We start from the raw sequence: 55,965 nt of genomic DNA, 5'->3' as shown, positions 1-55,965 counted from the left end.
GCGGTGACTGCTTCAAACCGGCTTATTTACCGGATTTGATCTTGGTCCAGCTGCGAGTGATCAGGCGCAGGGTAGGCGCGTCCAGATCGCTGATCGCATAGAGCTGCTTCTTCACTTCAGCCGAAGGGTAGATGCTCGGATCGCTGGTGATTTCCTTGTCCACCAGGGCGGTGGCCGCCTTGTTGCCGTTCGGGAAACGCACGGCGTTGGTGATTTCGGCCATCACTTTCGGCTCGAGCAGGTAGTTCATGAACTTGTAGGCGGCTTCGACGTTTTCGGCATCCTTGGGAATGGCGACCATGTCGTAGAAAGTACCGGCACCTTCTTTCGGAATGGTGTAGGCCAGTTTGACCTTGTCACCGGCTTCCTTGGCGCGGGTCTTGGATTGTTCCAGGTCACCCGAGTAGCCGACCGCCACGCAGATGTTGCCGTTGGCCAGGTCCGAGATGTACTTCGAGGAGTGGAAGTAAGCCACCGAAGGACGGATCTTGAGGAACAGGTCTTCGGCGGCTTTCAGGTCAGCCTTGTCCTTGCTGTTGGTCGGCTTGCCCAGATAGTGCAGAGCCGCGGGAATCATTTCGGTCGGCGCGTCGAGGAAGCTCACACCGCAGCTTTTCAGCTTCTCGATGTTTTCAGGCTTGAACACGATGTCCCAGGAATCGATCTTGTCGATACCCAGCGCAGCCTTGACCTTGGCCGGGTTGTAACCGATACCGATCGAACCCCACATGTACGGGAACGCGTGCTTGTTGCCCGGGTCGCTGGCGTCGCCAACGGCCTTGAGCAGGTCTTCGTCGAGGTTCTTCCAGTTCGTCAGCTTGGACTTGTCCAGTTCCTGATAAACGCCGGCCTTGATCTGCTTGGCCAGGAAGTTGTTGGAAGGCACCACGATGTCGTAACCGGATTTGCCGGCCAGCAGCTTGGCTTCCAGGGTTTCGTTGCTGTCGAAAACGTCATAGACGACCTTGATGCCCGTCTCTTTTTCGAAATTGGCAACCGTGTCCGGCGCGATGTAGTCGGACCAGTTGTAAACGTGCAACACCTTGTCGTCCGCCTGAACCGCACCCGCCATCACGCCCATCAGGGACATGGCGAGCAGAGTCTTGCCAGCGAGCTTTTTGCCTAATGCCTTCATGCGTTAATGCTCCAAATTTTTCTTTTTTGAACCACTTTGTTCAGCGGCCGAACCCGGACAACTGGAACCGCGGCTAGTCTGGCAAGATCCGAGGCGGTCTTTCAAGAAAAGACCAGCCTTTCTGACAGCTCCGAGCGACAGCGCAACAGCTCCATCGCTCAGAGCCTAGCACTTAGCCCTGCAACGCACTCAGGGTCAGGTCCAGGCACTTGCGTGCCTTTGTAACCAGTTCATCGATCTCCGCCTTGCTGATCACCAGCGGCGGCGCGATGATCATGGTGTCGCCCACGGCACGCATGATCAGCCCGTTGTCGAAGCAGAACTGGCGGCAGATCATGCCCACACCCTTGCCTTCGTAACGCTTGCGAGTGGCCTTGTCCTGCACCAGCTCGATGGCCCCCAGCAGACCGACTCCGCGCACTTCACCTACCAACGGGTGATCGTTCAGTTCGCGCAGACGTTTCTGCAAATACGGTGCCGTTTCTTCATGGGCGCGTTCGATGATTTTCTCTTCGCGCAGAATCCGGATGTTTTCCAGACCCACCGCCGCCGCTACCGGGTGACCGGAGTAGGTGAAGCCGTGGTTGAAGTCGCCGCCCTCGTTGAGCACCGCCACCACTTCGTCGCGCACGATCAGGCCACCCATCGGGATGTAGCCGGACGTCAGGCCTTTGGCGATGGTCATCATGTGTGGCTTGAGGTCGTAGAAATCGCTGCCGAACCATTCGCCGGTACGGCCGAAACCGCAGATCACTTCATCGGCCACGAACAGGATGTCGTACTTGGCGAGGATTTCCTTGATGCGCGGCCAGTAGGTGTCTGGCGGAATGATCACGCCGCCGGCGCCCTGGATCGGCTCGGCAATAAAGGCACCGACGTTGTCGACGCCGACTTCCAGAATCTTTTCTTCCAGCTGATTGGCCGCCCAGATCCCGAACTCTTCCGGGGTCATGTCGCCGCCTTCGGCGAACCAGTACGGCTGCGCGATGTGGACGATGCCCGGAATCGGCAGGTCGCCCTGTTCGTGCATGTAGGTCATGCCGCCCAGGCTTGCGCCGGCCACGGTGGAACCGTGGTAGCCGTTCTTGCGGCTGATGATGACTTTCTTGTTCGGCTGGCCCTTGATCGCCCAGTAGTGGCGAACCATACGCAGCATGGTGTCGTTGCCTTCGGAACCGGAGCCGGTGAAGAACACGTGGTTCATGCCTTCCGGCGCCACGTCGGCGATGGCCTTGGCCAGTTCCAGCGCCGGCGGGTGCGCGGTCTGGAAGAACAGGTTGTAGTAAGGCAGTTCGCGCATCTGTTTGGCGGCAGCATCCGCCAGCTCATCACGTCCATAACCGATCGCCACACACCACAGACCCGCCATGCCGTCGAGGATCTTGTTGCCCTCGCTGTCCCACAGGTACACGCCCTTGGCGTTGGTGATGATCCGTGGACCCTTTTCTTTCAGCTGCTTGAAGTCGCTGAACGGGGCCAGGTGGTGATCGCTGCTGAGGGCTTGCCACTCACGGGTTTGCGGGTTGTTGCTGGTCATGCCAATTCTCCTTGTTATCGGTGAAGGCGCGGCGGCTGGCCACCGCGCCCGGCGTATCAGACGGCGAAGAGCAGGTACTCACGCTCCCAGGAACTGATCACGCGCTTGAAGTTTTCATGCTCGGCCCGCTTCACCGCGACGTAGCCGGTGATGAAGGTCTTGCCCAGGTATTTCTCGATGGTCGCGCTGTTTTCCATGCGCTCCAGGGCGTCCTCGATGGTCAGCGGCAGGCGCAGGTTGCGGCGCTCGTAACCACGGCCCACGACCGGCGCGCTCGGGTTGATGCCTTCGACCATGCCGATGTAGCCGCAGAGCAGGCTCGCGGCAATCGCCAGGTACGGGTTGGCGTCGGCGCCCGGCAAACGGTTTTCCACCCGACGGTTCTGCGGGCCGGCATCCGGGACGCGCAGGCCCACGGTGCGGTTTTCCTCGCCCCACTCAACGTTCACCGGTGCCGAGGTATCCGGGAGGAAGCGGCGGAATGAGTTGACGTTCGGTGCGAATAGCGGCAGCAATTCCGGGATCAGTTTCTGCAGGCCACCGATGTGGTGCAGGAACAGCTGGCTCATGGTCCCGTCGTCATTGGAGAACACGTTCTTGCCAGTCTCGATGTCGATGATGCTCTGGTGCAGGTGCATCGCACTGCCCGGCTCGCCGGTCATCGGCTTGGCCATGAAGGTCGCGGCCACGTTGTGCTTGAGGGCGGCCTCGCGCATGGTGCGCTTGAACACCAGAATCTGGTCGGCCAGGGACAGGGCATCGCCGTGACGGAAGTTGATTTCCATCTGCGCCGTGCCGTCCTCGTGGATCAGCGTGTCGAGGTCCAGTTCCTGCAATTCGCACCAGTCGTAGACGTCTTCGAACAGCGGATCGAATTCGTTCGCCGCTTCGATGGAGAACGACTGACGACCGATCTCCGGACGCCCGGAACGGCCAACTGGCGGCTGCAACGGATAGTCAGGGTCGTCGCTGCGCTTGGTCAGGTAGAACTCCATTTCCGGCGCAACGATCGGCTGCCAGCCCTTGTCGGCATAGAGTTTCAGGACTTTCTTGAGGACGTTGCGCGGCGACAGCTCGATCGGGTTGCCTTGCTTGTCGTAGGTGTCGTGGATCACCTGGGCGGTCGGCTCTATGGCCCATGGCACCAGGTACACGGCGTTCTGGTCGGGGCGGCAGATCATGTCGATGTCGGCCGGGTCGAGCAGTTCGTAATAGATGTCGTCTTCGACGTAGTCGCCGGTCACGGTCTGCAACAGAACGCTTTCTGGCAAGCGCATGCCTTTTTCGGCGATGAACTTGTTGGTCGGCGAGATCTTGCCCCGGGTGATACCGGTCAAGTCGCCGATCATGCATTCGACTTCTGTGATCTTGTGGTCTTTCAACCAATCGGTGAGCTGGTCGAGGTTGTTACTCATAAATGCCTCTGGGCTGAGTCTCCTGACAGATGTCAGGCAATGTTTGACGCACCAGGCGTCGCGTTAAAGGGCCTTGCTTGCGCGCAGTGCCGGCTTACGCCCGGCACCGCGCATAGACAATGAAGGAGGAGCTTACCTGCCCTTTACGCTGGCGTTGCATTTCCTGTGCACATCCCGGGCGTGCAGAATCACGGGCACGGCGACGGACGCGGTGCAGGCCGGGAGCAGGAAAGAGATCTATATTGAAAGGAGAACCGCTAAAGAGGATGCCCTCGCACACGTCCAGAATATCGGACGCTGACGCTCGATCTGCCATGGGCTGGGAGATCGCTGGCACGTTGCAGGCCTTGCTGGCCGCGCTGCGGACGGACGTGTCGCCACTGATGTGATAAGCATGCAGACCGGACTGCAAAGAGCAGTCGGTGACGCCGATTAACGGCAGGCGAGACATGAAGCACCCCGGTATTATTGCTGTTATGGGTTTGATCCGAGCTTAGCCTTGTTCATTTTTTTACACAACACCCCCGTAAAAAATACAACACGGCCTGCTCAAGCCTGCGGGTGGCGCGTCCTTCACGGATAAAAAAATGCCCCAAAGTGCCCCATAAATGCCCTCGTGGCGCTTTTTCAGGGCAGAAAAGGCCTCGCTTGACTTCGGCAGGCCGTTCGGGTTGACTGAAACCAGAAAAGATCAATGATTGATATTTTTAACAACAAAGGTGTTGCATCATGTCGGTACCCCCGCGTGCCGTTCAGCTTAACGAAGCGAACGCGTTCCTTAAGGAACATCCTGAGGTTCTGTACGTTGACCTTCTGATTGCGGATATGAATGGTGTGGTGCGCGGCAAGCGCATCGAACGCACCAGCCTCCACAAGGTTTACGAGAAAGGCATCAACCTGCCGGCCTCTCTATTTGCTCTGGATATCAATGGCTCCACGGTGGAAAGCACCGGCCTGGGCCTGGACATCGGCGACGCCGACCGTATCTGCTATCCAATCCCCGATACCCTGTGCAACGAGCCATGGCAGAAGCGCCCGACCGCGCAACTGTTGATGACCATGCACGAACTCGAAGGTGACCCTTTCTTCGCCGACCCGCGCGAAGTGCTCCGTCAAGTTGTTGCAAAGTTTGACGAGCTGGGCTTGACCATCTGCGCCGCATTCGAACTCGAGTTCTACCTGATCGACCAGGAAAACGTGAACGGCCGCCCTCAGCCGCCACGCTCGCCGATCTCCGGCAAACGCCCGCATTCGACCCAGGTCTACTTGATCGACGACCTCGACGAATACGTCGACTGCCTCCAGGACATTCTGGAAGGCGCCAAAGAGCAAGGCATCCCGGCCGACGCCATCGTCAAGGAAAGTGCCCCGGCGCAGTTCGAAGTGAACCTGCACCACGTCGCCGACCCGATCAAGGCATGCGACTACGCGGTCCTGCTCAAGCGTCTGATCAAGAACATCGCCTACGACCATGAAATGGACACCACCTTCATGGCCAAGCCGTACCCGGGCCAGGCAGGCAACGGTCTGCACGTCCACATTTCGGTTCTCGACAAAGAAGGCAAAAACATTTTTGCCAGCGAGGATCCCGAGCAGAACGCCGCGCTGCGTCACGCGATCGGCGGTGTGCTCGAGACCCTGCCCGCGCAGATGGCTTTCCTCTGCCCGAACGTCAACTCCTACCGCCGTTTCGGCGCACAGTTTTACGTGCCGAACTCGCCGAGCTGGGGTCTGGACAACCGCACCGTGGCCCTGCGCGTACCGACCGGCTCCGCCGACGCAGTCCGCCTGGAACACCGCGTGGCCGGCGCCGACGCCAACCCGTACCTGCTGATGGCTTCGGTGCTGGCGGGCGTGCATCACGGCCTGACCAACAAGATCGAGCCGCCGCCTCCCACCGAAGGCAACAGCTACGAGCAGAACGAGCAGAGCCTGCCGAACAACTTGCGCGATGCCCTGCGCGAGCTGGACGACAGCGAGGTGATGGCCAAGTACATCGATCCGAAATACATCGATATCTTCGTCGCCTGTAAAGAGAGCGAGCTGGAGGAGTTCGAACACTCCATCTCCGACCTCGAGTACAACTGGTACCTGCACACCGTTTAAGCGGATTGCAGGAATAAAAAGCGCTGCCGGCTTCATCAGCCCGCAGCGTTTTTTTATGGCCGCCTGCGGCGGATCGCTGGCAAGCCAGCTCCCACAGGGTTCTGTTGTGTACTCAAATCTTGTGTTCGACACAGATACCTGTGGGAGCTGGCTTGCCAGCGATGGCGGCCGACAAGACAACGCAAGAGCCGGCTCGTACAATGCCCGCTGCCCCGCAGGAGACTTTCATGACGCGTCCCGCCCCCGTTCGCAAACCCCGTGCCCGCAGTCAGGCGCGGATCGATTCGATACTCGACGCCGCGCGCACGCTGCTGGCCGCCGAGGGCGTGGCGAGCCTGTCGATCTACAGCGTTGCCGAGCGCGCACAGATTCCGCCCTCCTCGGTCTACCACTTCTTCGCCAGCGTCCCGGCGCTGCTCGAAGCGCTGACCGCCGATGTGCACGCGGCCTTCCGTGCCTGCCTGCAAGCGCCGATCGATCACGATGCCCTGCGCGACTGGCGTGACCTGTCGCGGCTGGTCGAGGAGCGGATGCTGGAGATCTACGGCGAGGATGCCGCCGCCCGCCAGCTGATCCTCGCGCAGCACGGCCTCACCGAAGTCACTCAGGCCGACCGCCAGCACGACCTCGAACTCGGCGACCTGATGCACAAGCTGTTCGACCATCACTTCGAACTGCCGCGACTGCCGGATGACGTCGACGTGTTCGCGCTGGCCATGGAACTGGGCGACCGCGTCTATGCCCGTTCGGTGCAGCAGCACGGACAAATCACCCCGCGCATGGCCGAGGAAGGCATGCGGGTGTTCGATGCCTATATCGGGCTGTATCTGCCGCCCTATCTGCCCAAGCGGGTTCTCTAGCGCGGCACGCGACAGGCACAAAAAACCCCGAAGGGCTCACACCCTTCGGGGTTGTTTTTGTCCCACGCCCTTACAACTTGGCGATGGACACCTCGGTGGATTTCACGAAGGCGATCACTTCGCTGCCGACCTCCAGTTCCAGCTCCTTGACCGAACGGGTGGTGATCACCGACGTGACGATGCCGGAAGCGGTCTGCACGTCGATTTCCGACAGCACGTCGCCGAGAACGATCTCCTTGATCGCGCCTTTGAACTGGTTGCGTACGTTGATGGCTTTGATAGTCATGGCATTGATTCCTGTCGTTTGCTTGAGTTATTGAGCCCAACGCAGTTGCGTAGGCAAGGGTGAAACGGGTTCCGGCGCCGGCGGTTCGCCGGGCAGGGACAACACACGGTTGAGCACTTCGGTTTCCAGCGCCGCCAGGCGATGGGAGCCACGCACCCGAGGGCGCGGCAGCTCCACTTGCAGGTCGAGGCCGACTTCGCCGTCCTCGATCAGAATCACCCGGTCGGCAATCGCCACCGCTTCGCTGACGTCGTGGGTCACCAGCAGCACGGTGAAACCATGCTGTTGCCAGAGACGCTCGATCAGTTGCTGCATCTCGATCCGGGTCAGCGCATCCAGTGCGCCCAGCGGCTCGTCGAGCAGCAACAGACGCGGCTGATGAATCAGCGCCCGGGCCAGCGCCACGCGCTGCTTCTGCCCACCGGACAGTGCCGCCGGCCATTCATTGGCGCGATCGGCGAGGCCGACTGCATCCAGCGCCTGCAAGGCTTGCGGGCGCCAGTCGCCCTTGAGGCCGAGACCGACGTTGTCGATGATCTTTTTCCACGGCAGCAGCCGCGCTTCCTGGAACATCAACCGGGTGTCATCCCGCGCATCGCTGAGCGGTGCGGCACCGGCGAGCAAATCGCCGCCAGTGGGTTGATCGAGGCCGGCAAGCAAGCGCAGCAACGTGCTTTTGCCGCATCCGCTGCGCCCGACCACGGCGACGAACTGCCCGGCCGGGATGTGCAGATCGATGTCACGCAGTACCTGCCGCGAGCCGAAGGTCTTTTGCAGGTTGCGCACCGCCAGCGGAATCCCGCGCAGCAGGCGTGGAGGTTGTTGAGCGGTCATACCGCACCTCCTTTCGCCACTTGATACGCCGGATGCCAACGCAACCACACACGCTCAAGGCCACGGGCCGCGAGGTCGGCCAGCTTGCCGAGCACCGCGTACAGCAGAATCGCCAGCACCACCACGTCGGTCTGCAGGAACTCGCGGGCGTTCATCGCCAGGTAACCGATGCCGGAGCTGGCAGAGATGGTTTCCGCCACGATCAGCGTCAACCACATAAAGCCCAAAGCGAAGCGCACGCCGACCAGAATCGAAGGCAGCGCGCCCGGCAGAATCACCTGCCAGAACAGGCTGAAACCGGACAGGCCATAACTGCGGGCCATTTCCACCAGCGCCGGGTCGACGTTGCGGATGCCGTGATAGGTGTTGAGGTAGATCGGGAACAGCGTGCCCAATGCCACCAGAAAAATCTTCGCCGACTCATCGATGCCGAACCACAGAATCACCAGCGGAATCAGCGCCAAATGCGGCACGTTGCGGATCATCTGCACCGAGCTGTCGAGCAGACGTTCGCCCCACTTCGACAGGCCGGTGATGAAACCCAGCACCAGGCCGATGCTGCCACCGATGGTGAAGCCCAGCGCGGCGCGCCAGCCGCTGATCGCCAGGTGCGTCCAGATTTCGCCGCTGCGCACCAGGCTCACGCCGGCTTCGATCACCGCCACCGGCGCCGGCAGAATCCGCGTCGACAACCAACCCGCCGACACCGACAACTGCCACACCGCCAGCAACAACACCGGCAACGCCCAGGGCGCGAGGCTGTGGATAAATTTCTTCATGGCAGCGCCTCAGCTCTGGGACGCGGCTTTGGGGAGAATGTCGTTGGCCACCATCTCGCCGAACGGGCTGACGTAACCGGCGCTTTTCGGCAGTTCCGGACGCTCGACGTCGAGGTGCGGGAACAGCAGTTCAGCCACCCGATACGATTCTTCGAGGTGTGGATAACCGGAGAAGATGAAGGTATCGATGCCCAGATCCGCGTATTCCTTCACCCGTGCAGCTACGGTCGGGCCGTCGCCGACCAACGCCGTCCCGGCACCGCCGCGCACCAGGCCGACGCCGGCCCACAGGTTCGGGCTGACTTCGAGGTTGTCGCGGCTGCCACCGTGCAGCGCAGCCATGCGTTGCTGGCCGACCGAATCGAACCGCGCCAGCGAAGCCTGGGCACGTTTGATGGTGTCGTCGTCCAGATGCGAGATCAGGCGATCCGCCGCCTGCCAGGCTTCAGCGTTGGTTTCCCGCACGATCACATGCAGACGAATGCCGAAGCGTACGGTGCGCCCGAGCTTGGCTGCTTTGGCGCGAACCTGTTCGATCTTTTCCGCCACTGCCGCCGGCGGCTCGCCCCAGGTCAAGACCATTTCCACTTGTTCGGCGGCCAGATCCTGCGCCGCTTCCGACGAACCGCCGAAATACAGCGGCGGACGCGGCTGCTGGATCGGCGGATAGAGCAATTTGGCGCCCTTCACACTGATGTGCTCGCCGTCGTAATCCACGGTTTCGCCTTCCAGCACCCGACGCCAGATCCGGGTGAATTCCACCGAGGCCTGATAGCGCGCTTCGTGATCGAGGAACAGACCGTCGCCGGCCAACTCTTCCGGATCGCCACCGGTCACCAGGTTGAACAGCGCACGACCGCCGGACAGGCGATCCAGAGTCGCCGCCTGACGCGCCGCCACCGTCGGGGAAATGATCCCGGGGCGCAGGGCGACAAGGAATTTCAGACGCTGGGTCACCGGGATCAGCGATGCCGCCACCAGCCACGAGTCCTCGCAGGAGCGGCCGGTGGGAATCAGCACGCCGCCAAAACCCAGTCGATCCGCCGCTTGCGCGACCTGTTGCAGATAGCCGTGGTCGACGGCGCGAGCGCCTTCGGCGGTGCCAAGGTAATGGCCGTCGCCGTGGGTAGGCAGGAACCAGAAGATGTTGAGGCTCATGGAGTGGTCTCCTTGGGGATTCGAATTACTGCGCTTTTGCCACAGCGGCCGGCGGGGTCCAGATCACGTCCTTGATGCTCAACGGCTTGGGAATCAGCTTGAGCTGGTAGAAGGTGTCGGCGATTTTCTGTTGTGCGGCGACCACTTCCGGGGTCAGGAACAGCGCGCCGTAGCCCTGGCGTTTCACCGAGGTCAGGGTGATGTCTGCCGGCAGGCCGAGCAGCGGCGACACCTGTTGGGTCACGTCTTCCGGGTTGGCCTTGGACCACTCGCCGACGGCGCGCACTTCTTCCACGAGGGTCTTGATCACCTCTGGATTTTTCTGTGCGTAGGGTTTGGTCGCCAGGTAGAACTGGTGGTTGTCGACGATGCCTTTGCCGTCACGCAGCGTGTGCGCTTGCAGCTGTTTCTCGGCGGCGGCCTGGTACGGGTCCCAGATGACCCAGGCGTCGACGCTGCCACGTTCGAACGCGGCGCGGGCATCGGCCGGCGGCAGGAATACGGTTTGAATGTCGGTGTACTTGAGGCCGGCGTCTTCCAGCGCACGCACCAGCAAATAGTGGACGTTGGAGCCTTTGTTCAGGGCGACTTTCTTGCCCTTGAGATCCGCCACCGATTTGATCGGCGAGTCTTTCGGCACGAGGATCGCTTCGCTGTTCGGCGCTGGTGGCTCGTAAGCCACGTAGAGCAGATCGGCACCGGCAGCCTGGGCGAAGACCGGCGGGGTTTCGCCGGTGACACCGAAGTCGATCGAGCCGACGTTCAGGCCTTCCAGCAGTTGCGGGCCGCCGGGGAATTCAGTCCATTGCACGTCGACGCCTTGAGCAGCGAGACGCTTTTCCAGCGTGCCTTTGGCTTTGAGCAGCACCAGCGTGCCGTATTTCTGATAACCGATCCGTAGCGTCTCGGCTTGAGCTTGAGTGATGGCGCCGAAGGACACAGCCGCAGCAAACAGAGCGACCAGACCACGACGCAAAAATACAGTGCGCATAGCGCTCTCCTTTTTGCTGTTGGGTTTTGGCTGCACCTGCTTGGCCGTTGGCGGCTGAGTAAGGTGAGTACTTCAAGTTTCGGTGTGGTTCAAATGCTCCAGCGAGCACTCAACAAACGTTCGTTCAACAGCCCCGGCTCCAGCGGCTTCGGCCGGCGGGCCATGGCGCTGACAAACTGGTCCAGCGCTTCATGCAACCGCTGCTCCAGCGCCGGCGCCAACTGCGCCTGGGCACTGCCTTCGCCGTAGGCGATCTGGCTGTCCTCGGCAAAAATCCCTTGCAGCATTTCCTGGGCCTTCAACGCCGACAGCACAGGCTTGAGGGCGTAATCGACCACCAGCATGTGGGCGATGCTGCCGCCGGTAGCCATCGGCAGGACAATCTTGTGGTTCAGCGCACGCTCGGGCAGCAGATCCAGCACGGTCTTCAGGGCGCCGGAGAACGACGCCTTGTACACCGGCGTGGCGATCAGCAGGCCATCGGCGTTTTCAATCTGTTGCAGCAGGTCGAGCACCTTCGGGCTGTCGAAGCGGGCGTGGAGCAGGTCTTCGGCCGGGAAGTCCCGCACCTGATAACTCACCACTTCCACCCCTTGCTGCTGCAACCAGCGTTGCGAGCGCTCCAGCAACACCCCGGAGCGGGAACGTTGACTGGGACTGCCACCGAGTGAGACGACCAGCATTCAGACGATTCCTTGCGCGTTACAGGCGATTCGCGGGTTGCGATCTCGCTTCGATGTCAGTGACCTTACCAGTTGATTCATATATCCATAAATCATATTTATTCATTTGGTTATTCTTTATGGAGATATGCATTTCATTTTCTTGCGGCAAAAAAACAGGCCGTCAAAGCGGCCTGAAACCCTGCATCGTGGTTACAAATTGGAGGCGCGCGGCGCATTCGACGCCGCCATCGCCAGCAGGCTGGCTCCCACATGGAACGCCCACTTGTGGGATCCAGCCTGCTGGCGATTGGACTTTATTTGTTCGGCTGTGGGGTGAGGCGCAGGTACGGCTTCACCGCGCGATAGCCCTTCGGAAAGCGTTGCTTGATTTCGTCTTCGTCCTTGAGCGACGGCACGATCACCACTTCTTCACCGTCCTGCCAGTTGGCCGGGGTGGCCACCTTGTAGTTGTCGGTGAGCTGCAGCGAATCGATCACCCGCAAGATCTCGTGGAAGTTGCGCCCGGTGCTCGCCGGGTAGGTGATGGTCAGGCGGATCTTCTTGTTCGGATCGATCACGAACAGCGAACGCACGGTCAGGGTGTCGTTGGCGTTCGGGTGGATCAGATCGTACAGATCGGACACCCTGCGATCGGCATCGGCCAGGATCGGGAAGTTGACGATGGTGTTCTGGGTTTCGTTGATGTCCTCGATCCACTTGTGGTGCGAGTCCACCGGGTCGACCGACAGGGCAATGGCTTTCACGCCGCGCTTGTTGAACTCGTCCTTGAGCTTGGCAGTGAAGCCCAGCTCGGTGGTGCAGACCGGGGTAAAGTCCGCCGGGTGGGAAAACAGCACGCCCCAGCTATCGCCCAGCCATTCGTGGAAACGAATCTTGCCGGCGCTGGAATCCTGTTCGAAATCGGGGGCGATATCGCCAAGTCTGAGGCTCATGGTGCGGCTCCTGATGAGTGGTTGGAGACCTCAACTGTAGCTCGGGATTCGATCTTCTGAAAAAGAATAAATAACTAGATATTTATATCTTTATAGAATATTAAACATCTGTTCACTGGACGTCCCGCAGCATCGCGACGAACATCGCCCTCAAGGTTCGAGAAGGCCTTGAGTTGCTGTAAAGAGGGGAACATCGGGAAAGGCTTACGGGGGTGAGCCGGACCCGAAAACGCAAAAGCCCCGTCCGGCGCGATGCCGGACGGGGCTTTTTTTACATCAGGCTTTTTACATCAGTACAGGAGCGCGCTATTACAGCAGCGGGATCGAGTAGCTGACGATCAGACGGTTTTCGTCCTGGTCGCGTTGACCCGGAATGTCGTTGCGCCAAGTAGCGTTTTTCCACATCAAGCCCAGATTCTTCAGCGGACCTTCTGGAACGACGTAACCAACGGTCAGGTCGCGTTCCCACTCGGAGCGGCCAGTGGCGTTGACACTGACCTGGTTGAAACCGACGCGGCCGGTGGTGTCGATATTATCGCCACGCAGGTAAACCACACCGGCGGTCAGGCCAGGCAGGCCGACTTTGGCGAAATCATACGAGTAGCGAGCCTGCCAGGTACGCTCGCCAGCACGACCGAACTTCTGGATTTGCATGTCAGTGATGGTGTAGTTCGAAGAACCGTCACCCTGGTTCAGCCACGGGAAGTCGCTGTTGCCGTTGCTGACCTGATAACCGCCACCGAAGGTGTGACCTGCAACGGTGTACAGGAACAGACCGCTGTACAGGTTGTTGTCGACTTTACCTTTGGTGATGCCAGTGCCGTAGTCACCGGAGGTGTAGTAGTTGGCATCGGTGCCATTTTTACCGTCGTCACGGCTGTTGAAGTAACGGAGATCAGACTTCAACACGCCCGGGCCGATTGCCCAGTTGTGCACCAGACCCAGGAAGTGTTGCTTGTAGAACTGGTCCAGATTGCCGTAGTAGTACTGGGCAGTGAGGTCTTTGGTGATTTTGTAGTCACCGCCAGCATAGATGAACTTGTTGCTGTCACGGCCATTCGCAGTACGACCGTTGGCGCCAGCGATCGACAGTTCTTCGTTGTTGCTGGAGTTACGACCTTTGACGTGCTCGATCTGACCGCCAACGAGGGTCAGGTCCTTGATGTCGCCCGAAGTGATCTGACCACCTTGGAAAGTTTGCGGCAGCAGACGACCATCGTTTGTAACGATAACCGGGTTTTTAGGCTGCAGAGTACCCAGCTTCAGTTCGGTCTGGGAGATCTTGGCCTTGGCAGTCAGACCCAGGCTGGAGAAGTTATCAACCGCTTCGCCATTGGATTTGCTCGGGAAAACAGTGCCGCCGTAGGAGCCGTAGTTGGTCGCTGTCGCCGGGGAAGCGCCGTTAGTGCCACCACCCGAGTCCAGACGCACGCCCAGCAGGCCGATGGCGTCGATACCGAAGCCTACGGTGCCTTGGGTGTAACCGGAGATGAAGCGCAGATCGAAGCCTTGGCCCCATTCTTCCTGCTTGCTTTGAACGCCTGCACGCTTGTTGGCAGGAGCGTTGACGTCGCCATCGCGGTTGTCAGTGTTGATGTAGAAGTTACGCAGCCCCAAGGTGGCCTTGCTGTCTTCGATGAAACCGGCGGCGCCTGCCTGCTGCGCCAAAACCCCTACGGCCACGGCCAGGGCCAAGGTGGACTTGTTCATGTTTCGCTCCTCTCGTTTCTAATTCTTGTGTTCCTGGTCCGGGGTCTGATGCCCCTGGATCCTAAGATGCGCGATTAGCGCCAGACCGTGACTGACAAGTCAATCGTAACCTTGTATGTCTACGACCAAGGTCTAATCGCAGTGATTTGGTCCCTGCAGGGTAAAGACTTCCTGATAAACCCAAAAAGAATTTATTAATTCTTTTTGATACCTTTCAGCTATATGGCCAGCCATTTGCCATCCACACCGGATACAGCGTATCGGCGACTAAGCTCATTACTAAATGGTATTTGTTAGCCTTTTTTTAGATCGATTAGCTTTGACGCAACCCCGATTCGTCAAACCCTATCGAAAAGGCGACGCCATGATGGCCAAACGCGCACTATCTAGTCAATTTGTTACAGTTTGTGTGTCGGCGCTGATTTCTTTTTCAGCCCATGCCGCCAACCTCACCGTCGGCTACCAGACCGGTATTGACCCGAGCAAAGTCCCCCAGGCCGACGGCGTGTACGAAAAGGCCATCGGCGAGAAAATCGACTGGCGTCGGTTCAACAGCGGCCCGGAAGTTGTGACAGCCATCGCCTCCGGCGATGTGCAGATCGGCAACCTCGGCTCCAGCCCGCTGGCGGCCGCTGCTTCGCGCAATCTGCCGATCGTGGCCTTTATCGTCTCGGCGCAGATCAATGCCGCCGAAGCACTGGTGGTGCGTAACGGCAGCGGTATCAACAAGCCCGAAGACCTGATCGGCAAGACCATCGCCACCCCGTTCGTTTCCACCTCCCACTACAGCCTGCTCGGTGCGCTCAAGCACTGGGGCCTGGACACCTCGAAAGTCAAAGTGGTGAACCTGCAACCCGCAGAAATCGCGGCGGCCTGGAAGCGTGGCGACATCGACGGTGCCTTTGTCTGGTCGCCGGCGCTGGGTGAAATCCGCAAGACCGGCAAGACCCTGACCGATGCCGCGCAGGTCGGCCAGTGGGGCGCGCCGACCTTCGAAGTCTGGGTCGCGCGCAAGGACTTTGCCGAGAAGCATCCTGAGGTCGTGGCCAAGTTCGCCAAGGTGACTCTGGACTCGTTCGCCGATTACGCCGCCCATAAAGACAGCTGGACGGCCGATTCCGTACCTGTACAGAAAATCGCCAAACTGACCGGTGCCAATGCTGCCGACGTTCCGGAATTGCTCGCGGGTTCGGCATTCCCGGACGCCAAGGCACAACAGACCACAGCGCTGCTGGACGGCGGCACGGCGAAGGCGATTGGTGAGACGGCGAAATTCTTGAAGGAACAGGGCAAGGTCGAAAGTGTTCTGCCTGACTACTCGCCTTATGTCAGTGCGAAGTTTGTAGCGGAGTAAAACAATTGCCCCCACGCATTCCGTGGGGGCAATCGCATCTCACAGAGACTTTTCGAAGATCTTCGAATTGCGCTGATAGTTATAAAGAGAAGCCCGAGCTGCCGGCAGGCGCTCGACGCTGCTCGGTTCGAAACCGCGCTCGCGGAACCAGTGGGCAGTGCGGGTGGTGAGGACGAACAAAGTCTTCAGGCCCTGCGCCCGGGCACGGGTCTCGATGCGCTCGAGCAATTCGTCGCCGCGACCGCCATGGCGATACTCGGGATTCACCGCCAGGCACGCCAGCTCGCCGGCATCCGAATCGGCAATCTGATACAGCGCCGCACAGGCGATGATCATCCCTTCACGCTCGACCACGCTGAACTGCTCGATCTCACGCTCCAGCACTTCGCGCGAGCGACGCACCAGAATCCCCTGCTCTTCCAGCGGGCTGATCAGGTCAAGCAAGCCACCGACGTCTTCAATCGCCGCCTCGCGCACCAGTTCGAATTGCTCCTGGGCCACCAGCGTACCGCCACCGTCACGGGTGAACAGTTCGGTCAGCAGCGCACCATCCTCGGCATAACTGACGATATGGCTGCGTGCCACGCCGCCACGACAGGCTTCGGCGGCGGCATCCAGCAGTTCCGCCTGATAGTTGCTGCCCAGACGCTGCAGATGTGCCGGCACCTGTTGCGGACGCAGTTCGCGCACCAGTTTGCCGTTTTCGTCGATCAGACCGAGGTCGGCGCCGAACAGCAGCAGCTTGTCGGCGCCCAGATCGATGGCGGCGCGGGTGGCGACGTCTTCGCAGGCGAGGTTGAAGATCTCGCCGGTAGGCGAATAACCCAGCGGCGACAGCAGCACGATGGAGCGCTCGTCGAGCAGACGGTTGATGCCTTTGCGGTCGACCCGGCGCACTTCGCCGGTGTGGTGGTAGTCGACGCCTTCCAGCACGCCGATCGGCCGCGCCGTAACAAGGTTGCCGCTGGCCACCCGCAGACGCGAGCCCTGCATCGGCGACGAAGCCATGTCCATCGACAGCCGCGCTTCGATGGCAATACGCAACTGGCCGACCGCGTCGATCACGCACTCCAGCGTCGCGGCATCAGTGATGCGCATGCCGTGGTGGTAATGCGGGGTCAGGCCGCGTGCAGCAAGGCGGGTTTCGATCTGCGGACGGGAACCATGAACCAGTACCAGCCGCACGCCGAGGCTGTGCAGCAGCACGATGTCATGGACGATGTTGCCGAAATTCGGATGCTCCACGCCGTCGCCCGGAAGCATGACAACGAAGGTGCAATCGCGGTGAGCATTGATATAAGGAGACGCGTGGCGAAGCCAATTGACGTATTCGGGCATGAACCTGGGCCTGTAATAAATAGCAGCCGGAAAAAGGGCAGAACGGAAAACGCACAGCGGGCTGATGGTTATCGTCGGAACAGGCTTGGCGACACGCGCGCTCTCCTCATGAATACGGGTGAGTGTGTGGGCAATTTATACAGCTTTGAGACAGTAATGTTCGATCAACTGCCGCAATAGATGCACGGTAGGCTGCAAACGTGACATTTCGAGGTACTCGTCCGGCTGGTGCGCACAGGCGATGTCGCCGGGGCCGAGCACGATGGTTTCGCAGCCAAGGCGCTGAAGATAAGGCGCTTCGGTGCCGAACGCTACCGCTTCGGCCGTATGGCCGGTGAGTTTTTCGGCAATTCGCACCAGTTCCGCGTCTTCGGCCTGCTCGAACGGCGGCACTTCGGGAAACAGCGGCGCGTAATCGATTTTCACCTGATGGCGTTCGGCGACCGGGTTGAGCCTGCGCAGAATCTCGCTGCGCAAGAGCTTGGGGTCCATTCCCGGCAACGGCCGCAGGTCGAACTCCAGCGAACACTGACCGCAGATGCGGTTGGGGTTGTCGCCACCGTGGATGCAGCCGAAGTTCATGGTCGGCTGCGGCACGCTGAACTGCGGGTTGTTGAATTCGCGCTGCCACAGCAGGCGCAGGCCGCGCAGTTCGCCGATGGCATCGTGCATCGCTTCGAGGGCGCTGTGCCCCAGGCGCGGATCCGACGAATGGCCGCTCTGCCCAAGGATATCGATGCGCTCCATCATGATGCCTTTGTGCATGCGGATTGGTTTGAGCCCGGTCGGCTCGCCGATCACGGCCGCCCGGCCCAGCGGGCGCCCCGCTTCGGCCAGCGCCCGGGCACCGGACATCGAGCTTTCTTCATCGCAGGTGGCGAGGATCAGCAGCGGCTGCTTGAACGGTTGAGCGAGCAGCGGTTGCACGGCTTCGATGATCAGGGCGAAGAAGCCCTTCATGTCGCAACTGCCGAGACCAACCCAGCGGCCATCGACTTCGGTGAGTTTCAGCGGATCGGTTTTCCACAACGCATCGTCGTAGGGCACCGTGTCGCTGTGCCCGGCCAGCACCAGCCCGCCGGGGCCACTGCCGAAACTGGCGAGCAGATTGAATTTGCCGGGACTGACCTGCTGGATGTCGCAGCTGAAGCCGAGGTCGCCGAGCCAGCCCGCAAGCAGATCGATCACCGCCCGGTTGGACTGGTCGAGGCCCGGCTGGGTGCAGCTGACCGACGGCGCTGCGATCAGTGCAGCGAACTGGTCTTGCATGGACGGCAATGGCATCGCTGACTCCAACTCCCGGATTGAGGTTCATCATAGAACCATCCGGCGCCGAGAATAAACCGCCGCAAAGCGTAGGAAGGTTCAGTCCTGTACACTGCACGGCCTTGGCAGCCACACATTCCCCCGGCTGCGCTCCCGATCCTGGATTTTCCGGCCATGCAGAAAGAAACCGAAATCAAACTCCGCGTCAGCCGCGAAACCCTCGCCGCCCTGCGCGAGCACCCTCTCCTGAAAAAACGCAACAAAAGTGGCTGGGAACGCCGTGAGTTGATGAATCAGTACTTCGACACGCCTGAGCGTGACCTGGCCCGGGCCAAGGTTGCCCTGCGCCTGCGCAAGGACGGCGAAGAGGTGATTCAGACCCTCAAGACCCGTGGCCAGAGCGTCGCCGGTCTGTCCGAGCGTAACGAGTACGACTGGAACCTGCCCAAAGCCAAGCTCGACGTGAAGAAACTCGACGGCGAATGCTGGCCCGAGTCCCTCGCCGAGCTGGACAAGAAAACCCTGAAGCCGATCTTCACCACCGATTTCGTCCGCGAACGCGCCGAAATCGCGTGGGGCCGTGGCAAGACCAAAGTGGTCATCGAAGCCGCGCTGGATCTGGGACACGTGGTAGTCGGCAAACAGAAAGAAGAAATCTGCGAGCTGGAACTGGAACTGCGCGAAGGCGAGCCTGCCGCGCTGCTGGAACTGGCCGCCGAACTGGCCGAAACCCTGGCCCTGATGCCGTGCGATATCAGTAAGGCCGAGCGCGGCTATCGCCTGTACGACGCCAACAGCTACTCGCTGAGCCTGCCGGCGCCGGCCATTACCGCCGAAACCCCGCTGGACGACGCCTTCGCCGCCCTGGCCTGGCACTTGCTCGGCAGCAGCCAGCGTCTGGCCGAACAGTATCGCTTCAACGGCCACTGGCGCCTGCTGCAGGACTGGGTCGAGAACCTCGCGGAAATGCGTGCCCTGCTCAGCAGCCTCGGCCAGGCCGCACCACGTCCGTCGACCCATGACCTGCGTGTTGCCCTCGATGCCCTGCTGGAAGACTGGCGTCCGCTGGTACAGGTCGGCATCGAAGACGAAGACGTGCGCAAAGCCGCGCCGGAACAGTTCCTCGAAGAGCTGGAAGACCCGCGCTGGGGCCTGTTCTCGCTGAACGCTTCGCGCTGGTTGCTGGCCCGCACCTGGACGGCTGACCGCAACACCCGTGGCAATCGCCAGGGTGCCGCGCAGTTGCAAAGCTGGCTGCCGCGCCTGCTGGGCGAAGAAGCCACTTCGCTGCAATTGCAGCGTTATCAGCAACAGCCGGAAGATCTGGCCGAGCAACTGCCGCGCATTGAACGCATACAGGTCTGGCTGCACCACGCGCGCAACGTGCTGGACATCCCGGAAATGGATCGGCTGTACGGCGAGCTGAACAAACTGGCGCAACTGGCCAACGAGCCGACCATTACCGACGAACTGCTCGATGCGCGCAAGCATCAGGCGATTGCGGTGTACCAGAATCGCGCCTGGAAAATGCTGCTGCGCATGTAACACCGGCGAAAGATCGTTCCCACGTCGAGGCGTCGAACCGTCTGCGTGGGAATGCAGCCCGGGACGCTCCGCGTCCCAAAGCGGACGCAGAGCGTCCATTGAGGCATTCCCACGCGGAGCGTGGGAACGATAATCCCCCGCGTGATCAGCGCAATACCGGCAAACTGGTCGTGGACTTGATCTCAGACAACGCCACAATCGAGTTCACTTCCTGAATCCCCGGCACCAGCGACAGCTTCTCGAAGAAGAACCGCTCATAAGCCTCGATGTCCGCCGCGACAATCCGCAACAGAAAATCCACAGCCCCCATCAGCACGTAACACTCCAGAACTTCGGGAAAACCGCGAATCGCCTCGGTGAATTCGGTGAAGTTCGAACGGCCGTGGGCGTTGAGTTTGATCTCGGCAAAGATCTGCGTGTTCAGACCGATCTTCTTGCGATCGAGCAAAGTCACCTGGCCACGAATGATCCCCTCCTCCTTCATCCGCTGAATCCGTCGCCAGCACGGCGATTGCGACAGCCCCACCTGCTCGGCGATCTGTGCGCTGGACAAGGAAGCGTCCTCTTGCAGCAGGGCGAGAATGCGCCGGTCGTAGCTGTCCAGCTCGCTGTGCATAAATAATCCTCAAAAGAAGCCAATAGCGAATTGATTCCACCAATCAACCGCCTGATCAGCTCATCTTAGACAAGAAATGCCCGGCATCGGATGTAAAAATTCCTCCACTGATTCCGGAGACCTCCCATGCCACACCTCGAAGCCGTCAACACCCCTGCGCCCCGTGCCGATGTGTGGAACGCCAGCAACGCCCATTGCCTTGCGCAGTATCAGATCCTGGCCGAGGCCGAGCCGGATTTGCTGGTGCGGGTCCTGAACCTGTTCGCCTTGCAGTGCCTCACCCCGGAACAGGTGAATGTCCAGCGGCTGGACGATCTGCTGTCGATCGACATCGTCATGAGCGGCCTGAGCTGGCACCGCGCCCAGGTGATCGCGGAAAAACTTCGTAACCTGATCAGCGTCTGCTCGGTGAACCTGCAAAACCCCGACGTGGCGTGGGATGCACCGGCGCAGGCGGCCGGCTGACAAGAACCGAAACGTCTTCGTCGGGTAGTGGCCCAACGGTCGGCAGGGCCACGACTATCCTTTGCGCACTGTCGTTCAAAAGGAGCCCGCATGTCCGTTCAACTCGCCACTCAGGACCGCTGGCTGGATCTCAATGAGGTACTGCGTGAACTGGTCGCCCAAGGGTTCATCTGCCAGGACTCGGCCGAGCAGGCGCTGAATGCCCGGCGCCGGCATGCCGCCCACGGCCAGAAGCACCCCCTGGAATTCATCGCCAGCCAGCAACTGGACGACCTCAGCCGTCCGGGCAAACACCTCGACCTGGAAAGCCTGACCCTGTGGCTGGCGCAGCAGGCCGGCCAGCCGTACCTGCGGATCGATCCGCTGAAGATCAACGTCGCGGCCATCACGCCGCTGATGTCCTATGCCTTTGCCCAGCGCCACAAGATTCTCGCGGTGTCGGTCGACCGCGACGCGGTGACCGTGGCCAGCGCCCAGCCCTATGTCAGCGGCTGGGAGGCCGATCTGACTCACGTCCTGAAACTGCCGATCAAACGGGTGGTGGCCAACCCGGCGGACATCCAGCGTTTCAGCGTCGAATTCTTCCGCCTCGCCAAATCGGTCAGCGGCGCCAGCAATGCCGATGCGCAGAGCGGCAACCTCGGCAACTTCGAACAACTGCTCAACCTCGGCGCCAGCGATCAGGAACCGGACGCCAACGACGCGCACATCGTCAACATCGTCGACTGGCTGTTCCAGTACGCCTTCCAGCAGCGGGCGAGCGACATCCACATCGAACCCCGGCGCGATCAAGGCACCGTTCGCTTTCGCATCGACGGCGTGCTGCACAACGTCTATCAATTTCCACCCCAGGTGACGATGGCCATTGTCAGCCGCCTGAAAAGCCTTGGCCGGATGAACGTCGCCGAGAAGCGCAAACCCCAGGACGGCCGGGTCAAGACCAAGACCCCGGACGGCGGCGAAGTCGAGTTGCGCCTGTCGACCCTGCCCACCGCGTTCGGCGAAAAAATGGTCATGCGGATCTTCGACCCGGAAGTCCTGCTCAAGGATTTCGATCAGCTGGGGTTTTCCGCCGACGATCTGCGGCGCTGGCAGGACATGACCCGCCAGCCCAACGGCATCATTCTGGTGACCGGCCCGACCGGTTCCGGCAAGACCACCACGCTGTACACCACGCTGAAAAAACTGGCGACCCCGGAGGTCAATCTCTGCACCATCGAAGACCCGATCGAGATGGTCGAGCCGGCCTTCAACCAGATGCAGGTCCAGCACAACATCGACCTGACGTTCGCCGCCGGCGTGCGCGCGCTGATGCGGCAGGACCCGGACATCATCATGATCGGCGAGATCCGTGACCTGGAGACCGCCGAAATGGCGATCCAGGCGGCGTTGACCGGGCATCTGGTGCTCTCGACCCTGCACACCAACGATGCGCCGAGCGCCATCAGCCGTCTGCTGGAACTCGGCGTGCCGCATTACCTGATCAAGGCCACCGTGCTCGGCGTGATGGCGCAACGATTGGTGCGAACACTGTGCCCGCACTGCAAGGCGCCGCTGACTCTTGATGAAGAAGACTGGCAAACCCTGACCCGGCCGTGGCAGGCGCCGCTGCCGGGCAATGCGCAACGGGCCATCGGTTGCCTGGAGTGCCGCGACACCGGTTATCACGGGCGCGCCGGGGTCTACGAAATCATGCAACTGACCGACAGCCTCAAGGCCTTGATCAGCCCCGACACCGATCTCACCGCGATCCGCCGACAGGCGTTCAAGGAAGGCATGCGCAGCCTGCGATTGTCCGGCGCGCAGAAAGTTGCTGCGGGGCTGACAACCCTTGAGGAAGTGCTGCGGGTGACGCCACAGAGCGAGCAGAAATAGCCGCTCACGGAACCGGATCGGGGAAACGGCGATCCAACCGGTTATTCAACACCAGTGGAGTCACCCAACATGCGTCTCAAACTTGCTGTCGCCACCCTTGCCCTGCTGTCTCTGCCCGTCGGTTCGGCAATGGCCGACAGCTTTTGGCGTAACGTCATTTCGTCCGGTGCCACCACCGGCTCGACCTACCTGACCTTCAAGGATCACAAACTGATCGTTGCCGCCCAGGACGATGCCGGCAGCTTCGTCGCCAGCGACGGCGGTATCCGTGGCCCGTACCTGGAAGCCGCGATGCAGAAAGTCCGCGCCGACAACCCGGGCCTGCAGGCAACGGACATGGAACTGGCGAACGCGATTCTGGCGAAGAACGCCGTGGCGTCGGAATAACCTTCCGGACAGAAAAAAATGCCGCTCACACGAGCGGCATTTTTTTGCCCGCTGTTCAGCGGTAATCGTCCACTGGCACGCAGGCGCAGAACAGGTTGCGGTCGCCGTAGACGTTATCGACCCGGTTCACTGCCGGCCAATATTTGTGCGCTTTGGTGTGCGCATCCGGCGTGATGCCCTGCTCGATGCTGTACGGCCGCTCCCACACGCCGGTGATATCGGCCAGGGTATGCGGCGCCCGTTTGAGCGGGTTGTCCTCGGCCGGCCAGTTGCCGTTCTGCACCTCGGTGATTTCTGCGCGGATGCTCAGCATCGCGCCGATGAAGCGATCCAGTTCGGCCTTGGACTCGCTCTCGGTCGGCTCGACCATCAAGGTGCCTGGCACCGGGAATGACATGGTCGGCGCGTGGAAGCCGTAATCCATCAGGCGCTTGGCGACGTCTTCCTCGCTGATGCCGGTGGCAGCCTTGAGTGGCCGCAGATCCAGAATGCATTCGTGGGCGACCCGCTCGTTGCGACCGGTGTACAGAACGGGGAAAGCACCGGACAGATGCTGTGCCAGGTAATTCGCAGCAAGGATCGCCACCTCACTGGCATCCGCCAATTGCGGCCCCATCATCGCGATGTACATCCAGCTGATCGGCAGAATGCTTGCGCTGCCCCACGGCGCGGCACTGACCGCACCGTTCTGCGGTTGCGGCCCTTCGATCGGCACCACCGGATGATTGGCGACGAACGGCGCCAGGTGCGCACGCACGCCAATCGGCCCCATACCCGGCCCGCCTCCGCCGTGGGGAATGCAGAAGGTCTTGTGCAGGTTCATGTGCGACACGTCGGCACCGATGTCCGCAGGCCGCGCCAGCCCGACCTGAGCGTTGAGGTTGGCGCCGTCCATGTACACCTGGCCGCCGTGCTTGTGGATAACTTCGCAGATTTCGCTGATGCCTTCCTCGTACACACCATGAGTCGACGGGTAGGTCGCCATCAGGCACGACAACTTGCCCCCGGCCTCGGACGCCTTGGCTTTCAAGTCCTCCAGATCGACGTTGCCGGCGTCGTCACACTCGACAATCACCACGCGCATCCCGGCCATCTGCGCCGAGGCCGGGTTGGTGCCGTGGGCCGAAGAAGGAATCAGGCAGATATCCCGCCCGCCCTGCTGGCGGCTCTCGTGGTATTTGCGGATCGCCAGCAGCCCGGCGTACTCGCCCTGGGCGCCGGAGTTGGGCTGCATGCAGATTGCATCGAACCCGGTAATCGCGCACAGCCAGCGCTCCAGCTCCTCGATCATCAGCGTGTAACCGACAGCCTGCTCCCGGGGCACGAACGGGTGCAGGTTGGCGAATTGCGGCCAGGTGATCGGGATCATTTCGCTGGTGGCGTTGAGTTTCATGGTGCAAGAGCCCAGCGGGATCATCGACTGGTTGAGCGCCAGATCCTTGTTCTCCAACTGCTTGAGGTAGCGCAGCATCTCGGTTTCGCTGTGGTGAGCGTTGAACACCGGGTGGCGCAGGTAAGGCGTGCTGCGCTGCAGCGCCTCGGGAATGCCGGAGGTCAGCGTTTCGGCGTCGAGCTCATCGACGCTCAACCCGTGATCGGCGCCCAGCAGCACATCGAACAGTCTGGCCACGGTGTTTTCATCACAGGCCTCGTCGAGGCTCAGACCGAGTTGGCCACGACCGAGGATGCGCAGGTTGATCTGCGCGGACTGGGCACTTTCGATGATCGCGGTTTGCGCCCCGCCCACGTCCAGCGTGAGGGTGTCGAAGAAATATTGGTTGAGGCGCTGGATGCCGTGGCGTTCAAGCCCGGCGGCGAGAATGCAGGTCAGCCGGTGCACGCGCTGGGCGATTCGTTTCAGCCCCTCCGGGCCGTGATAGACCGCATAGAAACTGGCGATGTTGGCCAGCAACACCTGGGCGGTGCAGATGTTCGAATTGGCCTTCTCCCGGCGAATATGCTGCTCGCGGGTTTGCAGGGCCATGCGCAACGCCACGTTGCCACGGGCATCTTTCGACACGCCGATGATCCGCCCGGGAATTGCCCGTTTGTATTCCTCGCGGCTGGCGAAAAACGCCGCGTGCGGGCCGCCGTAACCCATTGGCACACCGAAGCGCTGGGATGAACCGAACACCACGTCGGCCCCCAGTTCGCCCGGCGGGGTCAGCAGCAACAGACTCAGCAGATCGGCCGCCACGCAGGCCAGCGCCTGCTGCGCGTGCAGGTGATCGATCAGTGGCCGCAGGTCGCGGATCTCGCCGTGGGTGTCGGGGTATTGCAGCAGTGCGCCGAACACCTGGTGCTGCTTCAAGTTATCCACAGCGTCGACGATCAGCTGAAAGCCGAAGCCTTCGGCGCGGGTCTGCACCACGGAAATGGTCTGGGGATGACAGTTTTCGTCGACGAAGAACAGATTGCTTTTCGACTTCGCCACGCGCTTGGCCAGGGCCATGGCTTCCGCCGCAGCGGTGGCTTCATCAAGCAGGGAGGCGTTGGCCAGTTCCAGACCGGTGAGGTCGATGGTCAGTTGCTGAAAGTTGAGCAACGCTTCGAGCCGGCCCTGGGCGATTTCCGGTTGGTAAGGCGTGTAAGCCGTGTACCAACCGGGATTTTCCAGCACGTTGCGCAGGATGACGGTCGGGGTCAGAGTGCCGTGGTAGCCCATGCCGATCAGGCTGGTCCAGACCTGATTCTGTTCGGCATAACCACGCAGTTTGGCCAGCGCTGCCTGTTCGTCCAGCGCCGGCGGCAGGTCCAGCTCGCGGTTGAGGCGAATGCCCGGCGGCACGGTCTGTTCGATCAGCTCGACCCGGCTGCCGAGGCCGAGGCTGTCGAGCATCGCCTGTTGCTCGGCGGCATCGGGGCCGAGGTGGCGGCGCAGAAAGGCATGGGGATCGCGTAACTGGCTCAAGGATGGCAACTGGGACATGACGGGCTCTCTCTTGGCTGGCGGCTCGGCGTCAATGCAACACGGTCAAACCAGCATAGCAGCCACCCCGACGGCCAAAGTCCCGGGCAGAAAAAAGCCCCGACGGGTCGGGGCTTTGGGGTCTCGCCTGCAGCTTATTCGCCGATGGCAGCCTTGTAGCCGGCAGCATCGAGCAGCTTGTCCAGCTCGGCCTTGTCGCTTGGCTTGAGCTTGAAGATCCACGCGGCGTACGGATCGTTGTTCAGCTCTTCCGGCGCGTTGGCCAGGTCTTCGTTGACGGCAATCACTTCGCCACCGACCGGGGAATAGATGTCGGAAGCAGCCTTTACCGACTCGACGACACCGGCAGCATCACCGGCGGCGAACACCTTGCCCACTTCTGCCAGCTCGACAAACACCACATCACCCAACGCTTCCTGGGCGTGATCGCTGATGCCCACGGTGACGGTGCCGTCGGCTTCCAGACGCGCCCATTCATGACTTTCGGCAAAACGCAGTTCAGCTGGGATGTTGCTCATGCTCGGTGTCCTCAAGAAATTGTCAGCGGTCGTGCCCGCCGGAAAAGGTTTAGATCAAGGTTTTGCCGTGACGGACAAAGGTCGGTTTGACCACACGTACCGGATACCACTTGCCACGGATTTCCACTTCGGCGCGGTCGGCAGTCGCCATCGGTACACGCGCCAGGGCAATCGACTTGCTAAGCGTAGGAGAGAAACTACCACTGGTGATCTCCCCTTCGCCAACATCAGCGATACGAACCACCTGATGCGCCCGCAAAACCCCGCGTTCCTCAAGCACCAGGCCGACCAGTTTGTGCTGCACGCCGGCGGTTTTTTCCGCTTCCAGCGCGTCGCGACCGATGAAGCGGCGCGTGGCCGGTTCCCAGGCGATACTCCAGGCCATGTTCGAGGCCAGGGGCGAAACGTCCTGGTGGATGTCCTGACCGTAGAGGTTCATGCCGGCTTCGACCCGCAGCGTGTCGCGGGCACCAAGGCCGATGGGGGAAATGCCGGCGCCCACCAGATCGTTGAAGAATCCGGGGGCCTGATCGGCTGGCAGGGCGATTTCCAGACCGTCCTCACCGGTGTAACCCGTGCGCGCGATGAACCAGTCGCCGTCGATGTGACCTTCGAAAGGCTTGAGCATCTGGATCAGGTTGGCGCGGGACTGGGTCACCAGTTCGGCAATCTTGTGCCGGGCATGGGGGCCTTGAATGGCGAGCATCGCCAGCTCGGAGCGTTCGTGCATATGCACATCGAAGCTGCCCAGCTGTGCCTGCATCCAGGCCAGGTCCTGATCGCGGGTGGAGGCGTTGACCACCAGACGATAACCGTCTTCGAGGCGGTAGACGATCATGTCGTCGACGATGCCGCCGCGCTCGTTGAGCATGGTGCTGTACAACGCACGGCCTGGGCTGTGCAGGCGTTCGACGTCATTGGCCAGCAAATGCTGGAGCCAGGCCTTGGCCTGGGGGCCGGTGACATCGATCACGGTCATGTGGGAAACATCGAACACCCCGCAATCGCGGCGCACCTGATGGTGTTCCTCGACCTGCGAGCCGTAATGCAGGGGCATGTCCCAACCGCCAAAATCGACCATCTTCGCGCCGAGGGCGAGATGCAGGTCATACAGAGGCGTACGCTGTCCCATGGGTTTCTCCTTCCGGGCGTGGCGAAGGTGCGGAGCGCTGCTGCACGGATCGGAAAGCCCTGTAAAAAAGGGCTTTCAGCCGATTTCAGCGACAGGGTCTGTCAGACGGACCGCACCGAATGCCGCGCATTGTAGCCGCATGATTCAGGACTGACGACTAAGTGTTTCTGTGCGCCGAGCGCCGGATCAAACCGATAACCGGCAACAGACCGACCAATACCAGGGTCAGCGCCGGCAACGACGCCCTCGCCCATTCGCCTTCGCTGGTCATTTCGAAGATCCGCACCGCCAGCGTGTCCCAGCCAAACGGGCGCATCAGCAGGGTTGCGGGCATTTCCTTGAGCACATCGACGAACACCAGCAACGCGGCGCTGAGCGTGCCGGGCAGCAACAGCGGCAGATACACTTTGAAAAACAGTCGCGGCCCGCTGACGCCCAGGCTACGTGCCGCTTCAGGCAAAGATGGCCGTATACGCGCCAGACTGCTTTCTAGCGGACCATAGGCCACCGCCACGAACCGCACCAGATACGCCAACAGCAACGCCGCCAGACTGCCCAGCAGCAGCGGTTTGCCCGCACCGCCAAGCCAGCCGGACAGCGGAATCACCAGCTCCCGATCCAGATAACTGAACGCGAGCATGATCGACACCGCCAGCACCGAACCCGGCAAGGCATAACCGAGATTGGCCAGACCGACCGCAGAATTGATCGCCCGGGTAGGCGCCAGACGCCGGGCGAAGGCCAGCAACATCGCCACGCTGACCGTGATCAACGCCGCCATGCCGCCCAGATACAACGTGTGGAGAATCAGCCCGGCGTAGCGCTCATCCAGATCGAATCGCCCGCGCTGCCAGAACCAGACCACCAGTTGCAGCACCGGAATGACAAACGCACAGGCGAACACCAGACCGCACCAACCGGTCGCCGCCCAGGCCTTGGGCCCGCGCAGGTGATACAGCGCCTTGACCCGTGGTCGCTCGTTGCTCGCCCGATTGGCGCCGCGCGCGCGACGTTCGCCGTACAGCACCAGCATCACCACCAGCAGCAACAGGCTGGCCAGTTGCGCAGCACTAGGCAGGCTGAAGAAGCCGTACCAGGTCTTGTATATCGCGGTGGTGAAGGTGTCGAAATTGAACACCGACACCGCGCCGAAATCCGCCAGGGTTTCCATCAGTGCCAGCGCCACGCCGGCACCGATGGCCGGCCGCGCCATCGGCAATGCCACACGCCAGAATGCTTGCCACGGCGACTGCCCGAGCACCCGCGCGGCTTCCATCAGTCCTTTGCCTTGCGCCAGGAACGCGGTGCGCGCCAGCAGGTAGACGTAGGGATAAAACACCAGCACCAGCACCAGAATCACCCCGCCGGTGGAGCGCACTCGCGGCAGGCGCAGGCCGGTGCCGAACCATTCGCGCAGCAGGGTTTGCACGGGGCCCGCGAAGTCCAGCAGGCCGACGAACACGAACGCCAGCACGTAGGCCGGGATTGCGAATGGCAGCATCAGCGCCCAGTCGAGCCAGCGGCGGCCGGGGAATTCGCAGAGGCTGGTGAGCCAGGCGAGGCTTACGCCGATCAGCGTTACACCGATGCCTACGCCGAGGACCAGCGTCAGTGTGTTGCCCAGCAGACGCGGCATCTGGGTTTCCCACAGGTGCGACCAGATCTGGTGGTCGATGGTTTGCCATGAGAGCAGGAGCACGCTGAGGGGGAGCAGCACCAACGCGGCGATGGCGAAGACGATGGGGTACCAGCGGCGTTGGGCGGGGTGGGCCAAGGAAACAGTCTCGTTCAAATGATTGTGCCCACGCTCTGCGTGGGCACACATTCTGTGACGCTCCGCGTCACGCTGTCGATGATGCGACGCAGAGCGTCGAGGGCTGCATTCCCCCGCAGAGCGTGGGAACGATCAAACAGTGCTGTCAGGAATGACTCAATTCCAACCCGCCCGATCCATCATCCGGATCGCTTCAGCCTGGCGCTTGCCCGCCACTTCAACCGGCAACGTATCAGCCACGAACTGCCCCCACGCCGCCACTTCTTCCGAAGGCTTCACCGCCGGATTCGCCGGAAACTCCTGGTTCACGTCGGCAAAGATCTTCTGCGCTTCAGGCGTGGTCATCCACTCCACCAGTGCCTTGGCGGCTTCCGGATGCGGCGCATGTTTGGTCAGGCCGATGCCCGACAGGTTGACGTGCACACCGCGATCCGCCTGATTCGGCCAGAACAGTTTTACCGGCAGTTCCGGCTTCTGCTTGTGCAGGCGGCCGTAATAGTAGGTGTTGACGATGCCGACGTCACACTGGCCGGCATTGATCGCTTCCAGCACCGCGACGTCGTCGGAGAACACGTCGGTGGACAGGTTGTTGACCCAGCCCTTGAGGATCTGCTCGGTCTTCTCGGCGCCATGCACTTCGATCATGGTGGCGGTCAGCGACTGGTTGTAGACCTTCTTCGCCGTGCGCAGGCACAGGCGGCCTTCCCAGTTCTTGTCGGCCAGTGCTTCGTAGGTGGTCAGTTCGCCCGGTTTTACTCGTTCGGTGGAATAGGCGATGGTCCGCGCGCGCAGGCTCAGGCCGGTCCAGGCGTGGCTGGACGAGCGATATTGCAGAGGAATGTTGGCGTCGATGGTTTTCGAGGTGAACGGCTGAAGAATGCCCATCTGCTCGGCCTGCCAGAGGTTGCCGGCATCGACGGTCAGCAGCAGGTCGGCGGTAGCGTTCTCGCCCTCGGCCTTGATCCGCTGCATCAGCGGCGCTTCCTTGTCGGTGATGAACTTGATCTTCACCCCGGTCTTGGCGGTGTAGGCATCGAACACTGGCTTGATCAGCTCATCGATACGCGAGGAGTAGACCACCACCTCGTCGGCGGCCTGGGCGGCAGTGTTGCCGATCAGGGTCAGGGCCAGTGCGGTCAGAACACGCTTGGATGCCAACATGGGAGCGGTCTCTCGGTCGGGAAAAGTGGCCCAAATGATAAGGACTCACATTTACCAGCTCAATCGAACACTTTCCCAAGGAGTTACCAGATGTTGCACGACATTCGTCAGGCCTTGGCCAGGGCCGGCAAGTCCCCGGTCAGCCCCAACGCTTCACGCACGAACAACGCCTTGGCCTCGGGCATCTGCTCGACGATTTTCAGCCCGGTATTACGCAACCAGCGCAGCGGCAACGGATCTGCCTGGAACAACCGCTCGAAGCCTTCCATCGCCGCCATCAGCGCCAGATTGTGCGGCATGCGCCGGCGTTCGTAGCGGCTCAGGACTTTCACGTCCGCCAGGCGTTCGCCGCGTTCATGCGCTTGCAACAGCACTTCGGCCAGCACCGCGGCGTCGAGAAAGCCGAGGTTCACGCCCTGCCCCGCCAACGGGTGAATGGTGTGTGCGGCATCGCCGATCAGTGCCAGCCCTTCTGCCACGTAGCGCTTGGCGTGGCGTTGACGCAGCGGCACGCACAGGCGTGAGTCGGCGCTGATGACGTCGCCAAGGCAACCTTCGAAAGCGCGTTCGAGTTCACGGCAGAAATCCGCCTCATCCAGCGCCATCAGCCGTTCGGCTTCGCTTGGCGTGGTCGACCAGACGATCGAGCACCAGTCCTGCTGACCGTCACGCTCCAGCGGCAAAAACGCCAGCGGCCCGTGATCGGTGAAGCGCTGCCACGCGGTCATGCGGTGCGGTTTGCTGCTGCGCACGCTGGTGACGATGGCGTGATGCAGATAATCCCACTCGCGAGTGGCAACGCCGGTCAGACGGCGCACAGCGGAATTGGCACCGTCCGCCGCGATCACCAGCGGCGCACGCAAGGTGCGGCCATCGGCCAGGGTCAGCAGCCAGTCGTCACCGGAACGGCGCATCTGCTCCAGTCGCGCGTTGGCCAGCAGACCCATATCGCAATCGTGCAGACGGTCGAGCAAGGCATCCTGCACCACGCGGTTTTCGACGATATGGCCGAGCACATCGGCGTGCACGCTGCTGGCCGAGAAATGGATCTGGCCGGTGCCGCTGCCGTCCCAGACGTGCATGTCGGTGTAAGGGCTGCTGCGTCGGTTGACGATGCCATCCCACACGCCGAGGCGATCGAGGATCCGCTGGCTGGCCGCCGACAGTGCGCTCACCCGTGGCTCGAACGGTGCGTCGCCATTGAAGGGTTTGACGCTCAACGGACTGCCGTCGAGCAGCAGCACTTCCAGCCCGCTGCCCTGCAACGCCAGCGCCAGGGCGCTGCCGACCATTCCGGCTCCGACAATCAGCACATCCGCGCGCATTTCCATGCTTTAAGCCTGTCTCGCTGGCGGCTTGAGCCGCACGTAAAGGGTTTTACCGACCCGCGCCACCAGATTGCCGGCGCCGTCATGAATGTCGACCTGCAACTGCGGCAGGTATTTCTCGCCACTGGCGGTCTGCCGACGGATCTCGTCGAGCAGGGTGTCGTCGATGTTGAACCGGGCGAACACCGGGCCCTTGCCCGGCGATATGAAATCAATGTCGGCGGCCTTGTCCCAGACGATGTACCGCGAGCCGAGGTTCTCCATGAGCATCAACATGAAGAACGGATCGACCATCGAATACAGACTGCCGCCGAACTGGGTGCCGACGTAATTGCGGTTGTACCAGCCCAGGCCCATCGAGACCTGAATGTCACGAAAGTCATCGCTGATGTGCTGCACCCGGACACCGGCGCCGAAGTACGGCGGGTAGAACGTCATGATCCAGCGCATCAGCCGCGCCTTGCCAAACCGTTTGATCAGCCACTCACGCATCCGGCCGCGTCCCCAGCCCCATGGCCTGACGGGCGAACCAGCGCTTGGCCGGCGGCAGCAGATCGAGGCCGAGCAGGCCGATGTTGCGCCCCAGCGACACCAGCGGCTGGGTGCTGCCGAACAGGCGCGTGACCTGATCGGAGAAACCCACGGTGAGATCCTGATCGAGACGCTGACGCTCGCGATAGGCCTGCAGCGTGGCGAAATCCCCCAGCGGTTTGTCGCTGGCCAGCAGCGCGGCGGCCAAGGCATCGGCATCGCGCAGGGACAGGTTGAAACCCTGCCCGGCAATCGGGTGCAGGCTGTGGGCGGCGTTGCCGAGAACGGCCAGATGCGAACGCACCTGCTCTTCGGCTTCCACCAGCGACAGCGGATACAGATGCCGCGCGCCAACTTGTTTCAACGTACCGAGACGGTAGCCGAACACACCTTGCAGCTCGCTGAGGAAATCACGTTCGCTCAGGTCGGCCAGACGTTGCGCGTCCATGCCCAGACGGGTCCAGACCAGCGCGCAGCGGTTTTCCGGCAGCGGCAGCAGCGCCATCGGGCCTTCGTCGGTGAAGCGCTCGAAGGCCATGCCGTTGTGCGCTTCGCTCGGCGTGATGTTGGCGATCAGCGCGCTCTGGTTATACGGACGCTTGCGTACGTTAATGCCCAGTTGCTCGCGCAGACCGGAACGGCCGCCATCGGCGAGCACCGCCAGATCACACTCGACCGTGGTTTCGTCGTTGAGGGTCAGGCGATAGCCGTCGGGCAGCGGCTCCATGCGGGAAACTTCCGCCGGGCAGCGCCAACTGATCACGTCTTTGTCGAGGTGCTGCCAAAGGCACTGGCCGAGCCAGGCGTTTTCAACGACATAGCCGAGCGCCGGAACGCCCTCTTCCATCGCCGAAAGTCGGGCGGTGGAGAAACGACCACGGTCGGATACATGAATCTGCTTGATCGGCTCGGCGCGGCGGGAGATTTCCTGCCACACGCCCAGCCGCTGATAAATCTGCCGCGAGCCGAAGGACAGCGCCGAGGAGCGCGCGTCGTAGCTTGGCTGCCAGCTGTCACCGGGGGCGAACGGTTCGATCAGCACGATCTTCCAGCCACGGGCCTTGGCCCCGGCCTGCAAGGCCAACGCCAGACTGGCGCCGACCAGACCGCCACCGATGATTGCCAGATTGACCCGACTCATGCCGCGCAGGTCCGTGCTTGCGCCATCAGGGCTTCGATCTCGGCGACGGTTTTCGGCACGCCGCCGGTCAGGATTTCACAACCGCTCTTGGTCACTACCACGTCATCCTCGATGCGCACGCCAATGCCGCGCCATTTCTTCGCTACGTTCTGATTGTCCGGGGCGATGTAGATGCCCGGCTCCACGGTCAGCGCCATGCCGACTTCCAGCACTCGCCATTCGCCGCCGACCTTGTACTCGCCGACGTCATGCACATCCATCCCGAGCCAGTGGCCGGCGCGATGCATGTAAAACGCCTTGTAGGCCTCGGAAGCGATCAACTCGTCGACTTCGCCCTGCAATAGCCCCAGCTTCACCAGCCCGGTGGTGATGACCCGAACCGTGGCTTCGTGCGCCTGGTTCCAGTGTTTGTTCGGGGCGATTTCGGCGAACGCGGCTTCCTGCGAGGCCAGCACCAGTTCGTAGATCGCTTTCTGTTCAGCGGAAAACTTGCCGTTGACCGGCCAGGTGCGGGTGATGTCGCTGGCGTAGCAATCGATCTCGCAACCGGCGTCGATCAACACCAGATCGCCGTCCTTGAGCAGCGCGTCATTCTGCTGGTAATGCAGGATGCAGCTGTTGCGCCCAGCGGCGACGATCGAACCGTAGGCGGGCATTTTCGCCCCGCCCTTGCGGAATTCGTAATCCAGTTCGGCTTCGAGGCTGTACTCGTACAGCCCGGCACGGCTGGCCTGCATCGCCCGGATGTGGGCCTGGGCGGAAATCCGCGCGGCCTCGCGCATCACCTTCACTTCTGCCGCCGATTTATACAGGCGCATGTCGTGCAGCAGGTGATCCAGGGCAACGAATTCGTTCGGCGGCTGGGCGCCGAGGTGCGCCTTGGAGCGGATCACGTTGATCCAGTCCATCAGGTGGCGGTCGAATTCCGGGTTGCTGCCCATCGCCGAATACACCCGGTCGCGGCCTTCGATCAGGCCCGGCAGAATGTCGTCGATGTCGGTAATCGGGAAGGCGTCGTCGGCGCCGAAATCGCGGATCGCGCCTTCCTGGCCGGCGCGCAGGCCGTCCCAGAGTTCGCGCTCGGCGTTGCGTTCACGGCAGAACAGCACGTACTCGCCGTGTTCGCGACCGGGCATCAGGACGATGACCGCCTGTGGCTCGGGGAAACCGCTCAGGTACTGGAAGTCGCTGTCCTGACGATAGACATGCTCGACGTCGCGGTTGCGAATGGCGACCGCGGCGGCAGGCAGGATCGCGATGCTGTTGGGTTCCATCTGCGCCATCAGCGCCTTGCGGCGCCGGGCGTATTCCGCTTTCGGGATATGGATCATGGGCAGATGGCTTTCCCTGGCACGCGATCAGTGCAGCGACGGCTTGGCCGCTGGCGGCATGTCGGCCTTTTTGGTTTCGGAGAACAGCAGCAGCGGAGCGACACGCAGGTACTCCATGACTTCCATATAGTCGCTTTCGCCGTCTTCGGATTCTTCCAGTGCGTCTTGCACCTGGGAGATCGCTGCCAAATCCTGCAACACTTCGGTGGCTTCGGTGCTCAGCATGCTGCTGTCGCGGCAGTTCAGGCCGAAACCGGTGAGGAAGCCCTGACACCATTCGCCCAGTGCGGCGGCGCGCTCGGCCAGTGGCGCGTCATCGTTCGGCAGTAGCAGAACCACGGTGACGTCATCGCCGGTGAGTTCGCTCTTGACCATCTCCTGCAGACCGATCAGCGCGTTGCGGACGTTGTCCTGCGGCTCGCTTTCGAGCAGCTCGGCGGCATCGATCAGCCACTCTTCGGCATTGAAGCCGGCGCCGGCGCAACTGCGGCCCAGCAACAGGCCGTGCAGTTCGGCAGGCGAAACGGAATGACCGCTGGAGTTCAGCAGGGTGGCAAAGCCTTGGTACGGGGAATTCTGAATGGGCATGGGCAGCTAGGCGCCAGACGGCGCTATGTCTAGAATGAAGGCCTTGTATCCTACATCGACAGACTCGCCAAGACCATTAAAGGCTGTCCGCCAGCCAAACCCATCAGACCGAATCAGTGGACACAATGGAAGACACCGACCTGCAAGCGCTGATGGCCAGACTCGAACTGCTGATTACCCGAGTCGAGCAACTAAAGAGTCAAAATGCACTCTTACTTGCTCAGGAAAAGACCTGGCGCGAGGAACGCGCGCACCTCATTGAAAAAAACGAAATCGCCCGGCGTAAGGTCGAATCGATGATTTCGCGCCTCAAGGCCCTGGAGCAAGACTCATGAGTTCAAGCAATAGCGTTACCGTGCAGATCCTCGACAAAGAGTATTCGATCATCTGTCCCCAGGAAGAGCGCAGCAATCTGATCAGCGCCGCCCGCTACCTGGACGGCAAGATGCGCGAGATCCGCAGCAGCGGCAAAGTCATCGGCGCCGACCGCATCGCCGTGATGGCCGCGCTGAACATCACCCACGATCTCTTGCACAAAGAAGAGCGCCCGGACATCCAGGCCAGCGGTTCGACCCGTGAACAGGTGCGAGACTTGCTCGATCGTGTCGATCTGGTGCTGGCCGACGATCCGGACATCAGCAAGGGCTGATTCGCCAGGCCGCTTGAGTTATACTCGCCGCACTCCCTGGGGTGCTTGCCAGTTGACGATGTCCCTGAGCCGATTTGCACTACCCTGGGGGTTGCACGTTGGGCTGGTGTGCATGTCCGCCAGACGGAAAGCCTTAAAGCCTACTGCATCCTCCACCTTGAACTCTCGGGTTCAAGGGCTAAGTCGACAGCGGCTCATCCGGGGAGCCTGATTCGAATCCGATGCCGGTGAATGCCGGCATCGGATTTTTTATGCGTACGTTTTCGTCCCACCCTGCCGAAGCCGAACCATGACCGAACCCGCGTTGTTGCCCCGCCCCCAACTGCGCCGCCTGCTGCGCAAGGCCCGCCGCTCGCTGACGCGAAGCGAACAACGCGAGGCCGCCGAAGGCCTGTACAAGCAGTTGGCACAAGACCCGCACTTTCGCCGGGCGAAACACATTTCCCTGTACCTGCCCACCGACGGTGAAATCGACCCGCGCCTGTTGCTGCGCGCGGCCCAGCGTCGGGGCAAGAAAACCTACCTGCCGGTGCTCAGTGCCTGGCCACGGACCAAAATGGTCTTTCAGCAGATCCGTCCCGGCGAAAAACTCAAACCCAACCGCTTCCGCATCCTTGAGCCGCGCGCCAATATGGCCCGTCAACGCAAGGTCTGGGCGCTGGATCTGGTGCTGTTGCCACTGGTGGGATTCGACGATGTCGGCGGACGCCTGGGCATGGGCGGCGGATTCTACGATCGCAGTCTGGCGTATCTGGCCCGACGCCAGAACTGGCGCAAGCCGACGCTGTTGGGGCTGGCCCATGAATGTCAGAAAGTCGAACGTCTCGCGCAAGCGAGCTGGGATGTACCGTTGCAGGGAACGGTGACAGACAAGGCGTGGTATTTCGCGGGATAGACGCCGCGCGGATCAGCGGCGTCGAGAAGGCAGTTTCAGCGTTTGAAGGCTGTCGACTGTTGTACTTGTTGCGCTACTTCAATCGGTGCATCGGCCTTGTTGGCCCACAGACTTTGCGCATAACCGGTGGTCACGACGCCCAGACCGAACAAAATCACCAAAGTCCACAGCAAATCCGGTTTGCGTTTCATCGATTGCCCCCCTCAAGGCACATCATCACGATGACAGCAGCGGTTTCCATTCGTAGGCCGTGCAGCAGCGTCAAGCTTTAAAGGCCGGCATTTTGCGACAACGTGAACCTCTGCGCAAATGCTGGCGTCAACCGACCGTCGGTTTGTCATAAAATTGCCGGACAACCTGCCCAATGACCGCTTGAGGAGCAAAAACCATGGCCTACTGGCTGATGAAATCCGAGCCCGACGAACTCTCGATCAAGGGCCTGGAAAAGCTCGGCAAAGCGCGCTGGGACGGGGTTCGCAACTATCAGGCACGCAATTTCCTGCGGGCCATGGCAGTGGGGGACCAGTTCTTTTTCTACCATTCCAGCTGCCCGGAGCCGGGGATTGCCGGAATCGGCAAAATAATCGAAGCCGCGTACCCGGATCCCACCGCACTGGAACCGGAAAGCCATTACTTCGATCCGAAAGCCACGCCGGAGAAGAATGCCTGGAGCGCGATTGATGTCGCCCACGTCGAAACTTTCAGCCGGGTCTTGAAGCTGGATTACCTGAAACAGCAGACCGCGCTGGCCGAGATGCCGCTGGTGCAAAAGGGTTCGCGACTGTCGGTGATGCCGGTGACGGCCGAGCAGTGGGCGGCGGTGATCGCGCTCAAACCCTGAGTCATTTGTCGCCTGACAAAATGCCATCGCTGGCAAGCCAGCGATGGGGACCGCCCGGACAACGAATGTCTTATTGAATGATCAGGTTGTTGAACAACAGATCTTCAACCACCGGCTTGCCGGTCTCGTCATTCATCACTTGCTGGGTCTGCTTCAAGGCTTCCTGACGCAGTTTTTCCTTGCCTTCGATGCTGCCCATCGCATCGGTGGTCTGCTGGGTGAACAGCGCCACCAGTTGATTGCGGATCAGCGGCTCGTTGGCCTTGACCAGTTTGGTCGCCTCTTCACCGGTCACCCGCAGTGCCACGTCGGCCTTATAGACCTTGAGCTTCGGGGTGCCATCGAGCCCGTAGTTGCCCACAAACGGCGGGCTCAGGGTGATGTAGTTGACCTTCGGCGCCTCGCCTTCTTTGGCTTCTTCGGCCAGCGCTGCCACAGGCAGAGACAGGGCCAGCAACAACATGATCCACGCTTTCACAATTCGCTCCTTATCCGGTTTGCGGCCTAGCATAACGACCCGCCGCGCAAGCACAAGCTTATGGCGGACTATCAGGGCCGGGCATGCTCGTTGACCCGTTGACTGCCACACCTACACTTATCGGCCATCACTCCCAAAGGAATAGCCCTGATGAAAGCCGTGCTGTGCAAAGCCTTCGGCCCTGCCGAATCGCTGGTGCTGGAGGACGTCGCCAGTCCTGTCGCCAAAAAGAACGAAATCCTGCTGGACGTGCACGCCGCCGGGGTCAATTTCCCGGACACGCTGATCATCGAGGGCAAATACCAGTTCAAGCCGCCCTTCCCGTTCTCGCCGGGTGGCGAAGCTTCCGGTGTGGTCAGCGAAGTGGGTGAAAAGATCAGTCACCTGAAGGTCGGCGACCGGGTCATGGCCCTGACCGGCTGGGGCAGCTTCGCCGAGCAGGTCGCGGTCCCGGGCTATAACGTGCTGCCGATCCCGCCGTCGATGGATTTCAACACCGCCGCCGCCTTCAGCATGACCTACGGCACGTCGATGCACGCCCTCAAACAGCGCGGCAACCTGCAACCGGGTGAAACCCTGCTGGTGCTCGGTGCTTCTGGCGGTGTTGGCCTGGCCGCCGTGGAAATCGGCAAAGCCATGGGCGCCCGGGTGATCGCCGCTGCCAGCAGCGCGGAAAAACTCGCCGTCGCCAAGGCTGCCGGAGCCGACGAACTGATCAACTACAGCGAAACCAGCCTCAAGGACGAGATCAAGCGCCTGACCGACGGCCAGGGCGCCGACGTGATCTACGACCCGGTCGGCGGCGACCTGTTCGATCAAGCCATCCGCGCCATCGCCTGGAACGGCCGCCTGCTGGTGGTCGGTTTCGCCAGCGGCCGCATTCCCGAACTGCCGGTCAACCTCGCCCTGCTCAAGGGCGCCGCGGTACTCGGCGTGTTCTGGGGCTCCTTCGCCCAGCGCCAGCCGCAGGACAACGCGGCGAACTTCCAGCAACTGTTCGGCTGGTTTGCCGAGGGCAAGCTGAAGCCGCTGGTGTCACAGGTCTATCCGCTGGGCAATGCCGCGCAGGCGATCAATGATCTCGGGCAGCGCAAGGCTGTCGGGAAAGTCGTAGTGCAAGTGCGCTGAGCTGATCGGGCGATCCGGAATTGATGGCCACTTCCGGATCGCTCTTCAGAGCACTCCAGCCCTACATCAAACTGCGAATATCCTCCGGCAACAGGCTCATGTACGTCCGGACCGGGCTGCTACGGCAACTCCTTACAATCGATGGAATCCGCTTGTTCAGTCTGGCGATCATCGCCAGCCGCTGTTCGTCCGGCAGCTGCGCTTTGTGGAACACATTGGAAAGGTAGGCCCTGGTGTAAACGAACACCTTGGTATCGATCCATGATTGCTCCGCAATGTTGCCGAGGTATTCGTTCAAGGTGCGGCACTTCAAGGCTTTCAGTTGCTGGTTGATGTGGATGGGTTGATCCAGATCCAGCCTGAATACCATCGGTGCGAAGACCCGCGTCTGTGCCGGTTTGTCGCCCTCGACGATCCACGGTTTGAAACGCCATTGCTCGACAGCCGCCCTGACCGCTTCGATCAGCTCCGGATGGCTGCTTGGCGCAAAGCTGATCCTGTCGACTGAACCGTCGGCATGGACGGTGAACTCGGCGCCCACTTCACCGACCACGCCAGCCCTGAAAAGCCCTCGCGGATAGACCGGCCTCGGGTTGTTTTCCGGAATCAGCAGCACCTCTGACGCCCACGCGCCTCCCGATGCCATCAGCAAAAACAGCAACACACACCACCGCATGAGCCCTCCCCCTTTACCGCTCGAATGCCCGATTGGCACCATCAAAAGGGTAGAGCCCGGCAGCTTGAAACAGAACGCCGCGCCTTCTGCATTGTTCGCAGGACATTTCCCAAACCTGCGCCCTACAAAGCCCTGAAACTCGGCAGGAAGACGCCGAAGTAACCTTTCCCACAACGCCCCGCACTTATATCTGAGCGACATGTTCATAAAGGAACGCGCGACTTCCAACATTTCCGCTGTTTTGCCGATGGGAAGCGGTGCTATTTTCGGTAACGAAACTGTAACATTCGCATCCGCAGTCAAAACAAGAAATCTGGAGCTCTTGAATGTTTGCTTTCTTTCGTCCTGCCGCACATCAGGCTCCATTGCCTGAAGAAAAAATCGACAGCACCTACCGACGCCTGCGTTGGCAGATCTTCGCCGGCATCTTCTTTGGCTACGCGGGTTACTACCTGCTGCGCAAGAACTTCTCGCTGGCCATGCCGTACCTGATCGACGAAGGCTATAGCCGTGGTGATCTGGGTCTGGCGATGTCGGCCATCGCCATTGCCTACGGTCTGTCCAAGTTCCTCATGGGCCTGGTGTCCGACCGCTCCAACCCGCGTTACTTCCTGCCATTCGGCCTGCTGGTATCGGCCGGGGTGATGTTCATTTTCGGTTTCGCGCCTTGGGCAACCTCCAGCGTGACCATGATGTTTATCTTGCTGTTCATCAACGGTTGGGCCCAGGGCATGGGCTGGCCGCCGAGCGGACGCACGATGGTGCACTGGTGGTCGCAGAAGGAACGTGGCGGCGTGGTATCGGTGTGGAACGTGGCGCATAACGTCGGTGGTGGTTTGATCGGCCCGCTGTTCCTGATCGGCATGGGCCTGTTCAACGACTGGCACGCGGCGTTCTACGTCCCGGCTGCCGTGGCCCTGGCGGTAGCGGTGTTCGCCTTCGTGACCATGCGCGATACCCCGCAATCGGTCGGCCTGCCGCCGATCGAGAAGTACAAGAACGACTACCCGGAAGGCTACGACGCCAGCCACGAAGACGAATTCAGTGCCAAGGAAATCTTCGTCAAATACGTGCTGCGCAACAAAATGCTCTGGTACATCGCCATGGCCAACGTCTTCGTTTACCTGTTGCGCTACGGCGTGCTGGACTGGGCGCCGACCTACCTGAAGGAAGCCAAGGGTTTCACCGTGGATAAAACCTCGTGGGCCTATTTCTTCTACGAGTGGGCGGGGATTCCCGGCACGCTGCTGTGCGGCTGGATGTCGGACAAGATCTTCCGTGGCAACCGTGGCCTGACCGGTATGGTGTTCATGGCCCTGGTGACCGTCGCGACCCTGGTGTACTGGCTGAACCCGGCCGGCAACCCGACCGTCGACATGATCGCGCTGTTCTCCATTGGCTTCCTGATCTACGGCCCGGTGATGCTGATCGGCCTGCAGGCACTGGAACTGGCACCGAAGAAAGCCGCCGGCACTGCCGCGGGCTTCACCGGTCTGTTCGGGTATCTGGGTGGTTCGGTCGCGGCCAGTGCAGCGATGGGCTACACCGTGGACCACTTCGGCTGGGATGGCGGTTTCGTGCTACTGGTGGGCGCTTGCCTGCTGTCGATGGCCTTCCTGGCCCCGACTCTGTGGCACAAGCAAGTCGCCAGTCAGAGCCGCGAAGCAGTCGCCTGATCGGCCTTTGACTTACAGCGCTTGAGCCGCGCCTCCAGATTCCGGTCTGGCATGGCGTGGCTGCGCAGGGCGTGGGCGGTCTGCTCGACATAATCGCGAGTGGTGCCGTAACGCCCGCAAGCGCTTTCGAACACCTGGCTCAGCACATGATCCGGCAAGTTGCCGGCATAGCTGGGCAGGTGTCGCTCCAATACGAATCCCAAGGCCTGAACCTGGCTGCCATCTTCGAGTCGGCAGTTGAGCCAGTGTGGCCGATAGGACGGGAACGGCATCTCGCGCTTCCATAATGCATACAGCGCGCTGTCCAGATTGTCTTCCGGCAACCGGTAGGCGAAGCCGCTGCACGAGCCGCCACGATCCAGACCAAAGACCAGTCCCGGCATTTCCGGCGTGCCGCGATGCTCGTGGGACCACAAGTACAAGCCACGGTGATAGCCATGCACGCGCCCACGCACCCGCTCCACGGCTGTGCATTCCGGCCGCCAGATCAGCGAACCGTAGGCGAACAGCCACACCGGCCCGCCCTTGTGGCGCGCCATGGTCGATTGCATGGAAGCGAGAAGTTGTTCGTGCGTCAGCTGCGGCCCAAGATCGAGCCGCGGAGGGTAAGCCAGGTTCAGAAAAGCGTTTTCAATGGCGCTCATGGCGAATAGCGTTCAGCTCCCCGCGGGTGAAGAATTACTTAATAGAACGCACCGCTGTAACAATAAGGCACATATGTTTTAAGGCAATTTGAGTGCCATGGCACAGTTCTTAATTGATTGCCTGATTGATATATAACCTACCGGCATTTATGCAATTACATAAATACCGATCGGCTATATGAAGAGTTATAACGAACTCAGGCGCGGGGTGCGTAAGCAAACACATCCGCACGCATCTGATGGGCATCCATCCCTGCTTCCACCAGCGCATCCAGCGTGCCGTAGACCATGGCCGGCGAGCCGCTGGCATAGACGTGCAGCGGTTTCAGATCAGGGAAATCCTCGCACACCGCCTCATGCAACATGCCACAGCGCCCTTCCCAGCCGCACTGGTCACTGACGACCTTGTGCAGGAACAGATTGGGCAACTTCAGCCATTCGTCCCAATGTTCGATTTCGTAGAAATCTTCCGGACGACGCACGCCCCAGTACAAGTGCACCGGATGCTTGAAGCCGCTGGCCCGGCAATGTTCGATCAGGCTATGGATCTGGCCCATGCCGGTGCCGGCGGCGATCAGCACCAGCGGCCCGTCCGGCAGTTCCGCCAGGTGGGTATCGCCGAATGGCAGTTCGACCCGCACCATCGGGTTGCGCGTGAGCTGATCGATCAGGTTCAGCGCACTGGATTCGCGCGCCAGCACATGGATTTCCAGATCGCGCCCGCCGTGGGGCGCCGAGGCCATGGAGAACGCCGACTTCTCGCCGTTCTCGCGCTCGATCATCAGATACTGGCCAGCGTGGTAGCGCGGCGGCTTGCCGGCTGGTGCCCGCAGGCGCACACGAAAGGTATCGCCACCGACGTCCCGGCATTCGATGACCTGACACGACACGCTGCGCACAGGCAGTTCTCCCAGCGCGAGCACGCCATCCCACAGCACGATGCAGTCTTCCAGCGGCTCTGCTATGCAAGTGTAGAACTCACCGTGGACGTGCACCTTGCCGGCCTGTTCGACCCGGCCTTCCACCAGCAGCGCCGCACACACATGGCAATTGCCGTTGCGGCAGCTTTGCGGGCATTCGTAGCCCAGGCGCCGCGCACCATCGAGAATCCGCTCTCCGGGCCGTATCTCGAGTACCGCTCCGGAGGGCTGCAGGGTTACACGCATCAATCTATTCCTAACTGATTCCAGATGGCATCGATCCGTTGGGTGACGGCGTCATCCTTGACGATGACGCGGCCCCACTCGCGAGTGGTTTCGCCCGGCCACTTATGGGTGGCGTCCAGGCCCATCTTCGAGCCGAGCCCCGACACCGGCGAGGCGAAGTCGAGGTAGTCGATCGGCGTGTTGTCGATCATCACCGTGTCGCGCTTGGGGTCCATGCGCGTGGTGATGGCCCAGATCACGTCGTTCCAGTCCCGCGCGTTGATGTCGTCGTCGGTGACGATAACGAACTTGGTGTACATGAACTGTCGCAAAAACGACCAGACACCCAGCATCACGCGCTTGGCATGCCCCGGATACGACTTCTTCATCGTCACCACGGCCATGCGGTACGAGCAGCCTTCCGGCGGCAGGTAGAAGTCGGTGATCTCCGGGAACTGCTTCTGCAGGATCGGTACGAACACTTCGTTCAGCGCCACGCCAAGAATCGCCGGCTCATCCGGCGGACGGCCAGTGTAGGTGCTGTGGTAGATCGGCTTGATCCGGTGGGTGATGCGCTCGACGGTGAACACCGGGAAGCTGTCGACTTCGTTGTAATAACCGGTGTGGTCGCCGTACGGGCCTTCATCGGCCATTTCGCCCGGATGGATCACGCCTTCAAGGATGATTTCTGCCGTGGCCGGCACTTGCAGGTCGTTGCCACGGCACTTCACCAGTTCCGTGCGGCTGTCGCGCAGCAGACCGGCGAAGGCGTATTCGGAGAGGCTGTCCGGCACCGGAGTAACGGCGCCGAGAATGGTCGCCGGATCCGCACCAAGGGCCACGGACACCGGGAACGGCTGACCCGGATGCTTCTCGCACCACTCTCGAAAGTCCAGCGCGCCGCCACGGTGGCTGAGCCAGCGCATGATGACCTTGTTGCGACCGATCACTTGCTGGCGGTAGATGCCGAGATTCTGCCGGTCCTTGTTCGGGCCCTTGGTGACGGTCAGGCCCCAGGTGATCAGCGGCGCCACGTCGCCCGGCCAGCAGGTCTGTACCGGCAGCATCGCCAGATCGACGTCGTCGCCTTCGATGACCACTTCCTGGCACGGCGCGTCTTTGACGACTTTCGGCGCCATCGCGATGATCTTGCGGAAGATCGGCAGCTTCGACCACGCGTCCTTCAAGCCCTTCGGCGGCTCCGGTTCCTTGAGAAACGCCAGCAGCTTGCCGATTTCGCGCAGTTCGCTGACCGACTCGGCGCCCATGCCCATGGCCACCCGCTCGGGAGTACCGAACAGGTTGCCGAGCACCGGGATGTCATAACCGGTCGGTTTCTCGAACAGCAGCGCCGGGCCCTTGGCCCGCAGCGTGCGGTCGCACACCTCGGTCATTTCCAGCACCGGCGAGACGGGAATCTGGATGCGTTTCAACTCTCCGCGCTGCTCAAGCTGCTGCACGAAATCCCGAAGATCCTTGAATTTCATTGACGATGGCACCCTCAAAATAGGCGTACATCCTACCTGCTCTGTCGGCCGCTGGCAGCTATCGTGGCTCTGCAAACAGCAATCAGTGTCTCCCGGAAGGTCGGGGCAGCCGAACCGTGGCAAAAAAAATGGCGCCCTCCAGGGGCGCCATTTTTCTGAACCGACCAGCGATGTTACTTGCGTTTCATCGACAGGAAGAATTCGTCGTTGGTCTTGGTCGTTTTCAGCTTGTCGACCAGGAACTCGATGGCGGCAACTTCATCCATCGGGTGCAGCAGTTTGCGCAGGATCCACATACGCTGCAGTTCGTCGTCGGCGGTCAGCAGCTCTTCGCGACGGGTACCGGACTTGTTGATGTTGATGGCCGGGAACACACGCTTCTCGGCGATACGACGGTCCAGTGGCAGCTCCATGTTGCCGGTGCCCTTGAACTCTTCGTAGATCACTTCGTCCATCTTCGAGCCGGTTTCAACCAGCGCGGTGGCGATGATGGTCAGCGAGCCGCCTTCTTCGATGTTGCGCGCAGCGCCGAAGAAACGCTTCGGTTTCTCCAGGGCGTGGGCATCGACACCACCGGTCAGCACCTTGCCGGAGCTCGGGATCACGGTGTTGTAGGCACGGGCCAGACGGGTGATGGAGTCGAGCAGGATCACCACGTCCTTCTTGTGTTCTACCAGGCGCTTGGCCTTCTCGATCACCATTTCAGCCACTTGCACGTGACGGGTCGGCGGCTCGTCGAAGGTCGAGGCAACCACTTCGCCGCGCACGGTGCGCTGCATTTCGGTCACTTCTTCCGGACGTTCGTCGATCAACAGCACGATCAGGTGAACTTCAGGGTTGTTACGGGCGATGTTCGCTGCGATGTTCTGCAGCATGATCGTTTTACCGGCTTTCGGCGGTGCAACGATCAGACCGCGCTGGCCTTTGCCGATCGGGGCGCACAGGTCGATCACACGACCGGTCAGGTCTTCGGTGGAACCGTTGCCGGCTTCCATCTTCATGCGCACGGTCGGGAACAGCGGGGTCAGGTTCTCGAAGAGAATCTTGTTCTTCGCGTTCTCAGGACGATCAAAGTTGATCGTGTCGACCTTGAGCAGGGCGAAATAACGCTCGCCTTCCTTCGGCGGGCGGATCTTGCCAACGATGGTGTCACCGGTGCGCAAGTTGAAACGGCGGATCTGGCTCGGCGAGACGTAGATGTCGTCAGGGCCGGCGAGGTAGGAAGCGTCAGCGGAGCGCAGGAAGCCGAAGCCGTCCTGGAGAATCTCCAGCACGCCATCACCGGAGATTTCCTCACCGCTTTTAGCGTGCTTTTTCAGCAGGGAGAAAATCACGTCCTGCTTGCGCGAACGGGCCATATTTTCTATGCCCATCTGTTCGGCCAATTCGAGCAGTTCGGTAATCGGCTTTTGCTTGAGTTCAGTCAGATTCATATAGGAATGACGTAATCATTTATGGAGGGGGGAAATTAAGCTTTTGGCTTAATGAGGCCGCGCCGCGGAGAAGGCGACAGGATCGCGTACTTATTCGAAAAGGAGTGCGTCGGCGACGGCTAGCAGGGGGCAGTGGAGAAACCAGTGCGGGGCCGAATGTATCACCTGAGTTTCGGAGCGTCTAGCCCTGAATACGCAAAAAGCCCCGCAATTTGCGGGGCTTTTTGAGGACAATCTTTACAGCGACGCTTAGATGTTGGCGTCGAGGAAAGCAGCCAGTTGCGACTTCGACAGAGCGCCGACCTTGGTCGCTTCAACGTTGCCGTTCTTGAACAGCATCAGGGTCGGAATACCACGTACGCCGTGCTTGGCAGGGGTTTCCTGGTTTTCGTCGATGTTCAGTTTGGCAACGGTCAGCTTGCCTTTGTAAGTCTCTGCAATCTCGTCCAGAACCGGAGCGATCATTTTGCAAGGGCCGCACCATTCAGCCCAGTAGTCGACCAGGACAGCGCCTTCGGCCTTGAGTACGTCGGCTTCGAAGCTAGCGTCGCTAACGTGTTTGATCAGATCGCTGCTCATGGAATTCTCCAGGTTGTAAGCAAAAAAACGTGGCCCATCATAGCCGCCCTTCCCTTGTTCAGGAAGCCGCAGATGATTGAGTCTTGCTATGGCACTCGATGAGTTTGGGTATAGCTCAAGTCACGCGCTGGCGGGGGCGATGAAGGAAATTCCGGTGCGCAGCGCCGCATTGCGCACGTGTTCCTGCATGGCTTTCTGCGCGGCAGCGGAAGCCCGGCGGGCCAGGGCGCGGAGGATCTTGCGGTGTTCCTGCCAGGTTTCCATGGCCCGTTCGGCGCGGATGAACGGTAGTTTCTGGCTCTCCAGAAAGATGTCGGCGCTGGCAGTGAGGATGCTCAGCATCGCCTGATTGCCGCTGGCCAGCAGGATCCGCCGGTGGAATTCGAAATCCAGTTTCGCCGCGGCCTCGAAGTCGCCGGCGCGCAGTTGTTCGCGCATGGCGGCGACATTGTCTTCCAGTTCGTCCAGATCAAAGGTGCTCAGCGTCACCGCCGCCAGACCGGCCGCGAACCCTTCCAGCGCATAGCGCAACTGAAAGATTTCCAGCGGCGAAGCCTGGGCTGCAAACGGCCAGGCCGGAGCGCCCTCGCCGCGCGGCAATTCCACCGGCGCCTGCACGAACACGCCCTTGCCCGGCTGAATGCTGACCACACCCAGCGCGCTTAAGGACGACAACGCCTCACGCAACGACGCGCGGCTGACACCCAGCTGAACCGCCAGATCCCGTTGCGAAGGCAGCGCATCGCCGGGGCCGAAGCCCTGCTCGGTAATCAGTTTGCGGATCGCTTGCAGCGCCACTTCGGGTACGGCGCGGGAGATCGAGTTCATGGTTTTCCAGACGGACCAGGCCAAGGTGCGGCCAGTTGTAATGCTATTCGAGGCATCAGGCAAGTCGTGCCCCAGCGGGGTTCGACGGTGCGCGTCGATGCGCTATCGCAGTGCGAAACCCGAACTCACTGTTCAGACCAGTAAGACCGAACAAACCCGCTAAACCCGTGGCTTTGCGGGGCCGAACCTCAGTCTTGGCACGGCCCATGCTCTGTCCGATCGCAGAATTCACTTCCCGCCGATCCGGAGATTGTCCATGACGAAGCGTTACAGCGCCCTCCTCGCCGCCCTGTTTGCCGGTTTGATGCTGAACCAGGCCCCTGCCCATGCCGACGGTCTGGATGACGTGGTCAAGCGCGGCACTTTGAAAGTCGCGGTGCCTCAGGACTTCCCGCCGTTCGGTTCGGTCGGCCCGGACATGAAGCCGCGCGGCCTCGATATCGATACGGCGAAACTGCTGGCCGAGCAGCTCAAGGTCAAACTCGAACTGACCCCGGTCAACAGCACCAACCGCATTCCGTTCCTCACCACCGGCAAGGTCGATCTGGTGATTTCCAGCCTCGGCAAGAATCCCGAGCGCGAGAAGGTCATCGATTTCTCCCGCGCCTACGCGCCGTTCTACCTCGCCGTGTTCGGCCCGCCGGACGCAGCGGTCAGCACCCTCGACGATCTCAAGGGCAAAACCATCAGCGTCACCCGTGGTGCCATCGAAGACATCGAGCTGACCAAGGTCGCCCCTGAAGGCGTGACCATCAAACGCTTCGAAGACAACAACTCGACTATCGCCGCCTACCTCGCAGGCCAGGTCGACCTGATCGCCAGCGGCAACGTGGTAATGGTCGCAATCAGCGAAAAGAACCCGAAACGCGTACCCGCGCTGAAAGTGAAGCTCAAGGATTCGCCGGTCTACGTCGGCGTGAACAAGAACGAGCCGGCGCTGCTGGGCAAGGTCAACGAGATCCTGGCCACCGCCAAGGCTGACGGCGCGCTGGAAAAGAACGCGCAGACCTGGCTCAAAGAGCCGCTGCCGGCCGACCTCTGACCGGCGACGCGGGAGACTTTCATGGCCTATCAGTTCGATTTCTTGCCGGTGGTGGAAAACACCGACCTGCTGTTGCGCGGGGCGTTGTTTACCCTTGAGCTGACGGCCATCGGCGCGCTGCTCGGGGTTGGCGTGGGCATCGTCGGGGCGCTGGTGCGGGCGTGGAACATCCACCCGTTCTCGACGATCTTCGGCGTTTATGTGGAGTTGATCCGCAACACGCCATTTCTGGTGCAACTGTTCTTCATCTTCTTCGGCCTGCCGTCCCTCGGCGTGCAGATTTCCGAGTGGCAGGCGGCAGTGCTGGCGATGGTGATCAACCTCGGTGCGTATTCGACCGAGATCATCCGCGCCGGCATCCAGGCGATTCCGCGTGGGCAGCTGGAAGCTGCGGCGGCATTGGCGATGAGCCGTTTCGAAGCGTTCCGCCACGTGGTGCTGCTGCCGGCACTGGGCAAAGTGTGGCCGGCTCTGAGCAGCCAGATCATCATCGTCATGCTCGGGTCGGCGGTGTGTTCGCAGATCGCCACCGAAGAGTTGAGCTTCGCCGCCAACTTCATTCAGTCGCGCAACTTCCGCGCCTTTGAAACCTACGCCCTGACCACCCTCATTTATCTGTGCATGGCGCTGCTGATCCGTCAGCTGTTGAACTGGCTCGGTCGGCGCTACCTGTCGAAAAGCAGCGCAAGGAGCAGCCAATGAGCGACTTCACGTTCTGGGACATCCTGCGCAACCTGTTGACCGGCCTGCAATGGACGCTGGCGCTGTCGCTGGTGGCATTCATCGGCGGCGGGATCGTCGGATTGCTGATCCTGATCATGCGCATCTCGAAGAACCCGCTGCCCAGCAGCATCGCCCGCACCTGGATCGAACTGTTTCAGGGCACGCCGCTGTTGATGCAGTTGTTTCTGGTGTTCTTCGGCGTGGCGCTGGCCGGGGTGGAGATTTCGCCGTGGATGGCGGCGGCGATTGCCCTGACGCTATTCACCAGCGCCTATCTGGCGGAGATCTGGCGCGGCTGCGTCGAGGCGATTCCCAATGGTCAGTGGGAAGCTTCGTCGAGCCTGGCGCTGAATCCGCTGGAGCAACTGCGCTACGTGATCCTGCCGCAAGCGCTGCGGATTGCCGTGGCGCCGACCGTGGGTTTCTCGGTGCAAGTAGTCAAGGGCACCGCCGTGACCTCGATCATCGGCTTCACCGAGCTGACCAAGACCGGCGGCATGCTCGCCAACGCCACTTTCGAACCGTTCATGGTCTACGGCCTCGTTGCCCTTGGCTACTTCCTGCTCTGCTACCCCTTGTCCCTCAGTGCGCGCTATCTGGAAAGGAGACTGCATGCCTCTGCTTAGAATTTCCGCCCTGCATAAATACTACGGCGATCACCACGTGCTCAAAGGCATCGACCTGAGCGTCGAGGAAGGCCAGGTGGTGGCGATCATCGGCCGCAGCGGCTCGGGCAAGTCCACCCTGCTGCGCACCCTCAACGGTCTGGAGTCGATCAACGACGGCGTGATCGAAGTCGATGGCGAATACCTCGACGCCGCCCGCGCCGATCTGCGCAGCCTGCGGCAGAAAGTCGGGATGGTGTTTCAACAGTTCAACCTGTTTCCGCACCTGACGGTGGGCGAAAACGTGATGCTCGCGCCGCAAGTGGTGCAGAAAGTGCCCAAGGCCAAGGCGCAGGAACTGGCGCGGCAGATGCTGGAGCGCGTCGGTCTGGGCGAGAAATTCGATGCGTTCCCGGAACGCCTCTCGGGCGGCCAGCAGCAACGGGTGGCGATTGCCCGGGCGCTGGCGATGTCGCCCAAGGTGCTGCTGTGCGACGAGATCACCTCGGCGCTGGACCCGGAGCTGGTCAACGAAGTGCTCAGCGTGGTCCGCCAGCTTGCGAAAGAAGGCATGACATTGATCATGGTCACCCACGAAATGCGCTTCGCCCGGGAGGTCGGGGACAAACTGGTGTTCATGCACCAGGGCAAGGTGCACGAGGTGGGGGATCCGAAAGTGCTGTTTGCCGATCCGCAGACTCCGGAGCTGGCGAATTTTATTGGCAGCGTCGAAGCGACAGCCTGAAGGATTTTCAGAGACTTTTCTGGCCTCATCGCGGGCGAGCCCGCTCCCACAGGGTTCTCTAGCGGGATACGGTTTTGTGTTCGACACAAAACCTGTGGGAGCGGGCTTGCCCGCGAATGGCCGCGCCGCGGTCTTGAGACTTTATGCGCTGAATCAAGGGTTTGAACCATGCGCGTTGGCGGCAGCGTTTGATCGTGGCACGATGTCGGGGTTATCGACCGAGACCCCCACACCATGCCGCAATCCCAAGCCAAGAATCTGTCCCTGATCGCCGCGATCGACCTGGGCTCCAACAGCTTCCATATGGTCGTGGCCAAGGCCCAGAACGGCGAAATCCGTATTCTCGAACGGCTCGGTGAAAAGGTTCAGCTGGCCGCCGGCATCGACGATGAGCGTCAGCTCAACGAAGAATCCATGCAGCGCGGCCTCGACTGTCTCAAGCGCTTTGCTCAACTGATCAACGGCATGCCACTGGGCGCCGTGAGGATCGTCGGCACCAACGCCCTGCGCGAGGCGCGCAACCGTGGCGAATTCATCCGCCGCGCCGAAGAAATCCTCGGCCATCCGGTGGAAGTCATCTCCGGCCGTGAAGAGGCCCGCCTGATCTACCTTGGCGTGTCCCACACCCTCGCCGACACCCCGGGCAAACGCCTGGTCGCCGACATCGGCGGCGGCAGTACCGAATTCATCATCGGCCAGCGTTTCGAACCGCTGCTGCGCGAAAGCCTGCAAATGGGCTGCGTGAGTTTCACCCAGCGCTATTTCAAGGACGGCAAGATTACCCCGGCCCGCTACGCCCAGGCGTACACGGCGGCGCGTCTGGAAATCATGAGCATCGAACACGCCCTGCACCGCCTGACCTGGGATGAGGCCATCGGCTCCTCGGGCACCATCCGCGCCATCGGCCTGGCGCTGAAGGCCGGCGGTCATGGCACCGGCGAAGTGAATGCCGAAGGTCTGGCGTGGCTCAAGCGCCGCCTGTTCAAGCTCGGCGATGTCGACAAGATCGATTTTGAAGGCATCAAACCTGACCGTCGCGCGATCTTCCCGGCGGGTCTGGCGATTCTCGAAGCGATCTTCGACGCCCTCGAACTGCAACGCATGGATCACTGCGAAGGCGCGCTGCGTGAAGGCGTGCTGTATGACCTGCTGGGCCGCCATCACCACGAAGACGTGCGCGAACGCACCCTGACCTCGCTGATGGAGCGCTACCACGTCGACCTCGAACAGGCTGCACGGGTCGAGCGCAAAGCCTTGCACGCGTTTGATCAAGTGGCCGTGGACTGGGAGCTGGACGACGGCATCTGGCGCGAACTGCTGGGCTGGGCGGCGAAAGTGCACGAAGTCGGGCTCGACATCGCTCACTATCACTACCATAAACACGGCGCTTACCTGATCGAGCACTCGGACCTCGCCGGGTTCTCCCGCGAAGATCAGCAAATGCTCGCCCTGCTGGTGCGTGGCCACCGCCGCAACATCCCCAAGGACAAGTTTGCCGAGTTCGGCGACGACGGCGACAAGCTGATCCGCCTGTGCGTGCTGCTGCGTTTCGCCATCCTGTTCCACCACATCCGTGGTACCCAGGCGATGCCGCAAGTGGCGTTGCATGCCAACGGCAACAACCTCGACGTGGAATTCCCGGAGAACTGGCTGGATGAGAATCAGCTGACTCAGGCGGATTTCGGGCTTGAGGCGGAGTGGCTGACGCGGGTGGGGGTTGTTCTGACCGTGCATTGAGTAACGGGCAGGCACAAAAAAGGCGATCCGGATGGATCGCCTTTTTTATGGCGTTGAAACCTGCGGTCAGCTGCTCACCGGCAGAATCGGGCTGCCCAACCGCTCCAGCAGCGTCGCCTGCGCACTGCGCGGGTTCTGGTTGCCGGTCGGCGTGTTGCGGATGTAGCGGCCGTCCGATTGCAGGCTCCAGCTGTGGGTGTTGTCGGTCAGGTACAGCTCCAGCTCTTTCTTGACCCGGGTCAGCAGCTTCTTGCCTTCCACCGGGAAGCAGGTCTCGACGCGCTTGTCGAGGTTGCGCTCCATCCAGTCGGCGCTGGACAGGAACATCTGCTCCTCGCCGCCGTTCAGGAAGTAGAACACCCGGGTGTGCTCAAGGAAGCGACCGATGATCGAGCGCACGTGAATGTTGTGCGAAACCCCGGCGATGCCCGGACGCAGACAGCACATGCCGCGCACCACCAGATCGATGCGCACGCCGGACTGGCTGGCCTTGTACAGCGCGCGGATGATCTTCGGATCGGTCAGCGAGTTGAACTTGGCGATGATGTGCGCCGGCTTGCCGTCGAGCGCGAATTGCGTCTCGCGCAGGATCATGTCGAGCATGCCCTTCTTCAGGGTGAACGGCGCATGCAGCAGCTTCTTCATGCGCAACGTTTTACCCATGCCGATCAACTGGCTGAACAGTTTGCCGACGTCTTCGCACAAAGCGTCGTCGGAAGTCAGCAGGCTGTAGTCGGTGTACAGACGGGCGTTGCCGGCGTGGTAGTTACCGGTGCCGAGGTGCGCGTAACGCACGATCTCGCCGGCCTCGCGGCGCAGGATCAGCATCATCTTGGCGTGGGTCTTGAAGCCGACCACGCCGTAAATCACCACCGCGCCCGCCGCTTGCAGACGGCTGGCCAGTTGCAGGTTGGACTCTTCGTCGAAGCGCGCACGCAGCTCGATGACCGCCGTCACTTCCTTGCCGTTACGCGCGGCGTCCACCAGCGCATCGACGATTTCCGAGTTGGCGCCGGAACGGTACAGGGTCTGGCGCACGGCCAGAACGTGCGGGTCTTTCGCGGCCTGACGCAGCAGGTCGACCACCGGGGTGAACGACTCGAACGGGTGCAGCAGCAGGATGTCCTGCTTGCTGATCACGCTGAAAATGTTTTCGCTGTTTTGCAGCAGTTTCGGAATCTGCGGCGTGAACGGCGTGTATTGCAGCTCCGGATGGCTGTCCAGACCGGTGATGCTGAACAGACGCGTCAGGTTCACCGGGCCGTTGACCTGATACAGCTCGGTCTCGCTCAGGTTGAACTGTTTGAGCAGGTAATCCGACAGGTGTTTCGGACAGGTGTCGGCGACTTCCAGGCGCACGGCGTCACCGTAACGACGGGAGAACAACTCGCCACGCAGGGCGCGGGCCAGGTCTTCGACGTCTTCGGAGTCGAGCGCAAGGTCGGCGTTCCGGGTCAGACGAAACTGGTAGCAGCCCTTCACCTTCATGCCCTGGAACAGGTCATCGGCGTGGGCGTGGATCATCGACGACAGGAACACATAGTTGTCGCCAGGGCCGCCGACTTCTTCCGGCACCTTGATGATCCGCGGCAGCAGACGCGGCGCCGGGATGATCGCCAGACCGGAATCGCGGCCGAAGGCGTCGATACCTTCGAGCTCGACGATGAAGTTCAGGCTCTTGTTCACCAGCAACGGGAACGGGTGCGTCGGGTCGAGGCCGATCGGGGTGATGATCGGTGCGATCTCGTCGCGGAAATAGCGGCGCACCCAGGTCTTGAGCTTGGTCGTCCAGTTACGGCGACGGATGAAGCGCACCTGATGCTTTTCCAGCTCCGGCAGCAGGATGTCGTTGAGGATTGCGTACTGACGGTCTACGTGACCGTGCACCAGCTCGCTGATGCGGGCCAGGGCCTGATGCGGTTGCAGGCCGTCGGCGCCGGCCTGTTCACGGGCGAAGGTGATTTGTTTCTTGAGGCCGGCGACGCGGATTTCGAAGAATTCGTCGAGGTTGCTGGAGAAGATCAGCAGGAACTTCAGCCGCTCCAGCAACGGGTAGGACTCGTCCAGCGCCTGTTCCAGCACGCGGATGTTGAACTGCAGTTGCGACAACTCACGGTGGATGTACAGGCTGCTGTCATCCAGGCCGGGAATCGCGATCGCCGGAACCGCCGTGGCAGGCTCGGTTGCCGGCGCGGGTGGCGCAGGCTCCAGTTCCGGCGGGGTTTCGGTAATCTGCTCGACCACGGGTTGAGCTTCTTTTACGGCAACTTCAGTGAGTCCTTCGGTATTCATCGAATGTTCCTGGGAGGGCTATTTCTGCTCTCGTAACAATTGAGCGGCACGGACAGCAAAGTAAGTCAGGATGCCATCAGCGCCGGCACGTTTAAAGGCGGTCAGGGATTCGAGGATCACGCCTTCGCTCAACCAGCCATTCTGGATCGCCGCCATGTGCATGGCGTATTCGCCGCTGACCTGATAGACGAAGGTCGGCACTTTGAAGGCATCTTTTACCCGGAACAAAATGTCCAGGTATGGCATGCCGGGTTTGACCATGACCATGTCCGCGCCTTCAGACAAGTCCGCGCCCACTTCGTGCAGCGCTTCGTCGCTGTTGGCCGGGTCCATCTGATAGGAGGCCTTGTTCGCCTTGCCCAGGTTCGCGGCCGAACCCACGGCATCGCGGAACGGGCCGTAATAGGCGCTGGCGTATTTGGCCGAGTAGGCCATGATCCGCACGTTGACGTGACCGGCCAGCTCCAGCGCTTCGCGGATCGCCTGGATGCGGCCGTCCATCATGTCCGACGGGGCAACCACCTGGGCGCCCGCAGCAGCGTGGGACAAGGCTTGTTTGACCAGTGCATCGACGGTGATGTCGTTCTGCACATAGCCTTCTTCATCGAGAATGCCGTCCTGACCGTGGGTGGTGAACGGGTCGAGGGCGACGTC

At 61.3% G+C, this 55,965-nt stretch carries 54 protein-coding genes and 1 other RNA gene (1 of these 55 cut by a window edge); 19 read left to right on the top strand and 36 right to left on the bottom strand.

The genetic code is table 11. The features are described 5' to 3' along the window. Positions 1–22 precede the first annotated feature (22 nt). From C1X29_RS10215 to C1X29_RS29175, 4 genes are all read right to left on the bottom strand, one after another. A complete protein-coding gene (locus C1X29_RS10215) occupies positions 23–1,135 on the bottom strand; it encodes a polyamine ABC transporter substrate-binding protein (protein ID WP_085746731.1) in 1,113 nt (370 codons plus the stop codon). A gap of 172 nt (positions 1,136–1,307) precedes the next feature. Next, on the bottom strand, positions 1,308–2,672 hold the full coding sequence (locus C1X29_RS10210; protein WP_039765388.1) for an aspartate aminotransferase family protein: 1,365 nt from the start codon (positions 2,670–2,672) through the stop codon (positions 1,308–1,310). A gap of 56 nt (positions 2,673–2,728) precedes the next feature. Further along, entirely contained in the window at positions 2,729–4,087 is a 1,359-nt protein-coding gene (locus C1X29_RS10205; protein WP_011336448.1) for a glutamine synthetase family protein, read from the bottom strand. Between the two features lie 94 nt (positions 4,088–4,181). Further along, the gene (locus tag C1X29_RS29175; RefSeq protein ID WP_146023256.1) at positions 4,182–4,538 is read right to left on the bottom strand and encodes a gamma-glutamyl-gamma-aminobutyrate hydrolase family protein; all 357 of its coding nucleotides are present in this window, start codon (positions 4,536–4,538) and stop codon (positions 4,182–4,184) included. Between the two features lie 278 nt (positions 4,539–4,816). Here C1X29_RS29175 and C1X29_RS10200 point away from each other — a divergent pair, with 278 nt between their 5' ends. After that, entirely contained in the window at positions 4,817–6,193 is a 1,377-nt protein-coding gene (locus C1X29_RS10200; RefSeq protein WP_039765386.1) for a glutamine synthetase family protein, read from the top strand. A 227-nt stretch (positions 6,194–6,420) separates the two neighbouring features. Next, on the top strand, positions 6,421–7,053 hold the full coding sequence (locus C1X29_RS10195) for a TetR/AcrR family transcriptional regulator (protein WP_085746732.1): 633 nt from the start codon (positions 6,421–6,423) through the stop codon (positions 7,051–7,053). Between the two features lie 70 nt (positions 7,054–7,123). Here C1X29_RS10195 and C1X29_RS10190 read toward each other — a convergent pair whose 3' ends face one another. The 8 genes from C1X29_RS10190 to C1X29_RS10155 all read right to left on the bottom strand — a co-directional run bounded on the left by C1X29_RS10190 (position 7,124) and on the right by C1X29_RS10155 (position 14,429). Continuing rightward, complete coding sequence (locus C1X29_RS10190; protein WP_007953520.1) at positions 7,124–7,339, bottom strand: molybdopterin-binding protein; 216 nt, start codon at positions 7,337–7,339, stop codon at positions 7,124–7,126. A 27-nt stretch (positions 7,340–7,366) separates the two neighbouring features. Then, positions 7,367–8,173, bottom strand: a complete 807-nt coding sequence (ssuB, locus tag C1X29_RS10185; protein ID WP_102685820.1) for an aliphatic sulfonates ABC transporter ATP-binding protein — start codon at positions 8,171–8,173, stop codon at positions 7,367–7,369. Next, the gene (gene ssuC / locus C1X29_RS10180; RefSeq protein ID WP_085689862.1) at positions 8,170–8,952 is read right to left on the bottom strand and encodes an aliphatic sulfonate ABC transporter permease SsuC; all 783 of its coding nucleotides are present in this window, start codon (positions 8,950–8,952) and stop codon (positions 8,170–8,172) included. The genes ssuB and ssuC overlap by 4 nt, the downstream gene beginning before the upstream one ends. Before the next feature lie 9 nt (positions 8,953–8,961). After that, positions 8,962–10,110, bottom strand: coding sequence for an FMNH2-dependent alkanesulfonate monooxygenase (gene ssuD, locus C1X29_RS10175; protein ID WP_011336452.1), 1,149 nt, complete (start codon positions 10,108–10,110; stop codon positions 8,962–8,964). A 25-nt stretch (positions 10,111–10,135) separates the two neighbouring features. Then, entirely contained in the window at positions 10,136–11,101 is a 966-nt protein-coding gene (locus tag C1X29_RS10170; RefSeq protein WP_102717350.1) for a sulfonate ABC transporter substrate-binding protein, read from the bottom strand. A gap of 89 nt (positions 11,102–11,190) precedes the next feature. Continuing rightward, entirely contained in the window at positions 11,191–11,784 is a 594-nt protein-coding gene (ssuE, locus tag C1X29_RS10165) for an NADPH-dependent FMN reductase (protein WP_011336454.1), read from the bottom strand. Positions 11,785–12,080: 296 nt separating this feature from the next. Next, positions 12,081–12,719 (bottom strand): peroxiredoxin, encoded by a 639-nt coding sequence (locus C1X29_RS10160; RefSeq protein WP_085746734.1) that lies wholly within the window; start codon positions 12,717–12,719, stop codon positions 12,081–12,083. 309 nt (positions 12,720–13,028) lie between these two features. Then, positions 13,029–14,429, bottom strand: coding sequence for an OprD family porin (locus C1X29_RS10155; RefSeq protein ID WP_102717349.1), 1,401 nt, complete (start codon positions 14,427–14,429; stop codon positions 13,029–13,031). A gap of 367 nt (positions 14,430–14,796) precedes the next feature. Between C1X29_RS10155 and tauA the strand changes: the two genes are divergently transcribed. Next, entirely contained in the window at positions 14,797–15,783 is a 987-nt protein-coding gene (tauA, locus tag C1X29_RS10150; RefSeq protein WP_173940184.1) for a taurine ABC transporter substrate-binding protein, read from the top strand. Between the two features lie 39 nt (positions 15,784–15,822). Here tauA and argA read toward each other — a convergent pair whose 3' ends face one another. Beyond that, a complete protein-coding gene (gene argA / locus C1X29_RS10145) occupies positions 15,823–17,121 on the bottom strand; it encodes an amino-acid N-acetyltransferase (RefSeq protein ID WP_007951778.1) in 1,299 nt (432 codons plus the stop codon). Between the two features lie 135 nt (positions 17,122–17,256). After that, positions 17,257–18,405 (bottom strand): acetylornithine deacetylase, encoded by a 1,149-nt coding sequence (gene argE, locus C1X29_RS10140; RefSeq protein WP_102717347.1) that lies wholly within the window; start codon positions 18,403–18,405, stop codon positions 17,257–17,259. A gap of 156 nt (positions 18,406–18,561) precedes the next feature. On the opposite strand from argE, the gene C1X29_RS10135 reads away from it, so the two are divergent. Then, positions 18,562–19,932 carry an inorganic triphosphatase gene (locus tag C1X29_RS10135; RefSeq protein ID WP_085746738.1) on the top strand — a complete coding sequence of 457 codons (1,371 nt, stop codon included), beginning with the start codon at positions 18,562–18,564 and terminating at the stop codon, positions 19,930–19,932. 145 nt (positions 19,933–20,077) lie between these two features. Here the strand turns inward: C1X29_RS10135 and C1X29_RS10130 are convergent, their stop codons facing one another. Further along, entirely contained in the window at positions 20,078–20,548 is a 471-nt protein-coding gene (locus C1X29_RS10130; RefSeq protein WP_007951785.1) for an Lrp/AsnC family transcriptional regulator, read from the bottom strand. Between the two features lie 126 nt (positions 20,549–20,674). On the opposite strand from C1X29_RS10130, the gene C1X29_RS10125 reads away from it, so the two are divergent. The 3 genes from C1X29_RS10125 (at position 20,675) to C1X29_RS10115 (ending at position 23,275) form a co-directional block, all read left to right on the top strand. Then, positions 20,675–21,013, top strand: coding sequence for a hypothetical protein (locus C1X29_RS10125; protein WP_085746739.1), 339 nt, complete (start codon positions 20,675–20,677; stop codon positions 21,011–21,013). Positions 21,014–21,103: 90 nt separating this feature from the next. Then, complete coding sequence (locus tag C1X29_RS10120) at positions 21,104–22,888, top strand: GspE/PulE family protein (protein ID WP_102717346.1); 1,785 nt, start codon at positions 21,104–21,106, stop codon at positions 22,886–22,888. 69 nt (positions 22,889–22,957) lie between these two features. Beyond that, on the top strand, positions 22,958–23,275 hold the full coding sequence (locus C1X29_RS10115) for a DUF2388 domain-containing protein (protein WP_007951791.1): 318 nt from the start codon (positions 22,958–22,960) through the stop codon (positions 23,273–23,275). A 55-nt stretch (positions 23,276–23,330) separates the two neighbouring features. On the opposite strand, the gene gcvP is transcribed toward C1X29_RS10115, so the two are convergent. The 10 genes from gcvP to C1X29_RS10065 all read right to left on the bottom strand — a co-directional run bounded on the left by gcvP (position 23,331) and on the right by C1X29_RS10065 (position 35,708). After that, the gene (gene gcvP / locus C1X29_RS10110) at positions 23,331–26,204 is read right to left on the bottom strand and encodes an aminomethyl-transferring glycine dehydrogenase (RefSeq protein WP_102717345.1); all 2,874 of its coding nucleotides are present in this window, start codon (positions 26,202–26,204) and stop codon (positions 23,331–23,333) included. Between the two features lie 134 nt (positions 26,205–26,338). After that, positions 26,339–26,722: a glycine cleavage system protein GcvH gene (gene gcvH, locus C1X29_RS10105; RefSeq protein WP_085746742.1), complete on the bottom strand. Its 384-nt coding sequence runs from the start codon at positions 26,720–26,722 to the stop codon at positions 26,339–26,341. A 49-nt stretch (positions 26,723–26,771) separates the two neighbouring features. Beyond that, entirely contained in the window at positions 26,772–27,854 is a 1,083-nt protein-coding gene (gene gcvT / locus C1X29_RS10100; RefSeq protein ID WP_102685829.1) for a glycine cleavage system aminomethyltransferase GcvT, read from the bottom strand. Positions 27,855–28,011: 157 nt separating this feature from the next. Continuing rightward, positions 28,012–29,628 (bottom strand): iron ABC transporter permease, encoded by a 1,617-nt coding sequence (locus C1X29_RS10095; protein WP_102717344.1) that lies wholly within the window; start codon positions 29,626–29,628, stop codon positions 28,012–28,014. 156 nt (positions 29,629–29,784) lie between these two features. After that, positions 29,785–30,789, bottom strand: coding sequence for an extracellular solute-binding protein (locus C1X29_RS10090; protein ID WP_102717343.1), 1,005 nt, complete (start codon positions 30,787–30,789; stop codon positions 29,785–29,787). Between the two features lie 107 nt (positions 30,790–30,896). Further along, entirely contained in the window at positions 30,897–32,114 is a 1,218-nt protein-coding gene (locus tag C1X29_RS10085; protein ID WP_173940183.1) for a 2-octaprenyl-3-methyl-6-methoxy-1,4-benzoquinol hydroxylase, read from the bottom strand. 9 nt (positions 32,115–32,123) lie between these two features. Next, positions 32,124–32,609 carry a DUF4442 domain-containing protein gene (locus C1X29_RS10080; RefSeq protein WP_102685833.1) on the bottom strand — a complete coding sequence of 162 codons (486 nt, stop codon included), beginning with the start codon at positions 32,607–32,609 and terminating at the stop codon, positions 32,124–32,126. Next, on the bottom strand, positions 32,602–33,789 hold the full coding sequence (gene ubiH, locus C1X29_RS10075; RefSeq protein ID WP_102717341.1) for a 2-octaprenyl-6-methoxyphenyl hydroxylase: 1,188 nt from the start codon (positions 33,787–33,789) through the stop codon (positions 32,602–32,604). The genes C1X29_RS10080 and ubiH overlap by 8 nt, the downstream gene beginning before the upstream one ends. Then, on the bottom strand, positions 33,786–35,120 hold the full coding sequence (gene pepP, locus C1X29_RS10070) for a Xaa-Pro aminopeptidase (protein ID WP_039765352.1): 1,335 nt from the start codon (positions 35,118–35,120) through the stop codon (positions 33,786–33,788). The genes ubiH and pepP overlap by 4 nt, the downstream gene beginning before the upstream one ends. Before the next feature lie 27 nt (positions 35,121–35,147). Further along, complete coding sequence (locus C1X29_RS10065) at positions 35,148–35,708, bottom strand: YecA family protein (RefSeq protein ID WP_102717340.1); 561 nt, start codon at positions 35,706–35,708, stop codon at positions 35,148–35,150. 125 nt (positions 35,709–35,833) lie between these two features. On the opposite strand from C1X29_RS10065, the gene C1X29_RS10060 reads away from it, so the two are divergent. From C1X29_RS10060 to C1X29_RS10045, 4 genes are all read left to right on the top strand, one after another. Continuing rightward, positions 35,834–36,043 carry a TIGR02449 family protein gene (locus C1X29_RS10060; RefSeq protein ID WP_007940359.1) on the top strand — a complete coding sequence of 70 codons (210 nt, stop codon included), beginning with the start codon at positions 35,834–35,836 and terminating at the stop codon, positions 36,041–36,043. After that, complete coding sequence (locus C1X29_RS10055; protein WP_007951811.1) at positions 36,040–36,357, top strand: cell division protein ZapA; 318 nt, start codon at positions 36,040–36,042, stop codon at positions 36,355–36,357. The genes C1X29_RS10060 and C1X29_RS10055 overlap by 4 nt, the downstream gene beginning before the upstream one ends. 30 nt (positions 36,358–36,387) lie before the next feature. Continuing rightward, positions 36,388–36,566: non-coding RNA, 6S RNA (gene ssrS, locus C1X29_RS10050), on the top strand. A gap of 80 nt (positions 36,567–36,646) precedes the next feature. Continuing rightward, positions 36,647–37,252: a 5-formyltetrahydrofolate cyclo-ligase gene (locus tag C1X29_RS10045; protein WP_102717339.1), complete on the top strand. Its 606-nt coding sequence runs from the start codon at positions 36,647–36,649 to the stop codon at positions 37,250–37,252. Between the two features lie 35 nt (positions 37,253–37,287). On the opposite strand, the gene C1X29_RS29400 is transcribed toward C1X29_RS10045, so the two are convergent. Continuing rightward, positions 37,288–37,443, bottom strand: coding sequence for a hypothetical protein (locus C1X29_RS29400; RefSeq protein WP_007911192.1), 156 nt, complete (start codon positions 37,441–37,443; stop codon positions 37,288–37,290). Between the two features lie 197 nt (positions 37,444–37,640). Here C1X29_RS29400 and C1X29_RS10040 point away from each other — a divergent pair, with 197 nt between their 5' ends. After that, a complete protein-coding gene (locus C1X29_RS10040; RefSeq protein ID WP_085746751.1) occupies positions 37,641–38,093 on the top strand; it encodes an EVE domain-containing protein in 453 nt (150 codons plus the stop codon). A 70-nt stretch (positions 38,094–38,163) separates the two neighbouring features. Here the strand turns inward: C1X29_RS10040 and C1X29_RS10035 are convergent, their stop codons facing one another. After that, the gene (locus C1X29_RS10035) at positions 38,164–38,571 is read right to left on the bottom strand and encodes a flagellar basal body-associated protein FliL (RefSeq protein ID WP_007951814.1); all 408 of its coding nucleotides are present in this window, start codon (positions 38,569–38,571) and stop codon (positions 38,164–38,166) included. A gap of 150 nt (positions 38,572–38,721) precedes the next feature. Between C1X29_RS10035 and C1X29_RS10030 the strand changes: the two genes are divergently transcribed. Next, complete coding sequence (locus C1X29_RS10030; RefSeq protein WP_102685835.1) at positions 38,722–39,699, top strand: NADPH:quinone oxidoreductase family protein; 978 nt, start codon at positions 38,722–38,724, stop codon at positions 39,697–39,699. A gap of 61 nt (positions 39,700–39,760) precedes the next feature. On the opposite strand, the gene C1X29_RS29785 is transcribed toward C1X29_RS10030, so the two are convergent. Beyond that, positions 39,761–40,729 carry an energy transducer TonB gene (locus tag C1X29_RS29785; RefSeq protein WP_306461040.1) on the bottom strand — a complete coding sequence of 323 codons (969 nt, stop codon included), beginning with the start codon at positions 40,727–40,729 and terminating at the stop codon, positions 39,761–39,763. On the opposite strand from C1X29_RS29785, the gene glpT reads away from it, so the two are divergent. Beyond that, the gene (gene glpT, locus C1X29_RS10020) at positions 40,702–42,051 is read left to right on the top strand and encodes a glycerol-3-phosphate transporter (RefSeq protein ID WP_007951819.1); all 1,350 of its coding nucleotides are present in this window, start codon (positions 40,702–40,704) and stop codon (positions 42,049–42,051) included. The genes C1X29_RS29785 and glpT overlap by 28 nt on opposite strands. Here glpT and C1X29_RS10015 read toward each other — a convergent pair. From C1X29_RS10015 to C1X29_RS09990, 6 genes are all read right to left on the bottom strand, one after another. Continuing rightward, on the bottom strand, positions 42,027–42,695 hold the full coding sequence (locus C1X29_RS10015; RefSeq protein ID WP_039765337.1) for a gamma-glutamylcyclotransferase: 669 nt from the start codon (positions 42,693–42,695) through the stop codon (positions 42,027–42,029). The two genes, glpT and C1X29_RS10015, sit on opposite strands and share 25 nt — an antisense overlap. Positions 42,696–42,892: 197 nt before the next feature. Beyond that, the gene (locus C1X29_RS10010) at positions 42,893–43,861 is read right to left on the bottom strand and encodes a CDP-6-deoxy-delta-3,4-glucoseen reductase (protein ID WP_102717338.1); all 969 of its coding nucleotides are present in this window, start codon (positions 43,859–43,861) and stop codon (positions 42,893–42,895) included. Then, a complete protein-coding gene (gene ubiD / locus C1X29_RS10005) occupies positions 43,861–45,327 on the bottom strand; it encodes a 4-hydroxy-3-polyprenylbenzoate decarboxylase (protein WP_007951823.1) in 1,467 nt (488 codons plus the stop codon). Before ubiD ends, C1X29_RS10010 begins: the two co-directional genes overlap by 1 nt. Positions 45,328–45,500: 173 nt before the next feature. Next, positions 45,501–46,760 (bottom strand): transcription termination factor Rho, encoded by a 1,260-nt coding sequence (gene rho, locus C1X29_RS10000; protein ID WP_011336486.1) that lies wholly within the window; start codon positions 46,758–46,760, stop codon positions 45,501–45,503. A 249-nt stretch (positions 46,761–47,009) separates the two neighbouring features. Further along, positions 47,010–47,339, bottom strand: a complete 330-nt coding sequence (gene trxA / locus C1X29_RS09995) for a thioredoxin TrxA (protein WP_003206727.1) — start codon at positions 47,337–47,339, stop codon at positions 47,010–47,012. Between the two features lie 120 nt (positions 47,340–47,459). Beyond that, complete coding sequence (locus tag C1X29_RS09990; RefSeq protein WP_007951828.1) at positions 47,460–48,167, bottom strand: FadR/GntR family transcriptional regulator; 708 nt, start codon at positions 48,165–48,167, stop codon at positions 47,460–47,462. Positions 48,168–48,423: 256 nt separating this feature from the next. On the opposite strand from C1X29_RS09990, the gene C1X29_RS09985 reads away from it, so the two are divergent. The 5 genes from C1X29_RS09985 (at position 48,424) to ppx (ending at position 53,019) form a co-directional block, all read left to right on the top strand. Beyond that, the gene (locus tag C1X29_RS09985) at positions 48,424–49,209 is read left to right on the top strand and encodes a transporter substrate-binding domain-containing protein (RefSeq protein ID WP_102685837.1); all 786 of its coding nucleotides are present in this window, start codon (positions 48,424–48,426) and stop codon (positions 49,207–49,209) included. A 21-nt stretch (positions 49,210–49,230) separates the two neighbouring features. Beyond that, positions 49,231–49,911: an amino acid ABC transporter permease gene (locus C1X29_RS09980; RefSeq protein ID WP_102717337.1), complete on the top strand. Its 681-nt coding sequence runs from the start codon at positions 49,231–49,233 to the stop codon at positions 49,909–49,911. Beyond that, a complete protein-coding gene (locus C1X29_RS09975) occupies positions 49,908–50,558 on the top strand; it encodes an amino acid ABC transporter permease (RefSeq protein WP_007951832.1) in 651 nt (216 codons plus the stop codon). Before C1X29_RS09980 ends, C1X29_RS09975 begins: the two co-directional genes overlap by 4 nt. Then, positions 50,545–51,282: an amino acid ABC transporter ATP-binding protein gene (locus C1X29_RS09970; protein WP_102717336.1), complete on the top strand. Its 738-nt coding sequence runs from the start codon at positions 50,545–50,547 to the stop codon at positions 51,280–51,282. Before C1X29_RS09975 ends, C1X29_RS09970 begins: the two co-directional genes overlap by 14 nt. 234 nt (positions 51,283–51,516) lie before the next feature. Next, positions 51,517–53,019, top strand: coding sequence for an exopolyphosphatase (gene ppx / locus C1X29_RS09965; protein WP_102685840.1), 1,503 nt, complete (start codon positions 51,517–51,519; stop codon positions 53,017–53,019). A gap of 66 nt (positions 53,020–53,085) precedes the next feature. On the opposite strand, the gene ppk1 is transcribed toward ppx, so the two are convergent. Beyond that, entirely contained in the window at positions 53,086–55,311 is a 2,226-nt protein-coding gene (gene ppk1 / locus C1X29_RS09960) for a polyphosphate kinase 1 (RefSeq protein ID WP_085746759.1), read from the bottom strand. 18 nt (positions 55,312–55,329) lie between these two features. After that, positions 55,330–55,965: the 3' portion of a porphobilinogen synthase gene (hemB, locus tag C1X29_RS09955; protein WP_102717335.1), read on the bottom strand. 378 nt of this gene lie beyond the right edge of the window; 636 of the gene's 1,014 nt are visible here — the last part of the coding sequence; its start codon lies off the right edge, out of view; it ends in the stop codon at positions 55,330–55,332.

This window comes from Pseudomonas sp. GW456-12-10-14-LB2, from assembly GCF_002884345.1.
GTDB classification, from domain to species: domain Bacteria; phylum Pseudomonadota; class Gammaproteobacteria; order Pseudomonadales; family Pseudomonadaceae; genus Aquipseudomonas; species Aquipseudomonas paraglycinae.
Note: the sequence above shows the minus strand (reverse complement) of the source record. Positions and strands in the feature narration are given on the sequence as shown.

What these genes read in the sequence shown, in the direction of transcription:
- C1X29_RS10215 (WP_085746731.1), bottom strand. Translation starts at nt 1,135, where the DNA reads ATGAAGGCATTAGGCAAAAAGCTCGCTGGCAAGACTCTGCTCGCCATG.
- C1X29_RS10210 (WP_039765388.1), bottom strand. Translation starts at nt 2,672, where the DNA reads ATGACCAGCAACAACCCGCAAACCCGTGAGTGGCAAGCCCTCAGCAGC.
- C1X29_RS10205 (WP_011336448.1), bottom strand. Translation starts at nt 4,087, where the DNA reads ATGAGTAACAACCTCGACCAGCTCACCGATTGGTTGAAAGACCACAAG.
- C1X29_RS29175 (WP_146023256.1), bottom strand. Translation starts at nt 4,538, where the DNA reads ATGTCTCGCCTGCCGTTAATCGGCGTCACCGACTGCTCTTTGCAGTCC.
- C1X29_RS10200 (WP_039765386.1), top strand. Translation starts at nt 4,817, where the DNA reads ATGTCGGTACCCCCGCGTGCCGTTCAGCTTAACGAAGCGAACGCGTTC.
- C1X29_RS10195 (WP_085746732.1), top strand. Translation starts at nt 6,421, where the DNA reads ATGACGCGTCCCGCCCCCGTTCGCAAACCCCGTGCCCGCAGTCAGGCG.
- C1X29_RS10190 (WP_007953520.1), bottom strand. Translation starts at nt 7,339, where the DNA reads ATGACTATCAAAGCCATCAACGTACGCAACCAGTTCAAAGGCGCGATC.
- ssuB (WP_102685820.1), bottom strand. Translation starts at nt 8,173, where the DNA reads ATGACCGCTCAACAACCTCCACGCCTGCTGCGCGGGATTCCGCTGGCG.
- ssuC (WP_085689862.1), bottom strand. Translation starts at nt 8,952, where the DNA reads ATGAAGAAATTTATCCACAGCCTCGCGCCCTGGGCGTTGCCGGTGTTG.
- ssuD (WP_011336452.1), bottom strand. Translation starts at nt 10,110, where the DNA reads ATGAGCCTCAACATCTTCTGGTTCCTGCCTACCCACGGCGACGGCCAT.
- C1X29_RS10170 (WP_102717350.1), bottom strand. Translation starts at nt 11,101, where the DNA reads ATGCGCACTGTATTTTTGCGTCGTGGTCTGGTCGCTCTGTTTGCTGCG.
- ssuE (WP_011336454.1), bottom strand. Translation starts at nt 11,784, where the DNA reads ATGCTGGTCGTCTCACTCGGTGGCAGTCCCAGTCAACGTTCCCGCTCC.
- C1X29_RS10160 (WP_085746734.1), bottom strand. Translation starts at nt 12,719, where the DNA reads ATGAGCCTCAGACTTGGCGATATCGCCCCCGATTTCGAACAGGATTCC.
- C1X29_RS10155 (WP_102717349.1), bottom strand. Translation starts at nt 14,429, where the DNA reads ATGAACAAGTCCACCTTGGCCCTGGCCGTGGCCGTAGGGGTTTTGGCG.
- tauA (WP_173940184.1), top strand. Translation starts at nt 14,797, where the DNA reads ATGGCCAAACGCGCACTATCTAGTCAATTTGTTACAGTTTGTGTGTCG.
- argA (WP_007951778.1), bottom strand. Translation starts at nt 17,121, where the DNA reads ATGCCCGAATACGTCAATTGGCTTCGCCACGCGTCTCCTTATATCAAT.
- argE (WP_102717347.1), bottom strand. Translation starts at nt 18,405, where the DNA reads ATGCCATTGCCGTCCATGCAAGACCAGTTCGCTGCACTGATCGCAGCG.
- C1X29_RS10135 (WP_085746738.1), top strand. Translation starts at nt 18,562, where the DNA reads ATGCAGAAAGAAACCGAAATCAAACTCCGCGTCAGCCGCGAAACCCTC.
- C1X29_RS10130 (WP_007951785.1), bottom strand. Translation starts at nt 20,548, where the DNA reads ATGCACAGCGAGCTGGACAGCTACGACCGGCGCATTCTCGCCCTGCTG.
- C1X29_RS10125 (WP_085746739.1), top strand. Translation starts at nt 20,675, where the DNA reads ATGCCACACCTCGAAGCCGTCAACACCCCTGCGCCCCGTGCCGATGTG.
- C1X29_RS10120 (WP_102717346.1), top strand. Translation starts at nt 21,104, where the DNA reads ATGTCCGTTCAACTCGCCACTCAGGACCGCTGGCTGGATCTCAATGAG.
- C1X29_RS10115 (WP_007951791.1), top strand. Translation starts at nt 22,958, where the DNA reads ATGCGTCTCAAACTTGCTGTCGCCACCCTTGCCCTGCTGTCTCTGCCC.
- gcvP (WP_102717345.1), bottom strand. Translation starts at nt 26,204, where the DNA reads ATGTCCCAGTTGCCATCCTTGAGCCAGTTACGCGATCCCCATGCCTTT.
- gcvH (WP_085746742.1), bottom strand. Translation starts at nt 26,722, where the DNA reads ATGAGCAACATCCCAGCTGAACTGCGTTTTGCCGAAAGTCATGAATGG.
- gcvT (WP_102685829.1), bottom strand. Translation starts at nt 27,854, where the DNA reads ATGGGACAGCGTACGCCTCTGTATGACCTGCATCTCGCCCTCGGCGCG.
- C1X29_RS10090 (WP_102717343.1), bottom strand. Translation starts at nt 30,789, where the DNA reads ATGTTGGCATCCAAGCGTGTTCTGACCGCACTGGCCCTGACCCTGATC.
- C1X29_RS10085 (WP_173940183.1), bottom strand. Translation starts at nt 32,114, where the DNA reads ATGCGCGCGGATGTGCTGATTGTCGGAGCCGGAATGGTCGGCAGCGCC.
- C1X29_RS10080 (WP_102685833.1), bottom strand. Translation starts at nt 32,609, where the DNA reads ATGCGTGAGTGGCTGATCAAACGGTTTGGCAAGGCGCGGCTGATGCGC.
- ubiH (WP_102717341.1), bottom strand. Translation starts at nt 33,789, where the DNA reads ATGAGTCGGGTCAATCTGGCAATCATCGGTGGCGGTCTGGTCGGCGCC.
- pepP (WP_039765352.1), bottom strand. Translation starts at nt 35,120, where the DNA reads ATGATCCATATCCCGAAAGCGGAATACGCCCGGCGCCGCAAGGCGCTG.
- C1X29_RS10065 (WP_102717340.1), bottom strand. Translation starts at nt 35,708, where the DNA reads ATGCCCATTCAGAATTCCCCGTACCAAGGCTTTGCCACCCTGCTGAAC.
- C1X29_RS10060 (WP_007940359.1), top strand. Translation starts at nt 35,834, where the DNA reads ATGGAAGACACCGACCTGCAAGCGCTGATGGCCAGACTCGAACTGCTG.
- C1X29_RS10055 (WP_007951811.1), top strand. Translation starts at nt 36,040, where the DNA reads ATGAGTTCAAGCAATAGCGTTACCGTGCAGATCCTCGACAAAGAGTAT.
- C1X29_RS10045 (WP_102717339.1), top strand. Translation starts at nt 36,647, where the DNA reads ATGACCGAACCCGCGTTGTTGCCCCGCCCCCAACTGCGCCGCCTGCTG.
- C1X29_RS29400 (WP_007911192.1), bottom strand. Translation starts at nt 37,443, where the DNA reads ATGAAACGCAAACCGGATTTGCTGTGGACTTTGGTGATTTTGTTCGGT.
- C1X29_RS10040 (WP_085746751.1), top strand. Translation starts at nt 37,641, where the DNA reads ATGGCCTACTGGCTGATGAAATCCGAGCCCGACGAACTCTCGATCAAG.
- C1X29_RS10030 (WP_102685835.1), top strand. Translation starts at nt 38,722, where the DNA reads ATGAAAGCCGTGCTGTGCAAAGCCTTCGGCCCTGCCGAATCGCTGGTG.
- glpT (WP_007951819.1), top strand. Translation starts at nt 40,702, where the DNA reads ATGTTTGCTTTCTTTCGTCCTGCCGCACATCAGGCTCCATTGCCTGAA.
- C1X29_RS10015 (WP_039765337.1), bottom strand. Translation starts at nt 42,695, where the DNA reads ATGAGCGCCATTGAAAACGCTTTTCTGAACCTGGCTTACCCTCCGCGG.
- C1X29_RS10010 (WP_102717338.1), bottom strand. Translation starts at nt 43,861, where the DNA reads ATGCGTGTAACCCTGCAGCCCTCCGGAGCGGTACTCGAGATACGGCCC.
- ubiD (WP_007951823.1), bottom strand. Translation starts at nt 45,327, where the DNA reads ATGAAATTCAAGGATCTTCGGGATTTCGTGCAGCAGCTTGAGCAGCGC.
- rho (WP_011336486.1), bottom strand. Translation starts at nt 46,760, where the DNA reads ATGAATCTGACTGAACTCAAGCAAAAGCCGATTACCGAACTGCTCGAA.
- trxA (WP_003206727.1), bottom strand. Translation starts at nt 47,339, where the DNA reads ATGAGCAGCGATCTGATCAAACACGTTAGCGACGCTAGCTTCGAAGCC.
- C1X29_RS09990 (WP_007951828.1), bottom strand. Translation starts at nt 48,167, where the DNA reads ATGAACTCGATCTCCCGCGCCGTACCCGAAGTGGCGCTGCAAGCGATC.
- C1X29_RS09985 (WP_102685837.1), top strand. Translation starts at nt 48,424, where the DNA reads ATGACGAAGCGTTACAGCGCCCTCCTCGCCGCCCTGTTTGCCGGTTTG.
- C1X29_RS09980 (WP_102717337.1), top strand. Translation starts at nt 49,231, where the DNA reads ATGGCCTATCAGTTCGATTTCTTGCCGGTGGTGGAAAACACCGACCTG.
- C1X29_RS09975 (WP_007951832.1), top strand. Translation starts at nt 49,908, where the DNA reads ATGAGCGACTTCACGTTCTGGGACATCCTGCGCAACCTGTTGACCGGC.
- C1X29_RS09970 (WP_102717336.1), top strand. Translation starts at nt 50,545, where the DNA reads ATGCCTCTGCTTAGAATTTCCGCCCTGCATAAATACTACGGCGATCAC.
- ppx (WP_102685840.1), top strand. Translation starts at nt 51,517, where the DNA reads ATGCCGCAATCCCAAGCCAAGAATCTGTCCCTGATCGCCGCGATCGAC.
- ppk1 (WP_085746759.1), bottom strand. Translation starts at nt 55,311, where the DNA reads ATGAATACCGAAGGACTCACTGAAGTTGCCGTAAAAGAAGCTCAACCC.